Consider the following 50,679-nt stretch of genomic DNA (forward strand, 5'->3'; position numbering starts at 1 on the left):
GTCGTGCTCATGCAGGATCACCCCGGGCCCGCCATGCCACTGAGCCTGGTGTGCCCGCACCGCAAGCAGCTGTCGCCTGCGGTAAGGCACCTGCACGCCTGGTTGTCCAGCCGCTTCGCCGAACTGGAGCGCGACTGATCAGCGCGAAGCCAGCCACTGTGATCGAAAGCACGCCGGCGCCCCGCTTGCACGCAATCGAATAATTTCAAGAGCTGCTTGACCAGGGAGAACGATCGTTCTACTCTGACTACATGGATAAGCCAATGACCGATACACGCGAAAAAATCCTGGCGACTGCCGAGAAGCTTATTTACGAAAACGGGATTCACGCCACGGGCATGGACCTCTTGGTAAAGACCTCGGGCGTCGCCCGTAAAAGTATTTATCGCTATTTTGCGAATAAAGACGACGTAGCAGCGGCGGCACTCAATGCACGCGATATACGCTGGATGACGTGGTTCAGAAGTGAATGCGAAAAAGCGCAAACGCCAGAGGCACGCATCCTTGGCATTTTTGATGCCCTGAAAAGTTGGTTCGAGTCAGACGGTTTTCGCGGATGTGCTTTTATCAACACCGCCGGAGAGGTGGGTAACGCAGACGATCCTGTTCGACAGATCGCAAAACTGCATAAACAAAAGCTGCTGGACTACACGCTAGAACTGACCAGCGAATTAGGTGTTAACGATCCGACTGGCTTGGCCAAGCAACTTCTCTTGATTATAGAGGGCACGATAACCGTGGCCCACGTCATGGGTGATCACACCGCGCTCGACAGTGCACGAGAAATCGCAAAGGTCTTGCTCAAGGACGTGCAACGCGCAAGCGCTTAAAGTTAAAGAAATACCCACCCAACTGAACCATCCAAAAGATTGGAGGCACCACCATGTCCAACGAACACGCTCGTCCGCCACTTCCTCCTTTCACTCGCGAATCGGCGATTGAAAAGGTCCGACTCGCTGAGGATGGTTGGAATACCCGCGAACCCGAAAAGATTGCCCTGGCCTATACGGTGGACACCCAATGGCGTAACCGTGCCGAGTTTGCAAACAACCGTGAAGAAGCTCGGGACTTCCTCACTCGCAAGTGGAAGAAAGAACTGGACTACCGCTTGATCAAAGAGCTCTGGGCCTTCACCGACAACCGCATCGCCGTCCGTTACGCCTACGAGTGGCACGACGATTCGGGCAACTGGTTCCGCTCCTATGGCAACGAAAACTGGGAGTTTGAAGCCGATGGCTTGATGCACCGCCGTTTCGCCTGCATCAACGACATGCCCATCAAGGAAAGCGAGCGCAAGTTCCACTGGCCACTGGGTCGCCGTCCGGATGATCACCCAGGGCTGACTGAACTGGGCCTGTAAGTCAGGTTAAACCTGATCCTTTTACATAAAGGATCAGGTGTTTTGTGCAACTCACCCCGGGGGCAGACGGCGGGGGCTATACCCAGCTGTTTGACTGGGCACGTCGCTGTGCTTAGGCATACTTCCTGGCCCCATAAACACAGATGACAGCCCCCAGCGTCACGAGCAGCATCGTCCAGCTGACATGCTCGTGCAGAAGCAACGCTGCCAGCCCAAGCCCCATGAACGGCTGAAAGAGTTGCAATTGGCCCACTGCCGCAATCCCCCCCTGGACGAGCCCTCGGTACCAGAACACAAACCCGATCAGCATGCTGAACAGTGAAACGTAGCCAAAGCTGAACCACGCAGGGGCACTTACCCTGGCAAAGTCATCAGGGGCTGGAAGATTGACCACCGTCAGCAGCAGCATGAACGGCAACGCTACCAGCAACGCCCAGCTGATCACCTGCCAACCACCCAATGTCCGCGAGAGGCGCGCTCCTTCGGCATAGCCCAACCCACAGACCACAACCGCAGCCAACATCAGCAGATCGCCCACCGCCGACGCCTCGCCTCCGTTCATCAACGCATAGCCAGCGACCAACCCGGCACCTGTCAACGAGAACAGCCAGAACAATGGCCGAGGTCGTTCACCGCCCCGCAAAACCGCAAATCCTGCGGTACACAATGGCAGGAGCCCGACAAAAACGATGGAGTGAGCAGAGCTTATGTGCTGAAGGGCAAATGCTGTCAGTAGCGGGAAACCGATAACGACGCCGAGCGCTGTTACGGCCAAAGGCGACAAATCCCGCCGTTTAGGTCGAGGCTGGCGTAGCACGATCAGAAAAAGCGCGCCCAGCATGGCGGCAATTGTCGCCCGGGCACAGGTGAGGAACGTCGGTTCGAAGTCGGCCACTGCCACTCGGGTTGCCGGCAACGAACCCGCAAAAATGGCGACGCCTATGAAACCGTTGATCCACCCGGTTGCTGATTTTTCCATCGGTAAGTCCTCGATAAGCCAAGGCTCAGTACATCACCGACAGGCTCACCCAGGCCATGTACAATCCAATACACTTAAACCAAACTGTTATGCATATGACTCCAGCACAGTTGAGGGTGCGATGAAACGGGACGGAACGCGAATTCGAACTGTCATGGGTGAAATCCAGTCGCGGATAGCCTCTCGAACCTACACACCAGGCGCGAGAATTCCCTCGGTGCGTGCGATGGCTCAGACCATGCAGGTGTCGGTTTCTACGGTGCTTGAGGCCTATGAAAGGCTGATGGCAGAGGGTGTACTCAATTCTCGTCCTGGCTCCGGCTTTTACGTAGCCGGGCCAGTGGCGCCCTTGGTGCTCACCGAACTCGGCCCAAGGCTTGATCGTGAAGTGGACCCGCTGTGGATCTCGCGCCAGTCTCTTGACACCGCTAGCGATGCATTGAAACCAGGGTGCGGGTGGCTACCTGCCTCCTGGATGTTCGAAGCCGGCTTGCGCAAAGCGCTTCGCACCGTTGCCCGTTCTGACACGTCGAAACTGACGGAGTACGCCTCACCACTTGGGCATCTGCCGCTCAGGCAATTCTTGTCACGGAAGCTGACAGGCATCGGGATCGAAGCCCCTCTTGAACAGATCATGCTCACTGAGTCCGGCACCCACGCCATCGACCTGATCTGCCGTTTTCTGCTGGAGCCGGGGGACACTGTGCTGGTCGATGACCCCTGCTATTTCAATTTTCATGCACTGCTGAAAGCGCACAGGGTGAACATCGTAGGGGTTCCCTACACCGCGACGGGCCCGGACATCGATGCTTTTGGCGCTGCCCTGCTCGCGCATTCTCCCCGGTTGTACATAACCAATTCAGGCATCCACAACCCGACCGGCGCCACCCTGTCTCCGGTCACGGCACACAGGTTGCTAAAGCTGGCCGACACCTCCAGCCTGGTGATCGTAGAGGACGATATCTTCGGGGATTTCGAGAATGCACCAGCGCCACGGCTGTCTGCCTTCGATGGCCTCTCTCGTGTCATCCAGATAGGTAGCTTTTCAAAGACCATCTCTGCTTCGATTAGATGCGGCTACATCGCGGCTCGCAGTGACTGGATCGAGAGCCTGGTCGATCTCAAGATTGCGACCACATTCGGGGGTGGCCGCCTGGCCGCGGACATCATCCATCTGGCGATTACCGATAGCGGGTACCGGAAACACATGGAAAGTGTTCGCCTCAGGCTGGCCGAGGCTATGGACAGAACGGTAGCGAGGCTTCAAGCCATTGGTATCAAGCCCTGGATAACGCCCCAGTCAGGCATGTACGTCTGGTGCCAACTTCCTCAAGGCAAGGATGCAGCAACACTGGCTCGGGCTTGCTTGAATGAAGGTGTAGTGCTGGCGCCCGGAAATGCGTTCAGCCAGTCGATGGCTGCGGGTGATTTCCTCCGTTTCAATGTCGCCCAATCGGCTGATGCCAAAATTTACGAAGTATTGAAACGGGCGCTGAGCGCTTAGTGGCGAAACTTCCTGTTTAACCACGTCAGCTCATTCCGCCCAACGCCGTATTTCGAGGAGGCGACGCTGTCGCTTCCTCGAAAAAGAACAAGGCGTTTCAGATAGCGCAATGAGGGCGACATCAGCACAAATCAGGACACCCAGGATTCCACTTCTTCTGCCCCGTACTGGGCTTTCCATTCCTTGAGCAGCTTGTGGTTGCCACCCTTGGTCTCGATGACCTCTCCATTATGCGGGTTCTTGTACTGCTTCACTTGCCGAGCACGGCGTGGGGCTTTCTCTGTAGCCGCAGGAGCTGCGGACCGGCGACTGGCCTGAGGATCCAGGATGTTGATGATATCGCGCAGGCTGTAACCGTATTTGCTTAGCAGGTCACGCAGCTTGGTCTCGAACTCGATCTCTTTCTGAAGCTCACCGCTGCTTTTCATGGCTTCCAGTTCGGCCAACTGGGCCGCCAACTTCTGTTCAAGCTGTCTAAACTCTGCCAAACGCGACATGTGCATACTCCTGAATACGTGGATGCTGTTTAGAGAATCCTAACGCAGTTCAAGTTCAAACCAAAATTAAAAATCAGCGGCAAAGATCTACCGTCAGCTCGACGACATTGGGTATATCTCCTTCTAGGCGCTGTATGAAATACCTTGATACTCGGTGAGGCCGCCCTCGAAATGCTCAATTACAACCCGTAAACTCCGCTTCCTCGGCTGTTTTCGCCTTGCCTGAACTTCGTCTCAACGCTGTTCATACAGACACTAGAACTCCACCTTCCCCCGCCCCGCCTTGACAGTGCTCCGCCTGGCTTTTCCTTCGAGGCGGCGGGTCTTCGAGCCGAGGGTCGGCTTAGTGGGGCGGCGTTTCTTTTCGGTCTTGCCTGCGGTGATGATCAACTCGGCAAGACGCGCCAATGCGTCAACACGGTTCTGCTCCTGGGTGCGGTACTGCTGGCCCTTGATGATCAACACGCCGTCGCCGGTGATGCGACTGTCACGCAGCGCCAGCAGCCGCGCCTTGTAAAACTCGGGCAACGATGAGGCCTGGATGTCGAAGCGCAGGTGTACCGCGCTGGACACTTTGTTGACATTCTGCCCACCCGCGCCTTGCGCGCGGATGTATGTGAGTTCGATTTCGGCATCTGGCAGATGCACGTTATTGGAGATAGTCAGCATGATAGGGCCCTTGTCATTGCCCATTATCACAGACTGCGCCGCTCTCCCATAGCACAATGCAGGGTTCTTTGAATCAGTGCGCAAGCCGACCCAAGCGAGCCCTCCACTCGTCAGGGCCGTGCACTTCATGCCAGCCAGCGGTAGAACGCGTGCGCCATCACAGCGTTGCGCTCTGCTTTACCGGCAGTTGTACACGAAACGTTGTTCCCACTCCGACCTGGCTTGATACGGTTATCTCCCCACCGTGTTTCTTTACAATGCCATAGGAAAGGGACAGGCCTAGCCCTGTACCTTGGCCGACGGGCTTGGTGGTGAAAAAAGGATCGAAGATTTTCTTGATGTTCTCCGGTGCTATCCCCGCGCCTGTATCTGCAACTTCGATGCACACCCAGGCGCCTTGATGAGCAGTGCCCAATGTGATGGTGCCCCGCTCGGGGCCCATGGCTTGGGCGGCGTTAAGGACCAGGTTCATTATCACTTGGTTGATCTGCGACGGCAGGCATTCGACAGGGGGTAACGGCTGGTACCGTTTTACCAGGTCGGCTTTATGTTTCAGCTCGCTCGCGACGATGTTAAGCGTGGAGTCAATGCCCTGCTGCAAATCGGCTAGTTGCCACTGCTGAGCGCTGTCAACGCGCGAGAAGTCTTTGAGGTCCTTGACGATATGCGCCACTCGACCGATTCCGTCCTTGGACTCCTTGATGAGGATCGGGATGTCTTCCATGAGGAACTCCAGTTCCGTCTGCTCACGAAGCCTTTGCAAGCGCCCAGTGGTTTCGTTTGCGCCGAGCATCAGTTCGGCCTCGCGATAGGCGTCGAGCATCGCTGCCAGTTGCTGGAAGTACCCTCCCAGAGTGCCCAGGTTGGAGGACACGAAACCGATCGGATTGTTGATCTCGTGCGCCACGCCGGCGGCCATCTGCCCCAACGAGGCGAGTTTCTCCGATTGCACCAGTTGGCTTTCCAGCTGCTTGCGCTCCTCGATCTCCAGCTGCAGCGCCTCGCTGGCCTGGGTCAGTTGCTGGGTACGCCGCTCTACCCGCTGTTCGAGCTGGTGCATTTTCAGCGAGGCTCGTTGGGTCATTTCCCACTTGGTCAGCAGGGTGCTGGCCATTTGCTGGACCTCGATGTTGTCGAACGGTTTTTTCAGGATCAGCAGGCGATCGTGGGCCTGCAGCCGGTCGAGCAACTCATCCCAGGAATAGTCCGAGTAGGCAGTGCAGACGACTACCTGCAACAGCGGGTCCTCTTCCCACAGGTGCTCAATGGTCTGAGCGCCATCCCATCCACCTGGCATTCGCATGTCGACGAAGGCTAACGCGTAGGGCTTGCTGGCCTGCAGCGCACGCTTCAGCAGGCCGAGTCCTTCCTCACCGCCATAGGCTGAATCGAGTTCGAATACCGGTCGTTCATTCTTGACCTGCTCGCCGAACAACAACCCTTCCATTTCGTCCAGCTCAGAGTTCTGCGATCTGGCCGGGGCAAGGATCTTGCGAAAGTCCTCGTGGATAGTCGGCATGTCATCGATCAGCAGGATCCGGCGATTGATCATGTCACTCATGCAGGCTCCGTCACCGCGATCAGCGGGATCCTCAGGGTAAAGACAGCACCCAAACCAGGGCCGTCGCTGTGTGCGGTCAGGTGACCATTCATCTCGAGGGCGGCCAGGGCGCAACTGTGCAAGCCGAAGCCATGCCCGTCCTTGCGCGTGGTGAAGCCATGGGCAAAGATCTTCTGCAGGTTTTCAGGGGCAATGCCTTCGCCTTCGTCCAGCACGCTCATTTCCAGGAAGCCCCCCTCAACGATGCGCGTCCTGAGGATCATCGTCCGCGGGTCGCTGCCGGGGCCGGACATGGCGTACTTGGCGTTGCTGATCAGGTTGATCAGAATCAGCAACAGCCGATGCCGGTCGCCCATCACCAGAGGCAGATCTGCGAAGTCGCGCACTACCCTCACTTGATGCCGGGTCAACGCGCCTGCGTTCATGCGCAGCGCGTCCTCGACCAGGTCGTTGACCGACAGCGGCTCTGGCACATTTTTAGCGCCGGCATAGGATTGCTGGGTGGCCACCACTTCCTTGATGTGGTCGATGCTCTTGTTCATTCGTTCCAGCTCGATCGCCATCTCCTTCTGTTCATCGGCGATCGCCTCGGTCAGCTGGTTGAGGTAGCCGGGAAGCAACCGGCCTCGGGGATCCTCGTCGAGAAACCGACCGATGTCAGTGGCATGCTCGCGAAACAGTTGCATGGCCTTGCCCAAACCCTGTGTTTTGCTGCTGCGCAACGTTCGAGCGATGAGATCAGAGGATGTGTTCACGCTGTTGAGCACGTTGCCCACGTTGTGCAACACATTGGTGGCGATCTCCGCCATACCTGCCTGGCGCGCGGCGTTGAACAGCTCGCTCTGAGCGTTCCGGAGCGCCAGGGTGCGTTCCTCGACCCGCTGTTCCAGGACGTCATTGGCGCTTTGCAATGCGTTGTTGACCCGTCTCACCTCGGCGAAGCTGCGTACCAGCAGCCCAGCCAGGCAAATGACCGAGAACATCAGCAAGCCTGATAGCCATAACGTGTAGAGATGGTTTTTACGGTTGACCTTTTCAACCTGCTGTTGATCCCTGTCCAAAAGGCTGGTGATCGTATCCAGGCGTTCAGCAACCGGGATCGCCTCGATCTGCTCGAGCAGGCGGTTGACGACAGGTTGCTCGCGCAGGATCAACGCCACGTGATTGCTCAACAGATTGAGGGGCGTCTGGAATTCTTTGGGCAGGTTCTCCGTGTTAACAGCCAAGTTGCCTAACCCCACCTCTATCTCGGCAGCCCTTTCCACAGAGGTAACCTGCGCGAACTCCAGGGCACTTAGCAAGAGGTCATAAGTGTCCGTGACGAATACGTGTACCTCCTGCCGATTCGGGACCAGCATGGTGTTGATCTGGGCCTGAATACCGTCCTCGGCGGTGGGTAGAAATGCCAACGAATTTCGCAACAAGGCATTGTGCGACTTGAATTGCTCCACGAGCCGAGCCTTTTCCCCGAACGCAGAAAGAAAACCGTCATGGGCATCGCGCCACTGGTCTGATTCATCGCGCCCTTGCTCGGCTTCCCGGCGGTCGAATCGTGCCCACAGCCGCTTCATCTCCTTGAGAGGGATCACAAGTGGATCGTAGTTATGGGAAACGGCTACCCGGGCCTTGAGCACCTCGTTTTCCCATACAGCATCCTGTTGCTTGAGCTGACGAATGAGATCTCGGGATTCGTTGTAGGTCTGGGTCTGCTCAGACCCGGAATTCAGGTACAAGTACAGCAGCATCGACGCCAGTACAAAGACCAAGCCACTGAATAGAATCAGGCTTGTACGCCGAGAAATCACCCTCATGGCTGACCCGCCTTTTCAGCAGTAAGGGTTTTGAGGAACAGCATGATGAGCCTGCGGTCCTCATCGCTTGGGATTCGTCCAAGCTGATACTGGAACATCACGTCGATCGCACGCTCCAGCGTAGGCGCCGAGCCATCGTGAAAATAGGGAGCGGTCATCGCCACATTGCGCAGGCTCGGCACTTTGAACACACCCCGGTCGGCCTCCTCTGCGGTCACGTTGAAGCGGCCCTGATCCGCCTCGGTGGGGTTGCCGCGGTCAGCGATGTAGTCGCCGAACACGCCAAATTTCTGGAACATGTTGCCCCCAATATTCACCCCTTGGTGGCAGGCGATGCAGCCATAGTCCTTGAAGCGCTGGTAGCCGTATTTTTCCTCCAGGGTAAGCGCCTCGGTATCGCCCTGCAGGTAACGATCGAAGCGTGCGCCGGGGGTAAGAAGCGTCCTTTGGTAATCGGCCAACGCGCTGAGGATGTTGTCCTTTGTCACCGCGTCCGGGTAGGCATCCTTGAACGCCTGGCGGTAACGCACGTCTGCGGCGATGCGCTGCTCGATCACGCGCCAGTCTCCGCCCATCTCGTGAGCGCTGGTGATCACCGCATCCCCCTGCTCCTCGAGTGACTCGACCCGGCCATTCCAGAACTGTCGGAAATTAAGGCTGGCATTGAGTACCGTTGGCGTATTGAGCGTAAGCGGCAGGCCATCTACCCCCATGGAAAACGCCCGGTCATCGGCCCCGTACTTGTCCAGACGGTGACAACTGGCGCAGGACAGTGTGCCGTTGCGCGACAACCGTGGATCGTTGAACAACTGGCGGCCCAGCTCGACACGCCCAGGTGCCAGAGCGGGAATCGGAGGCAGTGGCTTGAGCGGCTCGTCCAGCAGCTCGGCCCCGCTGTCCACACTCAGAACGAGTAGCACCCACAGGCTCAGGCAACGTCGCAAGCGCTGCGGGTGAAGAACGGAACGAAAACGACAGGTTGTCTGCGCGAACATCCGGGAGAATCCTTTTCCCTGGGCTTACGGATATACAGAAGGGTGGTGCCATGCCGTCAGGTTAGATGCCTTCCAGACAATTTGCCTGCCACCCGCCACGTCTTGCTCCGACACCTGTCGCGGAAAAATGATCTAGCCTTTGACCTAAGCACTCGTTGAGCTCGAGTGCTCCATAGATCGACCGCGTGAGGCCTGCCATGGAAGTGCAACCGAACCCGAACCCACCCTATCGGCCGACCGTGTTGCTAGTGGACGACGAGGAGTCGATCCTTAGCAGTCTGCGTCGGCTATTGCGTGGCCAACCCTATGACGTGAAGCTGGCGACCAGCGGCGAACAGGCACTGGCGCAGATGGCCGAGGGCCCGGTAGACCTGGTGATGAGCGATGCGCGCATGCCTGGTATGGACGGCGCCACCTTGTTGGCACAGATCAATCAGCATCACCCATCGACCGTCAGGATCTTGCTGACCGGCTACGCCGACCCGAGCGCAATCATCAAGGCCGTCAATGACGGTCAGATCCACCGTTACATCAGCAAGCCCTGGAACGACGACGAATTGCTACTGACCTTGCGCCAGGCCCTGGAGCACCAGCATTCCGAACGCGAGCGCCAACGCCTGGAGCTGCTGGCACGTCGGCAGAACGCCCAGTTGAGACTGCTCAATAACGACCTGGAGAAACGCGTTGCAGCCCGTACCGCGGAGCTGCAGCAGACCGCTGACATGCTCGATCTGGCCTATGAAGAACTGAAACACAGCTATGTGACCGGGACTGAAGTGTTCTCGATGTTGGCTAATCTGCGGCTGCCTCCAGCCAAGCAGACCAATCGGCAGATCATCGAACTGGTGCGTTGCTACTGTCGGGCCCACGCCTTGGACGAGGCGATCAGCCGCGATCTGGCCATGGCTGCGGCGCTGTACAACATAGGCAAATTGAGTTGGCCGGATAGCATGATCGTTGCCCCTTCGGACCAGTTGATGCACAGCGACCGCGACCGCTATCGCGACTACCCACGCCAAAGTGAAGCGCTGCTGATGACCCTTGAGCCCATGAAAGATGCCGCGCGCCTGATCCTGCATCACCAGGAACACTGGGACGGCAGCGGTTTCCCCGACCGGCTCAAGGGTGAAGCTATCCCGTTCGGCGCTCGCTTGCTCAAGCTGGCCGTGGACTTCGTTGAGCTGCAGCGGGGTTTGATTCTTGAACGGCAGATGAACAGTGACGAGGCCTTGCTCTACCTGCGCAAGTACGCCGGCCGGTTGTATGACCCAGCACTCCTTGAGGATTTCGTCCAGGTTTGCGCCTCGTTCCACAGCGATCTCACCCTGGTGGACCCTGAAGTCCAGGTGTGTACCACCCGTGACCTGGCGCCGGGAATGGTGCTTGCGCGCAACCTGAACGCCGACAACGGCATGTTGCTGCTTAACGCCGGCAAGGTTTTGAGCGCCGCGCTGGTGGAAAAGCTGGTGGCCTTTGAATCGATGGAGGGTGGTAAGTACTGCATTTTCGTTCGGGTCCCCTCGAACGAGCCTATAACGCCTGGAAGATCAGACTTGGCGCCGTGCTGAATGGCGGTGGGGCGTTCATTCAGCCCTGCACCGCCAGGACTGCGCGTACGGCACGCCGTCGCCCCCTCCACACCGGCGATACGCCCAAGCGCTATGCTTGCTCTGGCAGGAGGGCCGCGCATGTGTGGAAGGTTGAGTCAATACCGAGGCATACACGACTTTGTCGAAACCCTGAGCCTGCCAGAGGCCTGGCGGAACAACGTCGGCGACCAGCCACTTGGCCGGTACAACGTCGCGCCGACCACGCCGATGGCACTCTTGCGAGTGGATGAAGCAGGCCCGCGGGCGGACCTGGTGAGATGGGGCTGGCGACCGCATTGGGCGACCGACCGTGCCGCGCCGATCAACGCCAGGGTCGAAAAGGTGGCACACGGTCCCTTCTTCCGGGCGATCTGGCCGCACCGAGGCATAACGCCGATCGACGGCTGGTATGAATGGGTCGATGAAGGCGGACCGAAGAAACAGCCGTACTACATCCGACGCCGGGACGGGCGCCCTTCCCTTTGCGCCAGCATCGGCCAGTTCGCTGGCAGCGAGCATGACGGGTTCGTCATCATTACGGCCGATGCCCGGGGCGGAATGGTAGATGTGCACGACCGCAGGCCAGTGGTTTTGGCCCCAGACCTTGCGCGTGAGTGGATGCAACCCGCGACGCCGGGCGAACAAGCCGAGCAGATGGCGCTCAACCTGGGCGAGCCAGCCGAGGCCTTCGAGTGGTATCGAGTGAGCACAGCCATTGGCAATGTGCGCAACCAAGACGCTGAGCTGATAGAGCCGCTTCAGTGAAGCGGTAGTAGACCACGCCGGCCCAAGTACCGGCAGCGCAACATCATCGACCACTGATGTGCAGGGTTTCGACGCGGGGACCGGGTCGACTTTGGAACCCGCGCAGCACGACGACTGGTAACACCACCGTCCACAACGGCACTTACGCAAGCGGTTACTGTTGAAATGGCTCGACTCGATGAACAGGGAATACCGTTATCAACAGCTGCACAGATTCGCAGGCGGTCGACCTGCCCGTGGTTGCGGTGGGTCCGATCAGACCTCGGCGAACTCACCTGGCAGCACAAGCTCCGCTTTTCTGACTTTCCACGTACTGTTCAGCCATAACCTTCCCTTCGAGAATGGCTTCTGTCGAAGAGGAGAATGGTCGACTCACACGCAGGGTTCGCGCCGTTGCGCCCGGCTTCCCTACCTCGACCAACATCCCCGTGGGAAATTCGACGCTCGACTCCCACAGCACGTAAATCGATGCCTGGTAACCAAGGTAGGAATGCACGTAAAGGTCATGACTGGTGGACTGAAGGCTCATCACTTTCTCCAACTGGGCGCCTCAATGCGCTTTTGATGGAGATACGACTCAAGCGATCTGACGAGCGTTCCGTTTTCCCTGCATCGTTATCCGTGAAGACGCGAGCCTCTGCGCGGGAGTGGTTCAGGCCCTGGTGCCTTGGGCGCAGGAAACGCCTTGGCGACCCAGTCGTGAGCACGCTCGAGCGCCCAGGCCATCGCCGCGGACAGTTTCTGTCCACGGCAGTCAGGGTGTACCTCTTCGAGCAAGAGCACGCCTTTTTTCCCGTAGATACCCAAGAAAAGTTGAGTGGCGTTTTCAAGTGAGAGTCGGGCTTGGATGTTGATTAAAGTGCCGCAGGGAAGGCGCTCATCGTAGTTGCGGGAATGCAACGCAGAATTGGCCCATTCCCAATAGATTTTGCCGCGATTACGCATGGAACGGACCTAGAACTCATATTCTTGACTGGAGAGACAGAATACACAGCTGTTCCAATGAATCCACTGCTTAAGGTGTGTATTACATTTTTTTATCCAGATGAGAGAACACGGTGAGTCAATACGGAGCCGCCGTGCGGGTCGACAGGCTTCACTTTCTTACACACAGATCCAGGTGGGCGCACGTCCGGGCAAAAGCTGAGGGACGACCGCACCGCAGCGCAGGTCCTTCTGATCTGAGGGCAAATCCGTACTCTTTCTGTGTAACCCCTGTCCCCTTCCCCCTCTATTCACTGCCGCGATATGGGGGCCAAGGGGTCAGCTGCGTGCTCGTTTCACGACGCAGGCAGCCATGAGCGCGGCGCCCGGTATCCAGAGCCCAGGATTTGAAGTGCCTAATCCAACGGCAAGAAGCGCAATTCCGACAGCAAACATAAGCGTTATCCCTCGCTAGAAAAATCCATTTCAACAATCGCCCATTAAAGCACAGGCCGGTCGCAAGAGCGGCCAAGGAATCGTCATGCCCGAAACAATTGAGTTGGACCTCGACGCGATCGAGGCGGCGGCGAAGGCTCCGTTGAGCTGAAGCACCATTTTGCGTGTTGAGGCCCCAAGCTTGAGATAGGGTTTCGATACCCTCAAGCCCAGGACACGACAGAGAGCACGAGAAAATCAGCAATCAGGACTATTCGCAGTTCGGATCATTGCATGTGCTCGGATTGCTCATGCGTCGCTGCAAACACTAGTTGCTGGTGGAGAGCCCTCAATCGAGAGCAAGATAACAGCACCCAAGCGATGGGCAAGATTTTCCGGCCATCTTTCGACACAGGAGTGACCATGAAAGAACACCATTACGCTGTCACGGTAAATTGGATAGGTAACACGGGTGAAGGCACTGCCAGTTACACGGCATACCAGAGAGACTTCAACGTGGAGGCTCCAGGCAAGGCACCGATCCTTGGCTCTGCCGACCCCGCCTTTCGCGGGAACCCTGAACGCTGGAACCCTGAAGACATGTTGCTGGCCTCGATCTCGGCCTGCCACAAGCTTTGGTATCTTCATCTGTGCGCAGTCAACAACGTGAACGTCTTGGAATATGTCGACTACCCGGTGGGCCGGATGCTTGAAGGGGATGGCCAGCGCAAGGGCCATTTCAAAGACGCTGAGTTAAGGCCTCAGGTCATTATCAGCAGCCAGTCAAATCTGGATCTTGCAAGACGCCTGCACGACGATGCTCACCACGAATGTTTTATTGCCAACTCAGTCAACTTCCCTATCAGATGCAGTGCTGTTATCAAGCATCAAGACTAGTTGTTTTGAATACAACTGCTTCCGTTGTTTAACAATGGCTTCTAATCGACGCTATCAATAGAAGGGGCGAGGCACTCTTTCACGAGAGGCCGATAAGGGTCGAAAGCTGATAATCACGACCGACCGCGATCAATCCAAAGCGAAAACCTGACCAGACGAAAACCAAGCATCATCGGGTGGTCCTGTTAAACGAGCGCGCATTGAACGCCATCAACCAGGCCCAGCGAATGGCTACCCTTCGTCGCATGGCGTCCAAGTCGGCCCACCCGACTAGCCCCTTCGTGTTCCAACCTAGCAAAGGTGGGCTGTGGATCAACGAGCCAAGTGTTACAATCCGCCCCTTCAAATCGGCGCTGAAGGCGCTGAACATCCGTGAACGCCGTCAGTACGACACCCGCCACACCTACGCCACCCTATGCCTGATGCCTGGGATGAACCCCGCGTTCATCGCGAGCCAGCTTGGCCACAGCGTCGAGATGTTGCTCTCTACCTACGCGAAATGGATCAGCTCCTCCTCGGACTGGAGGGAGCTGGAGAAGCTGCCGCCCCGAGTCGAATTGGCCCAAAATTGGCCCAAGACTGACGACAGGGCCTAAATACACCTCTGGAACCCCCGCAGGACAAGCACTTGATTTCTACCGCTAACATCACCATGCAGTTCGGCTCCAAGCCGCTGTTCGAAAACGTTTCCGTCAAATTCAACAACGGCAACCGCTACGGCCTGATCGGCGCCAACGGTTGCGGCAAGTCGACCTTCATGAAAATCCTCGGCGGTGACCTGGAGCCGTCCGCAGGCCAGGTCATGCTTGAGCCGAACACCCGCCTGGGCAAACTGCGCCAGGACCAGTTCGCCTACGAGGAATTCACCGTGATCGACACGGTGATCATGGGCCACGGCCAGCTGTGGAAAGTCAAAGCCGAGCGTGACCGTATCTACTCGCTGCCGGAAATGACCGAAGAAGACGGCATGGCCGTCGCCGAGCTGGAAACCGAATTCGCCGAAATGGACGGCTACACCGCCGAGTCCCGCGCCGGTGAACTGCTGCTGGGCCTGGGTATTCCGCTGGACCAGCACTTCGGCCCGATGAGCGAAGTGGCACCGGGCTGGAAGCTGCGTGTCCTCCTGGCCCAGGCGCTGTTCTCGGACCCGGACGTGCTGCTGCTCGACGAACCGACCAACCACCTGGACATCAACACCATCCGCTGGCTGGAAACGATCCTCACGGCGCGTAACAGCACCATGATCATCATTTCCCACGACCGGCACTTCCTCAACAGCGTCTGCACCCACATGGCTGACCTGGATTACGGTGAGCTGCGCCTGTTCCCGGGCAACTATGACGAGTACATGACCGCAGCCACCCAGTCGCGTGAGCAGCTGCTGTCGGACAACGCCAAGAAGAAAGCCCAGATCGCCGAGCTGCAGACCTTCGTCAGCCGCTTCTCGGCCAACGCCTCCAAAGCCAAGCAGGCCACTTCTCGTGCCAAGCAGATCGACAAGATCCAGCTGGCCGAGGTCAAGCCGTCCAGCCGCGTCAGCCCGTTCATTCGCTTCGAACAGACGAAAAAACTGCACCGCCAGGCCGTGGTCGTCGAAAAAATGGCCAAAGCCTTCGACGACAAGGTGCTGTTCAAGAACTTCGACATCACCGTCGAAGCGGGCGAGCGCGTTGCGATCATCGGCCCCAACGGTATTGGCAAGACCACCCTGCTGCGCACCCTGGTCGGCGAGATGACCCCGGATGCGGGCTCGGTGAAGTGGACCGACAGCGCCGAAGTGGGCTACTACGCCCAGGACCACGCCCACGACTTCGAAGACGACATGAGCCTGTTCGACTGGATGGGCCAGTGGACCTCTGGTGAGCAGGTTATCCGCGGCACCCTGGGGCGCATGCTGTTCTCCAACGACGAAATCCTCAAGTCGGTGAAGGTGATTTCCGGTGGTGAACAAGGTCGCATGCTGTTCGGCAAGCTGATTTTGCAGAAGCCGAACGTGCTGGTGATGGACGAGCCGACCAACCACCTGGACATGGAATCGATCGAAGCGCTGAACCTGGCGCTGGAAAACTACCCGGGCACCCTGCTGTTCGTCAGCCACGACCGCGAGTTCGTGTCGTCGCTGGCCACGCGCATCATCGAGCTGTCGGCCGATGGTGTGGTGGACTTCAGCGGTACCTACGACGACTACCTGCGTAGCCAGGGTGTGCTGGTCTGATTGATGGGACGGCCTGGCCATCTCGGATGGCCGGGCCTCTTCGCGGGCTTGCCCGCTCTCCCAAGGCCCCACAAGCGTTCAATACCTGTGGGGTCCCTGTGGGAGCGGGCAAGCCCGCGAAGAGTCCATCCCCATCCCACCGACCGGCACGGCCCGACGAATAATTCGTTAGCCTGCTGTCTTTTCCTTCGCGCAACGGCCATGATGGGACCACGCCCAACCGCCCGCCCGCGAAAGAGCCCATGACCGCGCAACAACCTGCCCCCGCCAATAACACGCTGCACATCACCCTGCAGATCCTGTCGATCGTTTTCTATACCTTCATTGCCTTCCTCTGCATCGGCCTGCCGATTGCGGTACTGCCCAGCTATGTGCACGACCAGCTCGGCTTTGGCGCAGTGATCGCCGGTGTAACCATTGGCCTGCAGTACCTGGCCACGCTGCTGAGCCGCCCGTTTGCAGGCAGGGTGGCGGACACCTTGGGAGGGAAACAGGCCATCCGCTTTGGCCTGCTGGGGATTGCCGGTTGCGGGGTGTTGACGTTGCTGTCAGCCTGGACCCTCACCTTGCCGCTGCTGAGCCTGGCACTGCTACTCGGTGGCCGTTTGCTGCTGGGTATCGCCCAGGGGCTGATCGGCGTGGCCACCTTGAGCTGGGGTATCAGCCAGGTCGGCCCCGAACACACTGCCAGGGTCATCTCGTGGAACGGCATCGCCTCCTATGGCGCGATCGCCATCGGTGCGCCAGTTGGCGTGCTGGCCGTGGACGGGCTGAACTTCAGCGTGCTGGGGCCGGCTTTGCTGGTGCTGGCAACCCTTGCCCTGCTGGTGCTTCGCAAGCGCCCCGACGTGGTCGTGGTGCGCGGCGAGCGCCTGCCCTTCTGGTCGGCGTTCGGCCGGGTTGCCCCGTGTGGCCTGGGTTTGACCCTGGCCTCGATCGGCTACGGCACCTTGACCACCTTCGTCACCCTTTATTACCTCGAGCGCGGCTGGGCCGGCGCGGCCTGGTGCCTGAGTGCATTTGGTGTGTGCTTCATCATTTCGCGCCTGCTGTTCGTCAACTCGGTCAACCGCTTTGGTGGCTACAACGTGGCGGTCGCCTGCATGGCCACCGAAGTGCTGGGCCTGAGCCTTCTGTGGCTGGCGCCCTCGCCGCCCTGGGCGCTGGTTGGCGCCGGGCTGACCGGTTTCGGGCTGTCGCTGGTTTACCCGGCATTGGGCGTGGAAGCGATCAAACAAGTCCCCAGCAGCAGCCGCGGCGCAGGGCTGGGTGCCTATGCTGTGTTCTTCGACATGGCCTTGGCCATTGCCGGCCCGGTGATGGGCGCCGTGGCGGTACACCTGGGGTATGCCTCGATCTTCTGCGTGGCTGCCCTGCTCGCCTTGGCCGGGGTCGGCCTAACGTTGTGGCTGGCGCGGCGCGCCCGTCGCAGCTGAACGCTGAGCCGGCGCTGGCGCCCCCAGCGCCTGGCTGAAGAACGCTGCCGTTTCTCGCTGCAGCGAATGATGGATGTGCCGGCGGTCGACGCCGTCGGCGTCCTTGCACAGCGCCGGCATTCGCGCGTACTGCTCGGCATCGCAGTGGGCCATGAACACGAAATGCCCGGCACCGGCCAACAGGCGGTAGTCCGGTGTGACCGGCAGTTTGCGGGCCAGGGCCTCGGCATTACGGTCTACGGCCACAAGCTGATCGCTGTCGCCACTGTAGATCAGTGCGGGTACCTGCACCCCGGCCAGCGCATGGCGCCCGAACAACAGGCTCAGGGGTGCCATCAACATGACCGCCCCCACTCGCGGGTCGGTCTCGGGCGCCAGTTCGCTGCGGTCGGCAATCAGTATGCCGTGGGTCTTGCAGGCGTCTGCGTCATGCGGGCGCTCCAGGCAGTACTGACGCAGACGCTCCAGGTCAGGGCGTGCGCCAGACAGGATCAGCGCGGTTTCTCCGCCGGCCGAGTAGCCGATCACACCCACCTTGCCGTCATTCAGATAAGGCCCGACCACTGCATCATCGCGCGCTGCGGTGATCGCCGCGCTGACTTGCAGCGGCCGCCCATAAAGATTGCTCAGGGTGCCAAGGCGACTGTGGTCGCGCACGTTGTCCCCCGGGTGCACCACCGCCACCACCACGAACCCTTGGCGCGCCAACGACGTTGCCAGGTAATGCAAGGCCAGTGGGCTGCCCGTATTGCCGTGAGACAGCACCAGCAACGGGAATCGGCCCATGGCCACGGGCGCCTCTTCGGCCACGTCGACGGGATACCCGTCTATACGGCTGATACGGGTTTTGCCAACGGCCGGGTAGAACGCCAGGGCTTGCATCGGGCGGCTATCGACCGGGTCGGTCAAGGTCATAAGGTGCAGGCCGGCAACCCACGGCGCGGCCTCGGCGCGGGCCAGCAGGCCGCCGAGCAGGACCAGCGCCAACACGCAGCGTGCAAGGGTCATCGGCCAGCGGTTCCTTGCAAAACGAAGGGATAACCCAGCATAAAACCGGCCGGAGTTGTGCCGGATGAAAACTGGATGAAACCGCCGTCATGCAAGCTGCGCCTGCACCCTGTGCATTTGCGCATTGTGTCGAACCCATGGCATAGATGCAGGTCAACGTTTTCACGTGACCGTTTTCGCGCCTTTGAAGGAGATTCATGCATGAGCAAGCCTGCCTACGTGCCACCCAAAGTCTGGCGCAACGACGCAGCCTCCGGCGGCCAGTTCGCCAGCATCAACCGCCCGGTAGCCGGCCCGACTCACGACAAGGACCTGCCGCTGGGCAAGCACCCGCTGCAGCTGTATTCCCTGGCCACGCCCAATGGCGTCAAGGTCACCATTGCCCTTGAAGAGCTGCTTGCCCTGGGCCACGCCGGTGCCGAATACGATGCCTGGCTGATTCGCATCGGCGAGGGTGATCAGTTTTCCAGCGGCTTCGTCCAGGTCAACCCCAACTCGAAGATCCCTGCCCTGCTCGACCGCAGCGTGGAGCCGCCGGTGCGGGTGTTCGAATCAGGCTCGATCCTGCTGTACCTGGCAGAGAAGTTCGGTGCTTTGCTGCCAAAATCGCCGGCTGCGCGCACCGAATGCCTGAACTGGTTGTTCTGGCAGATGGGTGCGGCGCCTTACCTGGGCGGTGGTTTTGGCCACTTCTACGTGTATGCACCGGAAAAGTTCGAGTACGCCATCAACCGCTTCACCATGGAGGCCAAGCGTCAACTGGACGTACTTGATCGCCGCTTGGCCGAAAGCCGTTATCTGGGCGGCGAGGCATACAGTATCGCTGATATTGCCGTGTGGCCGTGGTATGGCCAGCTGGTGCGCGGCAACCTGTATGACGCCGCGCAGTTCCTGGCGGTTGACGAGTACCCGAACGTACAGCGCTGGGCCGAGGACATCGCCCTGCGCCCTGCTGTGCAGCGCGGTACACGCGTGAACCGTACCTGGGGAGATGAACACAGCCAGGTGCCGGAGCGCCATAGCGCCGCAGACCTGGAAGGTTGACGCAAACCGTGTGGGAGCGGCCCTTTGGTGACTGAAAGGCCGCCCCCACAATGGGCCGGGCAATACCTGTGAATGCCCCCGACAATGCCCCCCTGCATAAAACCATTTGCCCCTGCGCAAACCTGCGTCGGCCAAGCCCTTCTTGTACACTCCTCGCATTAGCCCCCACCTGCACATTTTTTGGTGAACGCATGATCGAGGTAACCGAGGTTTCCATTGCCGAGCTGCGCGACGCGCTCGAGTCGGGCCGCACGACAGCGGTCGAGCTGGTCAAGGCCTACCTGGCGCGCATCGACGCCTACGATGGCGCCGACACAGCCACTGCCCTTAACGCCGTAGTGGTACGCAACCCGGAGGCGCTGAAAGAAGCCGAGGCCTCCGATGCCCGCCGCGCCAAGGGCCAGGTGCTTAGCCCGCTGGACGGCATCCCCTACACCGCCAAGGACAGCTACCTGGTCAAAGGCTTGACTGCCGCCTCCGGCAGCCCTGCCTTCAAGGACCTGGTCGCCCAGCGCGACGCCTTCACCATCGAGCGCCTGCGCGCCGCCGGTGCCGTGTGCCTGGGCAAGACCAACATGCCGCCCATGGCTAACGGTGGCATGCAGCGCGGCGTCTATGGCCGCGCCGAAAGCCCGTACAACGCCGACTACCTGACCGCGCCCTTCGCCTCGGGCTCGTCCAACGGTGCCGGTACCGCCACCGCCGCCAGCTTCAGCGCCTTTGGCCTGGCCGAAGAAACCTGGTCCAGCGGCCGTGGCCCGGCGTCCAACAACGGCCTGTGCGCCTACACCCCGTCGCGCGGGGTGATTTCGGTACGTGGCAACTGGCCGCTGACGCCGACCATGGACGTGGTGGTGCCCTATGCCCGCACCATGGCCGACCTGCTGGAAATCCTCGACGTGGTGGTAGCCGATGACGCCGACAAGCGCGGCGACCTGTGGCGCCTGCAGCCATGGGTGCCGATCCCCGCTGCCTCGACGGTACGTCCGGCTTCGTACCTTGAACTGGCGGTAGATGACAGCGCGCTCAAGGGCAAGCGCTTTGGCGTACCCCGCATGTATATAAATGCCGATCCCGAAGCGGGCACCGCCGAGAAGCCAGGCATCGGCGGGCCGACCGGCCAACGCATCAACACCCGCGCCACGGTGATCGACCTGTGGCAACAAGCACGCCAGGCCCTGGAAGCGGCAGGTGCCGAAGTACTGGAAGTGGACTTCCCGCTGGTGTCCAACTGCGAAGGCGACCGTCCAGGTGCGCCGACCGTGTACAACCGCGGCATCGTCAGCAAGGCATTCCTGCATGACGAACTGTGGGAACTGTCGGGCTGGGCCTTTGACGACTTCCTGCGCGCCAACGATGACCCCAAGCTTAACCGCCTGGCCGATGTCGACGGGCTGAAGATCTTCCCCCACGACCCGGGCACCTTGCCCAACCGTGAAGATGACCTGGCTGCCGGCATGGACGAGTACGTCAACATGGCCAAACGTGGCCTGAAGACCTGGGACCAGATCGAGACCCTGCCCGACGGCCTGCGCGGCCTGGAGCAGACCCGCAAGCTGGACCTGGAAGACTGGATGGACAAGCTGGGCCTGGACGCGGTGCTGTTCCCCACCGTAGCCGACGTTGGCCCGGCCGATGCCGATATCAACCCGGCATCGGCGGACATCGCCTGGAGCAACGGTATCTGGGTAGCCAACGGCAACCTGGCAATCCGTCACCTGGGCGTGCCGACCGTCACCGTGCCGATGGGCGTGATGGCCGATATCGGTATGCCGGTGGGGCTGACCTTTGCCGGGAAGGCCTATAGCGACAACGCGCTGCTGAGTTTTGCTGCCGCCTTTGAGTCGACTGGCTCGCGCCGGATGATTCCGCCGCGCACGCCGGCGCTCGGCTGAGTCTTACAGGGCCCCTAAAAGCAGATCGCGAATTTCAACCATATGTGTAAAAATACACAAACAGTTGATTTTGCGATCTGCCATGCCTATCACCCCCAGCGAAGAACGCCAACTCACCCTCACCGTGCTCAAGGCCGCCATCCAGGCCCTGGGCAGCGTTGCCGCGCGCAACATGGAAATACTCCTGCACGACCTTGACCACCCCGAACACTCGGTGGTGGCGATCGTCAACGGTCATCTGTCCGGCCGCAGCGTAGGCAGCCCGATCCTCGCCGCACCGGAGCAGGACCAGGGCTTCAAGGCACTGATGCAGGCCTCGGCCGACCAGCACGGCCGTGAGCCGGTGGTGCTGCCCGATTACCCCACTACGCTCAAAGGCCGCACGCTACGAAGTGCCACGGCTATCTTCCGTGACAGCAGCGGCCACCCGTTCGCCAGCCTGTGCGTCAACACCGACGTCACCGGCCTGGATGCAGCCATGAGCTTTCTCCAGCAGTTGCAGCCGCTGGGGGCCATACCGGCGGTCAACGAACCTGCCGACATGGAGCTGCTGATGAGCGAGATCATCCAGGCCGCCCTGCAGCGCAGCGGCCAGGGGCGGATGAACAAACAGGCCAAGGTCGAGGCCGTGCGCGTCATGCAGGAGCGCGGCCTGTTCATCGTCAAGGGCGGCGTCGAGAAGGCTGCCAGCGCCCTCGGCGTGACGCGCTACACCATTTACAACTACCTCGAGCAACTACGCGGAGCCAGCCAATGACCTTGCACATTCATACCCCCCTGATCGAATCGCGCCCGCTGTCGTTGGCGGCCGGTCGTAATATCTGGCTCAAGCTCGACGCCCTGCAACCCTGCGGTTCGTTCAAACTGCGCGGTGTAGGCTACGCCTGCGAGGTACACCACGCGCGTGGCGCCCGGCACTTTGTGTCCTCGTCAGGTGGCAATGCCGGTTTGGCAGTCGCCTATGCCGGACGCAAGCTGGGGGTGCCGGTGACCGTGGTGGTACCCGAAACCACCACCGAACGGGCCAAGCAACTACTGCACCTGGAAGACGCCAAGGTGGTGGTGCACGGCAGTTCCTGGCAAGAGGCCAACGCCCTGGCACAGACACTGGTAGGCCCGAACGATGCCTTCATCCACCCGTTCGACGACCCACTGCTGTGGGCCGGGCATGCCAGCCTGGTGGATGAAGTGGCCGAGGCCGGCCTGAAGCCGGACGCGGTGGTATTGTCAGTCGGCGGGGGCGGCTTGCTCAGTGGCGTGGTGGAGGGGCTCAAGCGCAATGGCTGGGGCGATGTGCCGGTGCTGGCAGTAGAAACCGAGGGCGCGGCGTCGCTGCATGCGGCCATGCAGGCCGGGCATTCAGTGGAGCTGGAGCGCATCGCCTCGGTGGCGACGTCGCTGGGGGCCAAGCGTGTGGCTGATCAGGCGCTGATGTGCGTGCAGCAGCATCCGGTGCACAGCCATCTGGTCAGCGATCGCGCAGCGCTGGAGGCCTGTGAGCGGTTCTTGCTGGACCACCGTGTGCTGGTCGAGCCCGCGTGCGGGGCGGCGTTGGCAGTGGCCTATGATGCCAAGGCACTGGGCGCCTTGCGCAATGTCCTGGTGGTGGTCTGTGGCGGCGCTACCGCAACACTGGAGCAGATCAAGGCCTGGCTGCAGCAGGCAGACTGAAGCTGCCATCTGTCGGGGGTGATTACGACAGTCACATCCACCTGATCTACTAGGCTCGCCGCAACCGAAAAGCCCACGCAATGGCGTCAACCCTGACGAAATGCGTATCCCGCCCTTTCGGTCTGCGGCAAGTGAAGGCACAATGCGTGTCCTTTTTTTGGCCGGCCTGGCCGGGGGCCTTTAAATGATCAAGACGCCGTATTACCTCATCGATAAAACCAAGCTGCTCAGCAACATGGAGAAGATCGCCTACGTGCGCGAACACTCCGGTGCCAAGGCGCTGCTCGCCCTCAAGTGCTTCGCCACCTGGTCGGTGTTCGACCTGATGCAGCAGTACATGGACGGAACCACCTCGTCCTCCCTGTTCGAGCTCAAGCTCGGCCGCCAGAAGTTCGCCGGCGAAACACATGCCTATAGCGTGGCCTGGGCCGACGACGAGGTCGAGGAGATGCTTGAGAACTGCGACAAGATCATCTTCAACTCGATCGGCCAGCTGCAACGCTTTGCCGAACAGTCCGAAGGCAAGGTGCGTGGTCTGCGCGTCAACCCGCAGGTCAGCAGCTCCGACTACCTGCTGGCCGACCCGGCCCGCCCGTTCAGCCGCCTGGGCGAATGGGACCCGGCGAAGATCGAACAGGTGATCGAACAGATCTCCGGTTTCATGTTCCACAACAACTGCGAAAACGGTGACTTCGGCCTGTTCGACAAGATGCTCACGCACATCGAAGAGCGTTTCGGCCACCTGCTGCACAAGGTCGAGTGGGTCAGCCTTGGTGGCGGCATTCACTTCACCGGTGAAGACTATGCAGTAGACGCCTTCTGCGCGCGCCTGAAGGCGTTCTCGGAAAAATACGGCGTGCAGGTATACCTGGAGCCCGGCGAAGCCGCCATCACCAACAGCGCCTCGCTGGAAGTGACCGTGCTCGATACCCTGTACAACGGCAAGCACCTGGCCGTGGTCGACAGCTCGATCGAAGCGCACCTGCTCGACCTGCTGATCTACCGCCTCAACGCCAAGATGGCCCCCAATGACGGCGAGCATACCTACATGGTCTGCGGCAAGTCATGCCTGGCCGGTGACATCTTCGGCGAGTACCAATTCGACCGTCCGCTGGCCATTGGCGATCGCCTGTCGTTCATCGACACGGCGGGCTACACCATGGTCAAGAAAAACTGGTTCAACGGGCTGAAGATGCCTTCCATCGTGGTCAAGCAGCTCGACGGCAGCGTCGAAGTCGTCCGCGAGTTCGGTTTCGAAGACTACGTTTCCAGCCTGTCGTAAGACCGGCTTTCAAGTAAGGAGCAAAGGGTAAATTGAAGAAGAACGTTCTTATCATTGGTGCAGGAGGTGTCGCCAAGGTGGTGGCCCACAAGTGCGCGCAGCATAACGACGAACTGGGTCGTATCGCCATCGCGTCACGGAACATCTCCAAATGCCAGGCCATCATCGACAGCGTCAAGGCCAAGGGTAGCCTCAAGGTACCCGCCGACATCCAGGCCTTCTCGCTCAATGCCCTCGATGTCGAGGCAACCAAGGCGCTGATCCGCGAAACCGAATCGCAGATCGTGATCAATGTGGGTTCCGCATTCCTCAACATGTCGGTGCTGCGTGCTTGCATCGATACGGGTGTCGCCTATCTGGACACCGCCATCCACGAAGAGCCGGGCAAGATCTGCGAGACCCCACCGTGGTACGGCAACTACGAGTGGAAACACCTCGAAGAGTGCCAGGCAAAGAACATTACCGCCATTCTCGGCGTCGGTTTCGACCCGGGTGTGGTGAACAGCTACGCCAAGCTGGCGCAGCAGCAGTATTTCGACAGCATTGATTCGATCGATATTCTCGACGTCAATGCCGGTTCGCATGGCAAGTACTTTGCCACCAACTTCGACCCGGAAATCAACTTCCGCGAGTTCACCGGACAAGTGTGGAGCTGGCAGAACAGCCAGTGGACCAGCAACACCATGTTCGAGGTCAAGCGTACCGACGACCTGCCAGTGGTAGGCTCGCAAAACCTGTACCTGACCGGCCACGATGAAGTTCACTCGATTTCGAAGAACCTCAACGTCCCGAACGTGCGCTTCTGGATGAGCTTCGGCGAGCACTACATCAACGTGTTCACTGTTCTGAAAAACCTGGGCCTGCTCAGCGAGCAACCGGTGAAAACCGCCGAAGGCCTGGAAGTGGTACCGCTGAAAGTGGTCAAGGCCGTACTGCCAGACCCGGCCTCGCTGGCCCCTGGCTACACCGGCAAGACCTGCATCGGCGACCTGGTCAAAGGCACCAAGGATGGCCAGCCGCGCGAAGTGTTCATCTACAACGTGGCCGACCACGAAGAAGCCTACGCCGAGACCGACAGCCAGGGCATTTCCTACACCGCCGGCGTACCGCCAGTGGCTGCCGCCCTGCTGGTAGCCCGTGGCGAGTGGGATGCCAAGCGCATGGTCAACGTCGAGGAGCTGCCAGCCGAGCCGTTCCTCAAGGCGCTGGACGTGATGGGCCTGCCGACCCGCGTCAAAGATGAAAAAGGCGATCGTCCTTGGGACGCTGAAGCCTAAGCAACAAACAGAAGGGGCGCCACATGGCGCCCCTTCTGCTTTCCAGGCCCAGCCACTTCGCGGGCAGCCCAGGCGCTCACAGGCCTGAAACAAGCACGTAACCTGTGTGGGCGAGCCCGCGAAGAGGCCGGTGCAGGATCACGCTCTACTTGCGGGCCTCCAGAATCAGGTTGAACGGCGTCTGCGTCGCCCGCCGGAACCTGCTGAACCCTGCCTCCTCGAAGACCGCCCGCAATCGCGCCTCCCCGGCCTGCGCACCCAACCCCAGCCCCACTTCCTGCGACAACGAATTGGGCGTGCAAATAAACGTCGACGCCGCATAGAACAAGCGCCCGACCGGTGTCAGGTTACCCTCCAGCGAGTCCTCGGCATACGGCTCAACCAGCATGACCGTGCCATCAGCCTTCAAAGCACGGTAGGCATGCCGGGCTGCCCCGACCGGGTCACCCATGTCGTGCAGGCAATCGAAGAAGCACACCAGGTCATGGTCATGCCCCGGGTACTCCTTGGCGCTGGCCTGCTGGAAGCTCACCCGCCCCTCCAACCCCGCTTCCCGTGCACGCGCGTTGGCGGTGACGATCGAAGGCTGATGATAGTCGTACCCCACGAAGGTCGACGCCGGAAACGCCTGCGCCATCACCAGCGTCGAGGCACCATGACCGCAGCCCACGTCCGCCACCTTGGCGCCCGCCTGCAGCTTGGCCACCACACCCTCCAGTGCCGGCAGCCAATCCGCAACCAGGAAGGTGCGATACCCCGGCCGGAAAAACCGCTCGGTACCGCTGAACATGCACGGGTGGTGATCACCCCAGGCCAACCCGCCATCGCCGCGCATGGCGGCTACCAGCTTGTCCTTGTCATGGAACAGCGCCGCCACCACCGCCGCGCCGCCGGCCATGTAGGCCGGGGAGTCCTCCAGCGCCAGGGCCATGGCCTGTTCTTCAGGCAGCACAAAACTACCCTTGTCATGGACCATGTAGCCCGATGCCGCCTGGGCATTCAACCATTCGCGCACCAGCCGCGGGTGGCAGCCGGTCTTTTCCGCCAGTTGCTCAGGGGTGACCGCCTGGCTGTCGGCCATGGCCCGGTACAGCCCCAGTTCATCGCCGAGAATGACATTGGCCAGCGTCGCCGCTGCGCCCATGTCGCCCACCAGCTTGCCCATGAAATCGTGAAGCCTTGCCTCGTCCATGACCTGCCCTCCTCTGCAAGAAGGCCATCGCCAACGAGGGACGTCCGCTCCGGGAAGGCGGTGGTCGGTTCAAGGGTTTTCGTTCGCGGTACAACACGCAACTGCGAGCTGTCAGTAAGTTTAGATGCTCTGCCTGGGCGACGTGGAATAACGGCCATATGGCCCACGAGCATTTCCCTCAGGTCACAATTCCTAAACAACGATGTGACATTTTTTTTCAGCTTTCCTATCAAGGAGCTGTCAAATGAAGGTCACGGTTTTCGGAACCGGCTATGTCGGCCTGACCCAGGCGGTGTGCCTGGCCCAGGTAGGCCATTCGGTGTTGTGCATGGATGTCGATGCCGATCGGGTGGCCAGCCTGAGTGAAGGCCATTGCCCGATCTTCGAGCCCGGCCTTGCGCCGCTGCTGGAGAAGAACCTCGCCTGCGGTCGGCTACGCTTCACCACGGATGCCGCAGCCGCTGCCAACTATGCCCGGTTGCAGTTCATTGCCGTCGGTACCCCACCGCAAGCCGACGGCAGCGCCGACCTGAAGCACGTTTTCGCCGTGGTCGACAGCATCCTCGAACACGCTGACGGGCCCAAAGTAATCGTCAACAAGTCCACCGTGCCGGTGGGTACGGTACACCGCATCAAGGCACGCATCGCCCAGGCCGTGGCCGATACCAGCCGCTTCCAGGTGATCAGCAACCCGGAGTTTCTCAAGGAAGGGTCTGCGGTGGACGACTGCATGCGCCCCCAGCGCATCATCATCGGGGGCGCAGAAGCGGCCGAAGTGGAGTTGCTACGCGAGCTTTACCTGCCGTTCAACCGCAACCGCGAAAAGTTCATGGTCATGGACGCGCGCAGTGCCGAGCTGACCAAGTACGCAGCCAATTGCATGCTGGCCACCAAGATTTCCTTCATCAACGAAATCGCTAACCTGGCCGAGCACCTGGGGGCCGATATCGAAATGGTGCGCCGTGGCATCGGCTCGGACCCGCGCATCGGTTATGACTTCATCTACGCCGGCTGCGGTTTTGGCGGCTCGTGCTTCCCCAAAGACCTGCAAGCCCTGCGCCACAGTGCCGAGGCAGAAGGCTTCGAGACGCAGTTGCTGCGCGCAGTAGAGTCGGTCAACGAGCAGCAGAAGGGCCGGCTGTTCAGCAAGATCCAGCGCCATTACCCCGGCGGCCTGCGGGGCAAGGTGTTTGCCCTGTGGGGGTTGTCGTTCAAGCCCAATACCAATGATATTCGCGAAGCTTCCAGCCGGGTCCTGCTGGAAGCACTGTGGGCCGCGGGCGCGCGGGTGCAGGCTCACGACCCTCAGGCCATGGAAGAAATCCGGCGCCACTACGGCCCGCGTGCCGACCTGCAACTGGTGCCCTGCAAGGACGATGCGTTGCGGGGCGCCGATGCCCTGGTGATCGTCACCGAATGGCAGGACTACCGTGTGCTCAACCTGGACGAGGTGCCGCAGCAGCTGGCCGACCGGGTGGTGTTCGATGGCCGCAACCTGTACGAACCCGAGCACATGGCCTCGGCAGGGCTGACTTACTACGGCATCGGACGTGGCAAGATTGCGCCAGCTTGACTGCAATGATTACCGGCTGGCCACTCCCTGGCTGTCAGCCGGCCTTATCGACTCAGGGCGCTGCGGACTGACAGGCGGCTCAAGCTGCAGCACCTCGTTGGTATATGCCCACTCCTTCTCTAGCTGATCCGGGTGGTCGTTCAGGCGGATGCCATAGGACGGGATGATCTGTTTGATCTTGGCCTGCCACTCGGGCGACGCCACCTTGTTCTTGAACACCTTGTTCAACACATCGAGCATGATAGGCGCAGCGGTCGACGCACCGGGAGAAGCCCCCAGCAAGCCGGCGATACTGCCGTCCCTGGACGTCACCACCTCGGTACCGAGCTTGAGCACGCCGCCCAACGCTTCGTCTTTCTTGATGATTTGCACCCGCTGGCCCGCCTGCCACAGCCGCCAGTCTTCTTTCTTCGCCTCGGGGAAATAGGTGCGCAGCGCTTCGAAGCGGTCATCGTCCGATTGCAGCACCTGCCCGATCAGGTACTGCACCAGGTCGAACTCGCGTACTCCTACCCGCACCATCGGCCAGGCATTGTGCACGCTGGTACTGGCGAGCAGGTCAAGCAATGAGCCCTGCTTGAGGAACTTGGTCGAGAAGGTGGCGAACGGCCCAAACAGGATCAGGCGCTTGCCATCAAGTACCCGGGTGTCCAGGTGCGGCACCGACATGGGCGGCGCACCGGTTGCGGCAATGCCATAGGCCTTGGCCATGTGGCGCTGGGCGATAGCCGGGTTGTCAGTGACCAGGAACGAGCCACCGACCGGGAAGCCGCCATAGTCCTTGGCCTCGTCGATACCCGACTTCTGCAGCAGCGGCAGTGCCGCCCCGCCAGCGCCGATGAACAGGAACCGGGCATCGGTGGCTGCCTTGCTGCCATTCTTCAGATTCTTGTACTCGACGTGCCAGGAACCGTCGTCGTTACGGGTGATGTCCTGCACTTCGCTCGACAGCTTGAGATCGAAGTTCGGCCGCGTCTGCAGGTAACCCACATACTGCCGGGTGATCTCGCCAAAGTTGACGTCGGTGCCGATCGGCGTCCAGGTCACGGCCAGCTTCTGGTTGGGATCGCGGCCTTCCATCATCAGCGGGACCCATTTGCGGATCTGCTCGTGGTCTTCGGAGTACTGCATGGGCTTGAACAACGGGCTGGCTTGCAGGGCCTCGTAGCGTTTTTTAAGGAAACGAATGTTGTCATCGCCCCAGACAAAGCTCATGTGCGGGGTGGTGTTGATGAACGAATGCGGGTTTTTCAGCACGCCCTGCTTGACCTGCCAGGCGAGAAACTGGCGCGTTACCTGGAACGACTCGTTGATTTCAACCGCCTTGCTGATGTCGATCTTGCCGTCTTTTTCCGGGGTGTAGTTCAACTCCGCCAGGGCGGAGTGGCCGGTGCCGGCGTTGTTCCAGCCGTTGGAGCTCTCCTCGGCTACCTTGTCCAGACGCTCGACCATTTCCATCGACCAGCCGGGCTCCAACTCGTTGAGCCACACGGCCAAGGTAGAACTCATGATGCCGCCGCCCACCAGCAGCACATCGACCTTCCTGGTTTCCGCCGCTTGGGCATTGAGCATGCCGATGGCCAAGGCCAGCCCGGCCATCGCCAGTTTTGGCTTGATGGTGATCTTCATAACCTCTCCCGCGCCTCGTTGCTGTCCGTGGTTCAGCCACAAGCTTAGCCGACGCGTTTAGTCGGGTATGACGACGCACAAACACTTGCAATCGGCCACATCTCAAAATACTGTATGAATACTCAGTATCGCAGGTCAGCCACCATGCAACTCATCGCCAAACTCGGCATCCTTGCCGACGCAGCCAAGTACGACGCCTCCTGCGCCAGCAGTGGTGCGCCCAAGCGCAATTCGCGCGGCGCTGACGGCCTGGGCGCTACCAATGGCATGGGTATCTGTCACAGCTACACCCCCGACGGCCGCTGCGTATCACTGCTCAAGGTACTGCTGACCAACTTCTGCCTGTATGACTGCCAGTACTGCGTCAACCGCCGCTCCAGCAACGTGCCGCGCGCACGTTTCAGCCCCGAGGAAGTGGTGCGCCTGACCCTGGACTTCTACCGGCGCAATTGCATCAGCGGCCTGTTCCTCAGCTCTGGCATCATCCGCTCGGCGGACTACACCATGGAGCAGCTGATCCGTGTGGCCCGGCTGTTGCGCGAAGAACACAGCTTCCGCGGCTACATCCACCTCAAGGCCATCCCCGATGCCGACCCGCTGCTGATCGAAGAGGCCGGGCGCCTGGCCGACCGCCTCAGTGTCAACATCGAACTGCCCACCGACGCCAGCCTCAAGCGCCTGGCGCCAGAAAAGCAAGGGCACACCATTCGCCAGGCCATGGGCGTGATTCATCAGGGCCAGCAGGCCGTGGCCAACGAGCCCAGGGCGCCGCGCTTTACCCCGGCCGGGCAGAGCACCCAAGTCATCGTCGGCGCCGACAGCACCGACGACAGTACCTTGCTGCGCAATGCCGAGTCGCTGTACCAGGGCTACGGCCTCAAGCGCGTGTACTACTCTGCCTTCAGCCCGATCCCCGACAGCCCCGGCAGCGTGCCCCTCGCCGCACCACCGCTGCTGCGCGAACACCGCCTGTATCAAGCCGATTTCCTGCTGCGTGGCTATGGCTACAAGGCTGGCGAGCTGCTGGGCCACAGCGGTAACCTGGCACTGGACATCGACCCCAAGCTGGCCTGGGCGCTGGCCAACCGCGAAGTCTTCCCGCTGGACGTGAATCGCGCGGAACCTGCGCTACTGGCGCGTATCCCCGGCATCGGCCTGCGCAGCGTACAGCGCCTGGTCGCCCTGCGGCGGGAGCGGCGCATCCGTTATGACGACCTGATCCAGCTGCGCTGCGTGCTGGACAAGGCACGGCCGTTCATCGTCACCAGCGACTACCGCCCCGCCCAGGCCGAGCTGCGCAGCGGCTTGCTGCGAGCACGCTTGAGTGAGCCGCCAGCACCCGTGCAGATGGGGTTATGGGGGTGATCGCACTCGACTGCGACGACCTGTTCGCCACCTGGCGCGACCAGGCCCGCGTATTGTTGAGCCATGGCATCGACCCGTCGGAAGTCACCTGGTCGCAAGGCCCGATGGCGGACCTGCTGGCCGTGCCGGCTGCGCCGCCTGAAGGGCCTGGCCCTTTCCGGGCCAAAGTCCCGGCCGCACTGCTGAGCCAGTTGGAGCAGGCCTCTCGCTACCGTGGCGAGCAGCGCTGGAACCTGCTGTATGAAGTGCTGTGGCGCGTCGCCCATGGCGACCGCACGGCAATGCTGGCCGGTGACCGGCTGGGCAGTGAGCTGCAACGGCGCATCAAGCAGGTAACCCGCGAGGCGCATCACTTGCACGCCTTTGTACGCTTCGTGCCGTTGCCTGAGGAACTGGCTGAGCACTTGCAGCTGGATCTGGTGGCCTATCACGAGCCGGCACACGACATTCTGCACAGTGCCAGCGCGCATTTTGCCGACCGCCTGGGGCGTTTGCGCTGGTTGATTGCCACGCCACAGGATGGCATTCGCTTCGACGGCCAGTCGTTCGACTACCAGCGACAGTGCCCCGAGCCCTGGCGCCAGTGGGCCCGCAACGCCGAAGACCCCGGCGCCGAACTCTGGCGCACCTACTACCGCCATACCTTCAACCCGGCCCGCCTCAACCCGGATGCCTTGCGCCTGCACATGCCAGGGCGGTTCTGGCGGCATTTGCCGGAAGGCATGCTGATACCGCAGCTTGAAGGCCTGGCGCGCCAAGGCAAACAGCGGGACGGCCAAGCCCTTGAGGTGGCCTCGCAAACCGGCAAGACCATCAGCAAGCCTGCGCGCTCGGTGTAGCCGCGGAGCCTGTTGCGGCCCCGTCGAGACACAAGGCCGCAGCTACAGCGAAAACATCATGCTCAACTGAAGAGCCTGGCCAGGCAGGCCAGCTTCTTCTTGTACGAACGCCGCGCCTCCAGTGCCTGCTCCAGGCTCACCGGCAGGAACCGCGCCTGCTGGTTGGGCTGCATCTGCCCGATCAGGTCGAGGTCGGCGCTGATCACCGTGCCGATCATGGCGTAGCCGCCCCCCGACACTGCATCGCGATGCAGGATGATCGGTTCCAACCCTGCCGGCACCTGGATCGATCCGATCGGGTAGCAGCTGTCGACGATATTGGACGGGTCCGACCCCGCACCGAACGGCTGCTCGCGCGGTTGGAAACTCAAGGCGCTGCCGCCTTTGTAGCGATAACCGATACGGTCCGCTTCGGAGCCAACGGTCCAGGCGTCGGTGAAGAAACGTTGCGCTGCAGCTTCGGTCAGGCGGTGGAAGTACAGCCCAGGCACCACCCGCAACACCACCTCGCCCCCCAGGGCCTGACGCAGGGCCATGGGCAAGCTTGCACCGGCACGGGTCTTGCCGCTGGGCACGCCGACCGGCAGCAGGTCGCCCGCCATCAGTTTGCGCCCATGAAAGCCACCCAACGCGCCCAGCGCGTAGGTGGACCGGCTACCCAGTACCTCGGGCACATCGATGCCTCCGGCCACTGCCAGGTAGGCCCGGGCGCCCGCTGTTGGAAAGCCGAAACGCAACACTTGCCCGGCCCGCACGGCAAACGCAGTGTCCGGGCGCTGCTCGCGGCCATCGAGCAACGCTGGCATCTGCGCACCGCACACAGCGACCAGTGCGTCCTGCTGGAACTCCAGCTCCGGCCCCACCAGCGCACACTCCAGGCCCGCAGCGCCGGCCGGGTTGCCCACCAGGTGATTGGCTGCGCTCAAGGCGTACTGGTCGAGTGCGCCGGACGGTGGGATACCCAGGTGGTAGTAACCTTCGCGGCCCAGGTCCTGTACAGAAGTGGCCAGCCCCGGTTTGAGTACCTTGATCATGCCAGCACCTCCTGCAACGATTTGGGGTAGCCGACCGGGTCGGCGAGGAAGGCGTCCAGGGAAAACGCCACCGGGCGAATGCGCAGGTCGAAGCAGCCATCCTCCACTTCCGCCACCGCCTGGTCGTAGGTGCGGCGGTCGATAGGCTTGAACTGCACGATGTCACCCGGGCGGAAGAACACCATGTGCTCTTTCAGGTAATTCAAGGTCTGCTGCGGGTCGTAGATCGGTGCCGGGGTGACGCCGAACATCTGGTAGCCCCCCGCCCCGCGCACCGAGTAGATGCAACCAAAGCAGCCGCCATGGCCCAGGGTGAGCTTGGGCGTGTCGGTACGGGGGCGCAGGTACTTGGGCACCTGCAGCTGCCGCTCGCGCTCGACCATCTGGAACATGAACGGCAGGCCGGCGACAAAGCCCACCATCGACACGAACCATGGCGCGCCACTGTGGGCGGCGATGAAGGCCTCGACATCGGCCAGGCCGTTGATGCGCGCGGCGTACTCCAGGTCAGTGCTGGTCGGGTCCTGGTGGCGATCCCGAAAGCGCATCAGGGTTTCATGGGTCCAGGGGTCGTTGTACAGCACCGGGATCTCGATGATCCGCGTCTGCAACGAACGCTCGGCCACCGCCTGCGCCTCGGCGCCGCGCACGGCTTCGAGCAGTGCCTCGGGGGCGATACGGTCCGGGTCGAAGCGGACCTGGAACGACGCATTGGCCAGGCACACATCAAGTACGCCATCCAGGGCCATGCGCTCCACCGCACGGGTGACGGCCATACCCTTGAAAAAGGCCTCCAGCGACATGCTTTCGCTGACTTCGGCAAACAGGTGCTCGTCGGCGCCGAAGCTGTAACGGATCGGGGTTGTAGCAAGCGGTTCGGCCATGACAGTTCCTTTTCTTGGAATCTTTATAGAAAGGCAGGCGAAAACAAAATGCACGGGCTCCGGCTTGTCGGTTTGCCGGATGCCTGACGGGTTCAGCGCAGTGCCCGCACCACGATGCCGGCCGCATCCAGTGCCCTGCGCGTGGCCTCGACCAGGTCCAGCGCGCCCGGGGTGTCACTGTGCAGGCAAATGGAATCGAATTCGATCGCCAGGTCCTGGCCTTCGACCGTGCGCACCACGCCTTGGCGGCAAGCACGCAGCACCCGCTCGGCGACGGCCTGGGGCTCGTAGCCACGCACATTGCGGGTAAACACGATCGACCCGCTCAGGTCGTACTCGCGGTCGGCATAGAACTCGCGAATCACCGGCTGCCCCATTTCCTGGGCAATGCGGCAGATCACCGAACCTGGCATGCAGAACAGCAGCAGTTCCGGCTCGATCACCCGCAGGTTTTCCACCAGCAAGCGCGCGGCTTCTTCGTCACGCGCCAGGTGCATGTACAACGCCCCGTGCGGTTTGATGTGCTGCAGACGCACGCCCTGGGCACGGGCGATTTCACGCAGCGCGCCCAATTGATAGAGCATGTCGTCCACCAGTTCCTGCGCCGAGGCATTGATATGCCGGCGGCCAAAGCCGACCAGGTCACGGAACCCCGGGTGTGCCCCCACAGCAACGCCCAGTGCCTTGGCGCGCTCGACGGTGCGGCGCATAGTGCCGGGGTCACCGGCATGGAAACCGGTGGCGATGTTGGCGCTGCTGATGTAGCCCATCAGTTCGTGATCGACGCCGTCGCCAATAGTCCACGGGCCAAAGCCCTCACCCATGTCCGAGTTGAAATCCACTGCTTGCATGACCGCGTCTCCTGGCACTTGTGACTGCATGCAAGCCACGTTAGATTCTCCGCACCCCCTTGGGAAGATCTATAAACAGATGGGGTACCTTCTGAAAAACAGATACCCCGGGAGCCTACCGTGTCACTCACCCTGCGCCAGGTCCGCTACTTCGTTGCCACCGCTGAAATCGGCCAGATCTCCCAAGCGGCGATCCACCTGAACATCTCCCAGTCGGCAGTCACCACGGCCATCAAGGAGCTGGAAGCGATGCTCGGCGTGCTGTTGTTCCAGCGCTCGGCCCAAGGCATGAGCCTGACCGAAGCCGGCCGCCACTTCTTGAACCGTGCCTACGTCATCCTGCGCAGTGTCGACGATGCGTTGAACAGCCCGCTACCGGACGTGCGTGCCAGTGGCCTGTTGCGCCTGGCGGCGAGTTACACGGTGATCGGCTACTTCCTGCCACACCACTTGCAGCGCCTGGAGCACTGGCATCCGGGCGTGACCCTGGAGCTTTACGAGCAGGAGCGCAGCGCCATCGAGCAAGGCCTGCTGGAGGGGCGTTTCGACATGGCGGTGGTGCTCACCGCCAACCTCACTCACCCCGACATCGTCTCGGAAACCCTGTTCAACTCCGAGCGCCGGCTGTGGCTGCCCGGGCATCACCCACTGTGCGAGCGATCGGCCGTGAGCCTGGCCGAGGTGGCCTGTGAGCCGTTCATCCTTTTGACCGTGGATGAGGCCGAGCAAAGTGCCATGCGCTACTGGGAGCAGGCCGGGCAAAGGCCAAGCGTAAGGGTGCGGACCAGCTCGGTGGAGGCCGTGCGCAGCATGGTCGCCAATGGCAGCGGTGTGGCGATCCTGTCGGACCTGGTGCACCGGCCGTGGTCGCTGGAGGGCAAGCGCATCGAGACGGTGACCATCAGCGACCCGGTCACGCCGATGAGCGTGGGGTTGGCCTGGCACCGGGAACGGGCATTCAGCCCGGCGATGCAGGCGGTGCGCAATTACTTCCATGATGCGTTTCTGGCACCGCAGCAGTTGTCGGCCCGGCGCTGATCCTGCCTTTGCAGGCCCGGCCTCTTCGCGGGCGCGCCCGCTCCCACAGGTGCAGCGCAAATCTTCAGCGGTATGGCAGCCTGTGGGAGCGGGCAAGCCCGCGAAGAAACCAACACCCATCTCGAGCCGAACGTTCACGCCGCAATGCCGTCATAATCTGAGCCGGTGCCGACACGCAAAGAGGACGCGAAATGACCCAGCCCGACCCGTCATACGTCAAATGGCTCGAAGACCGCGCCATGCTCAAGGCCTCCCAGGCGCGTGCCAGCCTGTACTCAGGCCAGTCGCGACTGTGGCAACACCCCTATGCCGAGGCCCAGCCCCGCCGCGCCACCGAAATCGCCTCGGTGTGGCTGACCGTCTACCCCGACGCCATCATCGCGCCCGAGGGTTGCTCGGTGCTCGGTGCCCTGGCCCACGAAGCGTTGTGGAAGCGCCTGTCGGAGATCGGCGTACAGGGCCTGCACACCGGCCCGATCAAACTGTCCGGTGGCATCCGCGGCCGCGAACTCACCCCCAGCGTGGACGGCAACTTCGACCGCATCAGCTTCGACATCGACCCACTGTACGGCAGCGAGCAGGAACTGATCCAGATGAGCCGCATGGCCGCTGCGCACAATGCCGTGACCATCGACGACCTGATCCCCTCGCACACCGGCAAGGGCGCCGACTTCCGCCTGGCCGAGCTCGCCCATGGCCCCTACCCGGGGCTGTACCACATGGTCGAGATCCGCGAAGAAGACTGGGCGCTGCTGCCCGAGGTGCCCGCCGGGCGCGATGCGGTCAATCTGCTGCCAGCGCAGTGTGACGAGCTGAAGGCGCGCCATTACATCGTTGGCCAGCTGCAACGGGTAATCTTCTTCGAGCCGGGCGTGAAGGAAACCGACTGGAGCGCCACGCCGCCGATCACAGGCGTCGACGGCAAGACCCGCCGCTGGGTGTACCTGCATTACTTCAAGGAAGGCCAGCCCTCGCTGAACTGGCTGGACCCTACCTTCGCCGCCCAACAAATGATCATTGGTGACGCGCTGCACGCGCTGGACTGCCTGGGTGCACACGGCCTGCGCCTGGACGCCAACGGCTTTCTCGGCGTGGAAACCCGCGCCAGCGGCACCGCCTGGTCAGAAAGCCACCCGCTGTCGCTCGTCGGCAACCAGCTGATCGGTGGCATGATCCGCAAGGCCGGTGGTTTCAGCTTCCAGGAGCTGAACCTGACCCTCGATGACATTGCGCAGATGTCCAAAGGTGGTGCCGACCTGTCCTACGATTTCATTACCCGGCCGGCCTACCAGCATGCGCTGCTGACGGGCGACACCGAGTTCCTGCGCCTGATGCTCAAGGAGATGCACGCCTTCGGCATTGACCCGGCCTCGCTGATCCATGCCCTGCAAAACCATGACGAGCTGACCGTGGAGCTGGTGCACTTCTGGACACTGCACGCGCACGACATGTACCTGTACAAGGGCCAGACCCTACCTGGCAGCATCCTGCGCGAACATATTCGCGAAGAGATCTACGAACGGCTGTCGGGGGAACATGCGCCGTACAACCTGCGCTTCGTGACCAACGGCATTGCCTGCACCACCGCCAGCCTGATCGCTGCTGCACTGGGTATTCGCGACCTCGAACAGATTGGCGTAGCGGATATCGAACTGATCAAGAAGGTGCACCTGCTGCTGGTCATGTACAACGCCATGCAGCCGGGGGTGGTCGCCTTGTCCGGCTGGGACCTGGTCGGTGCCCTGCCCTTGCCCGCCGAAGCGGTTGCCGAACGCATGCTCGATGGCGATACCCGCTGGATTCACCGGGGCGGCTATGACCTGGCCGGGCTTGACCCACAGGCAGAGGCTTCTGTGCGGGGCATGCCGCGTGCCCGGGCGCTGTACGGCAGCCTGGACAGGCAGCTGGACGAGAGTGATTCATTTGCCTGCAAGGTGAAGAAACTGCTGGCTGTGCGCCAGGCCTACGGCATCGCCACCAGCCGTCAGGTGCTGGTACCTGAGGTGAGCAGCCCGGGGCTGCTGGTGATGGTGCATGAGTTGCCAGCCGGGCGCGGTATCCAGATCACTGCGCTGAACTTCGGCCAGGACGCGATTGCCGAGGAACTGCTGTTGACCGGGTTCACACCTGGGCCGGTGGTCGACATGATCAACGAGACGGTCGAAGGCGATTTGACCGAGGACGGGCGCCTGATGGTGAACCTGGATCCGTACGAGGCGCTGTGCCTGCGGATCGTCAACAGCAGCGGGCATGTTTGAATCTGCAGTGGCCCTGCCGTCGGCAAACCGGTTTCGCCCACAAGCACGCCGCCTGCCCCGCGCAGGCGCCAGACTCGCAAGCCGGCTTGCCAGCCAGCAAGCCTGGTCTTGCATTTACTGCGCTACGGGCATAGCGTTCGGAAGTTTTCTTTTCCGTGCCCAGGAGCAACTCCATGTACACCGGCATCGTCCAGGCCGTCCGCCCTCTGCTTGATGTGACCACCTACCCGGGCCACAACCAGTTCACCATCGACCTCACCCCGGAACTGCTCGATGAGCTGAAAATCGGTGCCAGCGTCAGTGTCGAAGGTACCTGCCTGTCCGTGACCGAAATCGACGGCAGCCAGGTCAGGTTCGACGCCATGACCGCTACCCTCGAACGCACCAATCTGAGCAGCTTCACGCCTGGCCGGAGCGTGAACATCGAACGTTCGGCGAAGATGAACGCCGAAGTCGGCGGCCACCTGATGGCCGGCCACATCGCCACCACCGCCGAGATCGTCGAGCTGTCGATCAAGGAAACCGGCGCCTTCATCAAGTTCCGCATGCCGCCGCAATGGGGCAAGTACGTGTTCCCGCGTGGTTTCATCGGGGTCAATGGCTGCAGCCTGACGGTCGCTGACGTGGAGGACAACGTGATCACCATCAACCTGATCCCGGAAACCCTGCGGCAGACCACCTTCGCCAGCTACCACCCAGGTGAGCTGCTCAACATCGAGGTCGACCATCAGACCATGGTGCTGGTCGATGTGGTAGAGCGCACCATCAAAGGTACCCTGGCCCGCGAAAACCTGCTGCCCTGAGGCCTGCACATGCTCCCTAACGCCCTCCCCGCGCGCACAGCCAGGCGTTTGCGCCTGCAGGTAATGCGTGGTCGCGTCGGCCTCGGCCTGGTCGCCGCCCTGTCGGTGCTGGCCGGCATGACCGATGCCATCGGCTTGCTGGCACTGGGCGATTTCGTGTCGTTCATGAGTGGTAACACCACACGCCTGGCGGTGGCCATCAGTGAAGCAGACCTGGCCCTTGTGCTACGCCTCAGTGGCGCGGTACTGGGCTTTGTCGCGGGCAATGCGCTGGGTGTGCTCCTGGCTCACGGATTGCGCCGTCGAGCCTGGCCGGTGTTGTTGGTGGTTGCCGCACTGCTGGCTTTCGCGGCAGCGTGGCCGCTGCCGGCCACCTTCCCTGCGCTGTTGGCGGCAACGCTGGCCATGGGCATGATCAATGCGGTAGTCGAGCAGGTGAATGGCCTGCCCATTGGCCTGACTTACGTAACGGGCGCCCTGTCGCGTTTCGGCCGCGGCCTGGGGCGTTGGCTGCTGGGCGAGCGGCGCAACGGCTGGCGGGTGCAGTTGGTGCCTTGGGCCGGCATGTTGCTGGGCGCCGCGCTCGGCGCCTGGTTGCAACAACACCTGGGCCTGCAGGCGCTGGCCGGCAGCTGTGCGCTGGCCTGCGTGCTGGCGCTGATATCGCGGTTCATTCCGCGGTCCTGGCAGCGTGGCTACATGCCGCGCTGATCATTCGATACGCGGGTGCTGCAGTGCCAGTTTCTCGCGCTTGGCTTCCAGCTCGGCGATCTGCGCATCGATGTCCTCGATCTTCTGCTCGATGTTGTCGTGGTGCTCCTGCAGCAGTTCACGCGCCTCTTCGATGTCCGATGCCGCGGGTGCCGCGCCGCGCAGGGGCTTGTTGGCGGTTTCCTTCATGGTCAGGCCGGTGACCAGGCCGACAGCAGCGATCACCATCAGGTAATAGGCCGGCATGTACAGGTCGTTTGTGGTCTCCACCAGCCACGCAGCGAGGGTTGGGGTAAGGCCGGCGATCAGCACCGAGATGTTGAAGGCGCTGGCCAGGGCGCTGTAACGGATGTGCGTAGGGAACATGGCCGGCAGCGTCGAGGCCATCACGCCGATGAAGAAGTTCAGCAGCACGGCAATGATCAGCAGGCCGGCGAAAATAAGCCCAAGCACCCCACTGTTGATCAGCATGAATGCCGGAATGGCCAAGGCCAGCAGGCCGACACTGCCGACAATGATGAACGGCCGTCGGCCAAACTTGTCGCTGAGCAGGCCGATGATCGGCTGCACGAACAGCATGCCGACCATGATCGCGATGATGATCAGCACGCCATGGTCTTCGCTGTAGTGCAGGTTGTGCGACAGGTAGCTGGGCATGTAGGTAAGCAGCATGTAGTAGGTGACGTTGGTGGCAATTACCACGCCGATGCAGGTCACCAGGCTGCGCCAGTGCTGGGTGGCCACCTCCTTGAACGACACCTTGGGCCCGGACGCCAGGCCTTCACGATCGCCCTGCTCCAGCTTGTCGACGTGCTGCTGGAACGCAGGTGTTTCTTCCAGCGCATGGCGCAGGTAAAGGCCGATGATGCCCAGCGGCAGGGCCAGGAAGAACGGCAGGCGCCAGCCCCAGTCGAGGAATTTTTCTTCACCCAGCACCGTGGAAATGAGCACCACCACCCCTGCGCCCAGGACAAAGCCGGCAATCGAACCGAAATCCAGCCAGCTGCCGAGAAAGCCGCGCTTGCGGTCAGGCGCGTACTCGGCAACGAAGATCGAGGCACCGGTGTATTCGCCACCCACCGAAAAGCCCTGGGCCATCTTGGCCAGCAGCAACAGGATCGGCGCCCAGATACCAATGCTTGCATAGGACGGTATCAGGCCGATGGCGAAGGTGCTCAGGGACATGATCACGATGGTTGCGGCAAGGATCTTCTGCCGCCCGAACCTGTCGCCCAAGGCGCCGAAGAACAACCCGCCAAGAGGCCGGATCAGGAACGGTACCGAGAAGGTGGCCAAGGCCGCGATCATTTGCACGCTGGGGTCGGCGTTGGGGAAAAACACCTTGCCCAAGGCATAAGCGACGAAGCCATATACCCCAAAGTCGAACCACTCCATGGCGTTGCCCAGCGCGGCGGCTGTGATCGCCTTCTTCATCTTGGCGTCGTCGACGATGGTGATGTCCTTCAGGCCGATTGGCTGGACGCTTTTCTTGCGAGGTTTCATACCCGTATCCCTGTCGATGAATGCTCTAAGGGATCAGATACAACAGGACACTAAATAATTCAGCGCTTACTGTTTTTTTGTGCGTTTGCGGCACCACCCAACGGCGCACAAAGAAAAGCCGCTGCAATGGCAGCGGCTTTCATGACCAAGGCCTGGCTTCAGATACCTTCGCGCGCCAGGTCCATGGCGAAGTAGGTCAGGATCAGGTCGGCACCGGCACGCTTGATTGCGCCAATGCTTTCGCGCACCACCCGGCCTTCGTCGATGGCACCGGCCAGCCCGCCGAACTTGATCATCGCATACTCGCCACTCACCTGGTACGCCGCCAGTGGCAGGCGCGAAGCGGCGCGGATGTCGGCGATCACATCAAGATAGGCACCGGCCGGCTTGACCATCAGCACGTCCGCCCCTTCCTGCTCGTCGAGCAGCGACTCACGCACCGCTTCGCGGCGGTTCATCGGGTTCATCTGGTAGCTTTTGCGGTCGCCCTTCAGTGCGGTGCCGCCGGCCTCACGGAACGGGCCATACAACGACGAGGCGAACTTGGTCGAGTAGGCCATGATCGCGGTGTCGTGGAAGCCAGCACCGTCCAAGGCACTGCGGATAGCCTGCACCTGGCCGTCCATCGCCGCCGAGGGGGCAATGAAGTCGGCACCGGCAGCAGCGGCGATGACTGCCTGCCTGCCCAGGTTGGCCAGGGTGGCATCGTTGTCCACGCCATGGTCATGCAGCACGCCGCAGTGGCCGTGGCTGGTGTATTCGCAAAAGCAGGTGTCGGACATCACCACCATTTCCGGCACGGTGTCCTTGCAGATACGCGACATGCGCGCAACCAGGCCGTTTTCGTTCCAGGTGTCGCTGCCATCGGCATCCAGGTGGTGCGATACGCCAAAGGTCATCACCGACTTGATGCCGGCGCGGGCATAGCGCTCGATTTCCTGGGCCAACAGCTTCTCGGGGATACGGTTGACACCGGGCATGCTGGTGATCGGCACGAAATCATCGATGCCCTCTTCGACGAAGATCGGCAGGATCAGGTCTTCAAGGCGGAACTCGGTTTCCTGGAAGATCGTGCGCAGGGACTCGTTCTGCCGCAGGCGGCGGGGACGAACGGACGGGAATTGGTTGGACATGACAGCTCCAGGGAATTTGAACGGCGTATACCTTATGCCTGTCGCGCGCCAGTGAAAAGGCTAAATGACGAGATTGTGTCTTGCGTCAATGGCAACGGCCGGGGTTTGCCTGTGTTGGCCTCTTAGCGGGTAAACCCGCGAAGAGGCGGTACAGGAATAAACTACTGCAGCCAGGGCGGCGTTACCTCCTCTGCCTTGGCCGGCCCATGCTCGGCCTCGGCGCGTGCTGCACGGCGGCGAGCGTCGTCCATCCGGGCGGCGTCGATCTCGCGCATCACCCCGGTTACGTCAGCTTCATGTTCGTCATCCTCGAACACCCCGGTCAACGGGCTGTCGGGCAGCAACTCGCCGGCCTCGTACAACGCCCACATCTCCTGCGCATAGCGGGTGCTTTTCAGCTCCGGGGCAAAGCGCCCGAAATAATGGGCCATGTTGTCCACATCGCGCTGCAGCATGCTGAAGGCGTGGTTGTTGGCGGCTGCATCCACTGCCTGCGGCAGGTCGATGATCACCGGCCCGTCCGGGCCGAGCAGCACGTTGAACTCGGACAGGTCGCCATGCACCATTCCGGCGCACAGCATCAGCACGACCTGGCGAATGACGAAGGCGTGGAACGCGCGGGCATCCTCCGCTTCGAGGTGTACGTCGTTCAGCCGTGGGGCCGCATCGCCATCGGCATCGGTGACCAGCTCCATCAGGAGCACGCCGTCCTGGAAGTCATAAGGCTTGGGCACCCTCACACCTGCGGCGGCCAAACGGAACAGCGCTGCCACTTCGGCGTTCTGCCAGGCATCTTCGGCTTCTTTGCGGCCGTACTTGCTGCCCTTGGCCATGGCCCGGGCCTGACGGCTGTTGCGTACCTTGCGGCCCTCCTGGTATTCGGCGGCCTGGCGGAAACTGCGCTTGTTGGCTTCTTTATAGACCTTGGCGCAGCGTACCTCGCTGCCACAGCGCACCACGTACACAGCGGCTTCCTTGCCACTCATCAACGGCCGTAGTACTTCGTCGACAAGGCCGTCTTCGATCAACGGTTCGATTCTTTTAGGTGTCTTCATCAGGCTGCGTTCAGGGTCCTGGCTTTGTTGGCGGACATCCTCTCACAGCCTGATGCGACTTGCTCGTCTGTCTTCAGGCCGGACGAATCAGGCGCCCTGCCCTACGCCAGCCACGGCCCCGCCGCGCGCCCGGCGCCGGGTCACCAGCACCCCCGAGCACACCACCAACACCGCCAGCACCATCGTCGAGACCACTTCCAGGCGATGATCCGGGCGGAACAGCATCAATACCAGTACGCCGCTGATGAACAGGATCACGCCCCAGGTCAGCCACGGGAACAGCCACATGCGGTAACCCAGTGTCTTGCCCTGTGCCGTCAGGCGCTGGCGCAGGCGCAGCTGGGAAATGGCGATGACCAGATACACCAGTAAGGCAATGGCGCCGGAGCTTGCCATGAGGAAGCCAAACACCTTGGCCGGCACCAGGTAGTTGGCGATCACCGCCAGGAATGCAGCCCCCGTCGACAACAAGACTGCCACCACGGGTGTACCACTGCGGCTGGTTATCTGGGCACAGGCCGGGGCATCACCCCGGCGGCTAAGCGAATAGACCATGCGCGAGGCGGTGTACAGCGACGAGTTGAGGCAGCTGGTCACCGACGTCAGCACCACGAAGTCGATGATGGCCTTGGCATTTGGCACGCCGAGGGTGTCCAGCACCGTGACATAAGAGCCTTCGGTCGCCAGGCGTGGGTCGGTCCACGGTACCAGTGCGATGACGATGAAGATCGACAGGATGTAGAACAGCGTTATCCGCCAGATCACCGAATTGGTAGCCTTGGAAATATGCTTGCCCGCCTCGTCGGATTCAGCCGCAGCAATGGTCACCACCTCGGCCCCGAGGAACGAGAACATGGTGATCAGCATCGCGCTCAGCACCGCACCAAAGCCGTTGGGCATGAAGCCCCCCGTATCCCACAAGCGCGAGACGCCGCTGACGCCGGTCCCCGGCAACAGGCCGAAAATGGCGCAAACACCCAGGGCGATGAAGCTGACGATGGCCACCACCTTGACCAGTGCCAGCCAAAACTCGAACTCACCGTAATTCTTCACGCTGAACAGGTTGGTGGCCGTCAGCAGCAACGTGATCACCAACGACAACACCCAGATCTCCAGCTGCGGGACCCAGGAGTTGATGATGGTAGCGGCGATATTGGCCTCGATCGGAATGATCAGCACCCAGAACCACCAGTACAGCCAACCGATGGTGTAACCGGCCCATTTGCCGATGGCGAGGTCAGCGTAGGTTGAGAACGAGCCGGTGTCCGGGGAGGCAACCGCCATTTCGGCCAGCATGCGCATCACCAGCACCACCAGGCCGCCCGCCAGGATATAGGCCAGGATGGTGGCAGGCCCCGCTTCGGCGATGGCGCGGCCAGAGCCGACAAACAGCCCGGCGCCGATCACGCCGGCAATGGACAGCATGGTGACATGCCGTGATTTCAATCCATGACTCAAATTGTTCTTGTGGGTTTGCATGGCGCTACCTTGTTGTTTTTGTCATGCCCACGCAGGGGCCGCCGGCTGCACGTCACCGACGCAGGCGCGAAAAAGCCCGCCCTGCCCTGAATGGTGAGCAGGGCAGTACGGGTTGAGTAAAACGAAACCGCAGAAGGTGTTACCGGGGGGGTCAGCTGGCGGCCCTCTGGTTGGCCGACCGGTCGGCCTTGGGGAAGCTGCCGCCCTGCAGGCCAACCTGCTCGCACACTTTCTCGACGATGTAGGCGCCGATCGGTATGGCCGAGGTCGCGGCTGGCGACGGTGCGTTGCACACGTTGACACTGCGCGCGGTGTTGACGAACAGGAAATCGTCGATCAGCTTGCCGTCGCGCGACACCGCCTGGGCACGCACGCCGGCCGGGTAAGGCGTGAGGTCGGCTTTGGTTATGCTCGGGCAGTACTTCTGCACCTGCTTGAGGTACCCACCCTTGAACAGCGAGTTCTTCATCTCGATCAGGCCCGGGCGGAAGTTCTTCGCCAGCACCTTGAGGATGCCGGGCGTGGTCAGGGTCTGGAACAGGTCGCTGGGGCTGACATCGGTCTTGCGGTAGCCCTCGCGCTTCATCGCCAGCACAGCGTTGGGGCCTACGGTGACGGTGCCATCGATCATGCGGGTCAGGTGCACCCCCAGGAAGGGCATCGACGGGTCGGGAATCGGGTAGATCAGGTGGTTGACGATCTGATTGTGCTGCTTGGGCAGCAGGTAGTATTCGCCACGGAACGGGCAGATCACGAACTCGGTACGCAGCCCGAGCATGCTCACCACGCGGTCGGCCATCAGCCCCGAGCAGGTCACCAGGAAACGGCTGCGCAGTTCATCACGCTGAGTGCGCACGATCACCTCATTTGCCTGTTCCTGCAGGCCGACCACTTCTGCGCCATAGCGGATTTCGCCACCGGCACGCTGGAACTCAGCGGCCATCGCAGCCGTCACCTGGGCGTAATTGACGATACCGCTGGACGGCACGAAGATGCCCCCCATACCGACGATGTTGGGCTCACGCTCGCGCAACTCGTCAGCCGACAGCCAGTAGCGTTCCAGGCCATTAGCCGCCGTCCGCTCCCACAGCGCCTTCATGCGCTGCATTTCCAGATCGTTGGTGGCTACCAGCAGCTTGCCGCACTCATCGAAGCGAATGCCGTGCTGGGTGCAGAAGGCTTTGGTCGCCTTGTTGCCTTCCAGGCAGAAGCGCGCCTTGAGGCTGCCGGGGGTGTAATACACACCGGCGTGGATCACGCCGCTGTTATGGCCGGTCTGATGGCGGGCCGGGCCAGATTCTTTCTCCAGCAGGAGCATCTTCGCGTCCGGATAGACCTTGATCAGGTGCATGGCCGTGGACATGCCCACAATCCCGCCGCCAATAATGATGAAATCGTACACAGCCTTACCTCACACGCAGGCATTGCCTGGCAGGCTCACCAAAGCCCGCACGGGACCTGGTGGCATAGTTTTGTGCAAAAACGCGTGGGCGGGCGCCCGCCCCGCGCCCTGTCATTATTGCCCGCGCTGGTACAGCGGCTTGGGGAAGGCGACGTAACCACGCTGGCGCATCAGTTCGCGGCGCAAGCCCTCGTGCGGGGTGAAGCGATCGCGGCCATGCAGCCAGAACAGGTTGTTGATCAGCAGGAAACTGCCTACGCCTACCGGTACCGAGACCTTCTTGCCGCTGCCTTCCAGCGACTCGGACAAGGCGTTCAGCCAGATACCTTCCTCGTAGTTTTCCGGCTGCACGAACTGGTCAATGTAGCGCATGGTCGGCCGGCCTTCGGCATCGGTGTCAAATACCGAATGGAACACATCTTCGGCAACCTTTTTGCTCGGCGGCGCGGTCCAGCGCATTTCGCGGCGGGCCAGAGGGTGACGGAAGAACGCCTCGCACTGCTCCCAGTCGTCCAGGTGCAGCAGCAGCGAGTTGCCGCCTTCCATGTTCTTTTCGTCGATCTTCAGCATCAGCACGTAGTCGGTGATCTGGTTCACGAACGTGCCGTCGTTGTGCAGCTCCATGACCCGGTGCGGCTGGCGCAGGTAGCTGTCGGAGTTGTCGCTGTTGACCACCACGAAGCGCGCATAGAACTGGCCACTCATGGCGTCATAGTTGGAACGGCCGATCAGGTGAGCGCAGGCGGTGGTGAACTTGACCATGTCCTCGGCCTGGCTCACGTCATCCAGGCCGATCGGGGTGATCAGCATGCCGCCTGTGGCACGGTCGAGGATGGTGTTGAGCAGCACCGGGCGCAGCGTGCCCTGGCACAGCTCGTCAAGGATTTCGCCTACACGAAAACGCAGGAACGACTTGTACTCCAATGCCTGCACCGGCCATTGGGCAACGGCCTGCACGAACGCTTCGACGGTTTCCCGGGCAAAGGTCAGTTCCAGCAGGCGCGGCGACTGTTTCGAGGGGGCGATGGTGTAGCCCTGCGGTTCGAGTGGCAGCGGCATGACAAGTTCGTCGATCTGCGTAAAGGCGTTCATGGCAATGTCCTGGCTAAAAAAGTAGGTGGCGCCGTCCGGTCATGACCTGGATCAGTGCGGGCGAGGTAAAAATATCGCCACTAGATCGAAATGTCTACATTTTTATGTTTCAGCGACACTACTTGAGTTTGTCCATTGTTTTTCGTCGACAGTGGGTTTCGGTATGATCGGCAAAACGTTTTGAGGAACAGGATCTTGGAAGCGCTCGCCCCCCGACAAAACTCAGCATTCAGCGGGTATGAGAGGCTCAAGAAGGACATCATCCGCGGGGTGTTCAAGCCCGGTGAAAAGCTGTTGATGAGCACCCTCAAGGAACGCTACGACCTGGGTGTGGGCCCGCTGCGCGAAGCACTGTCGCAACTGGTGGCCGAGCACCTGGTCAACGCGATAAGCCAGAAAGGCTACCGGGTAGCGCCCATGTCGCTGGATGAGATGAACGACATCTACGACGCCCGCGCCAACCTGGAAGCGATGATCATTGCCTTGGCCATCGAGCGCGGCGATGACGCCTGGGAGGCGTCGGTGCTGGCCCACTCGCATACCTTGGCCAAGGTGGTGGAAGTAAAAACCCGCGAGCAGCGGCTGGATGTGTGGGACGAGCGGCACAAGGCGTTCCATACTGCCATTGCCTCGGGCTGCGGCTCCAAGCACCTGCTGCAGGCGCGCACCTACCTGTTCGACCAGGCCGAGCGCTACCGCCACCTGTGGCTGACGCAGACGGTGTTTTCCGAAGAGGCGCTGGCGCTCAAGCGCCAGGAGCATGCGGCACTGGTCGAGGTGATCCTTGCCCGGGATGCCAAAACCGCCAGCGCCATGATGCGCTCGCACCTGATGACACCGGTACCGATCATTGCGCAGATCATGCACGCCGAAGGCATCGGTGCCCGCTAGATGAATTTTTCTTAAATCGCCGGTTGTCTATTCTTTGGCACAATCAGATCTCCATTAGATGCCCAGGAACCAGCATGCCTCGCGTACTGACCATCGAAGACGACGCCGTCACCGGCCAGGAAATCGTCGCCGAACTGACCAGCCACGGTCTGGAAGTGGATTGGGCCGACAATGGCCGTGAAGGCCTGGCCAAAGCCATTGCGGGCGGCTACGACCTGATCACCCTGGACCGCATGCTGCCCGAGGTCGACGGCCTGACCATCGTCACCACCCTGCGCAACCTCAAGATCGCTACACCGATCCTGATGATCAGCGCCCTCTCCGACGTCGATGAGCGGGTGCGCGGCCTGCGTGCCGGCGGAGACGACTACCTGACCAAGCCGTTCGCCTCCGACGAAATGGCCGCGCGAGTCGAGGTATTGCTGCGCCGTAACAGCGTACCCACGACCCAGACCCGCTTGCAGGTTGCCGATCTGCAGCTGGACCTGATCAGCCACGAAGCGCGCCGCGGTGACAACACCCTCAACCTGTTGCCCACCGAGTACAAGCTGCTGGAGTACCTGATGCGCCACAGCGGCCAGGTGATCACGCGGATGATGATTTTCGAGGAGGTCTGGGGCTATCACTTCGACCCGGGCACCAACCTGATCGACGTGCACATCGGCCGCCTGCGCAAGAAGATCGACTCACCCGGCCAGTCGCCGCTGATCCGTACGGTACGGGGCTCCGGCTATGCCATTGCTGAACCCGTCTAAAGGCTGGAGTTCTTCTACCAGCCGCCTGCTGGCGCTGTACAGCTTTCTGTTCGTGGCCTGGAGCAGCATCCTCATGGGGGTGCTGTACTTCGAGGTCTCCAGCTACCTGAACAAACTTACCCGTCACTCCATGCTGCAGCGCCAGCACCTGTTCGCCCACATGAGCGGCAAGCAACTGGACGACGCCCTGATCGCCAGCCAGGCCTTCGAGGAGCGCAGCTTTGACGCCTACGGCCTGTTCGATAACCAGCTCAACCCGATTGGCGGCACCGTGCGAGCCCTGCCCCCAGAGCTCAAACTGGATGGCAAGATCCATGAGCTGGAACGCTGCCTGGATGCCGACGACCCACGCATGCCCCGTGACAGCTGCGACGCGGTGGCAATCAAGGTACAGGATGGCCGGTGGCTGGTGCTGGTGCGTGACAATGGCTCGCTGTTCGTGGTTACCCGTATCATCCTGCACGCCCTGCTCTGGGGCATCTCGCTGACCCTGATCCCGGGTTTTGCCGGTTGGTACCTGCTACGGCGCAGGCCGCTCAAGCGTATACGGGCGATCCAGGCCCAGGCCGAACTGATTGTCGCCGGCGACCTGACCCACCGCCTGCCACTGTCGGCCCGCCGCGACGAGCTGGACATGCTTGCGGCGATCGTCAATGCCATGCTCGACCGTATCGAACGGCTGATGCATGAGGTCAAGGGTGTGTGCGACAACATTGCCCATGACCTGCGCACACCGCTGACCCGCCTGCGCGCCCAGCTGTACCGTATTCGCCAGCAAAGCGACGTGGATTCTGCGCAAGCCGAAGCGCTGGACCAGGCCATTGGAGAAACCGACACCTTGATGGCGCGCTTTCGCGGGTTGTTGCGCATCAGCGAGCTGGAAGACCGCCAGCGCCGCGCCGGCTTCATCCAGCTTGACCCGCATGAGCTGCTGGTAGAACTGCATGATTTTTACCTGCCATTGGCCGAGGATGGCGGCATTCAACTGCAATTGCACCAACCTGCGCAGCTACCGGCGTTGCACGGCGACCGCGAACTGCTGTTCGAGGCCTTGGCGAATCTGGTGGGCAACGCGATCAAGTTCACGCCCGAGGGTGGTCGGGTGCGCATCACCGCCACGCAGGATGACAGCGGCGTGCACATGGCGATCGAGGATAGCGGGCCTGGTATTCCCGAAGCCGAGCGCACGGCTGTACTGAAACGGTTCTATCGCAGCGATGAGGGCCACCGCCATGCCGGCTTCGGGCTGGGGTTGTCGATCGTGGCAGCGATCGTCGACCTGCATGGCTTCGGGCTGGAGATCGGCGAAAGCGAATTGGGTGGGGCCAGGCTGGTATTGCACTGCCCGCTTGCGGGTCTAGGCAAATAAAAGCTGGGG

General features: G+C 61.5%; 46 protein-coding genes (1 of these 46 only partly in view). 26 read left to right on the forward strand and 20 right to left on the reverse strand.

The genetic code is table 11. The features are described 5' to 3' along the window. The 3 genes from N5D53_RS08860 to N5D53_RS08870 form a co-directional block, all read left to right on the forward strand. On the forward strand, positions 1 to 138 hold the 3' end of the coding sequence (locus N5D53_RS08860) for a LysR family transcriptional regulator (protein ID WP_104961818.1). It extends 753 nt beyond the left edge of the window; the window shows 138 of its 891 coding nt (coding positions 754-891); the start codon falls outside the window, past its left edge; it ends in the stop codon at positions 136 to 138. A gap of 125 nt (positions 139 to 263) precedes the next feature. Continuing rightward, complete coding sequence (locus tag N5D53_RS08865; protein WP_010953851.1) at positions 264 to 830, forward strand: TetR family transcriptional regulator; 567 nt, start codon at positions 264 to 266, stop codon at positions 828 to 830. Positions 831 to 883: 53 nt separating this feature from the next. Continuing rightward, positions 884 to 1,360: a nuclear transport factor 2 family protein gene (locus N5D53_RS08870; protein ID WP_020190199.1), complete on the forward strand. Its 477-nt coding sequence runs from the start codon at positions 884 to 886 to the stop codon at positions 1,358 to 1,360. A gap of 112 nt (positions 1,361 to 1,472) precedes the next feature. Here N5D53_RS08870 and N5D53_RS08875 read toward each other — a convergent pair whose 3' ends face one another. Continuing rightward, positions 1,473 to 2,339: a DMT family transporter gene (locus N5D53_RS08875; RefSeq protein ID WP_010953849.1), complete on the reverse strand. Its 867-nt coding sequence runs from the start codon at positions 2,337 to 2,339 to the stop codon at positions 1,473 to 1,475. Between the two features lie 121 nt (positions 2,340 to 2,460). On the opposite strand from N5D53_RS08875, the gene N5D53_RS08880 reads away from it, so the two are divergent. Beyond that, positions 2,461 to 3,843, forward strand: coding sequence for a PLP-dependent aminotransferase family protein (locus N5D53_RS08880; protein ID WP_190869310.1), 1,383 nt, complete (start codon positions 2,461 to 2,463; stop codon positions 3,841 to 3,843). A 131-nt stretch (positions 3,844 to 3,974) separates the two neighbouring features. Here the strand turns inward: N5D53_RS08880 and N5D53_RS08885 are convergent, their stop codons facing one another. From N5D53_RS08885 to N5D53_RS08905, 5 genes are all read right to left on the reverse strand, one after another. Further along, the gene (locus tag N5D53_RS08885) at positions 3,975 to 4,340 is read right to left on the reverse strand and encodes a histone-like nucleoid-structuring protein, MvaT/MvaU family (protein ID WP_014591145.1); all 366 of its coding nucleotides are present in this window, start codon (positions 4,338 to 4,340) and stop codon (positions 3,975 to 3,977) included. Between the two features lie 255 nt (positions 4,341 to 4,595). Next, a complete protein-coding gene (arfB, locus tag N5D53_RS08890) occupies positions 4,596 to 5,009 on the reverse strand; it encodes an alternative ribosome rescue aminoacyl-tRNA hydrolase ArfB (protein WP_104962882.1) in 414 nt (137 codons plus the stop codon). A gap of 157 nt (positions 5,010 to 5,166) precedes the next feature. Then, positions 5,167 to 6,570: an ATP-binding protein gene (locus N5D53_RS08895; RefSeq protein ID WP_064490628.1), complete on the reverse strand. Its 1,404-nt coding sequence runs from the start codon at positions 6,568 to 6,570 to the stop codon at positions 5,167 to 5,169. After that, positions 6,567 to 8,381, reverse strand: a complete 1,815-nt coding sequence (locus N5D53_RS08900) for a DAHL domain-containing protein (protein ID WP_190869311.1) — start codon at positions 8,379 to 8,381, stop codon at positions 6,567 to 6,569. Before N5D53_RS08900 ends, N5D53_RS08895 begins: the two co-directional genes overlap by 4 nt. Continuing rightward, positions 8,378 to 9,376 carry a cytochrome c peroxidase gene (locus N5D53_RS08905; RefSeq protein ID WP_104961821.1) on the reverse strand — a complete coding sequence of 333 codons (999 nt, stop codon included), beginning with the start codon at positions 9,374 to 9,376 and terminating at the stop codon, positions 8,378 to 8,380. Before N5D53_RS08905 ends, N5D53_RS08900 begins: the two co-directional genes overlap by 4 nt. 197 nt (positions 9,377 to 9,573) lie before the next feature. Here N5D53_RS08905 and N5D53_RS08910 point away from each other — a divergent pair, with 197 nt between their 5' ends. Both N5D53_RS08910 and N5D53_RS08915 read left to right on the forward strand, forming a co-directional pair. After that, positions 9,574 to 10,944 (forward strand): HD domain-containing phosphohydrolase, encoded by a 1,371-nt coding sequence (locus tag N5D53_RS08910; protein ID WP_020189881.1) that lies wholly within the window; start codon positions 9,574 to 9,576, stop codon positions 10,942 to 10,944. 120 nt (positions 10,945 to 11,064) lie between these two features. Then, complete coding sequence (locus N5D53_RS08915; protein ID WP_190869313.1) at positions 11,065 to 11,730, forward strand: SOS response-associated peptidase family protein; 666 nt, start codon at positions 11,065 to 11,067, stop codon at positions 11,728 to 11,730. Positions 11,731 to 12,001: 271 nt separating this feature from the next. Here the strand turns inward: N5D53_RS08915 and N5D53_RS08920 are convergent, their stop codons facing one another. Next, positions 12,002 to 12,259 (reverse strand): hypothetical protein, encoded by a 258-nt coding sequence (locus N5D53_RS08920; RefSeq protein WP_020189883.1) that lies wholly within the window; start codon positions 12,257 to 12,259, stop codon positions 12,002 to 12,004. Positions 12,260 to 12,345: 86 nt separating this feature from the next. Continuing rightward, on the reverse strand, positions 12,346 to 12,675 hold the full coding sequence (locus N5D53_RS27660) for a hypothetical protein (protein ID WP_019438536.1): 330 nt from the start codon (positions 12,673 to 12,675) through the stop codon (positions 12,346 to 12,348). 837 nt (positions 12,676 to 13,512) lie between these two features. Here N5D53_RS27660 and N5D53_RS08925 point away from each other — a divergent pair. The 4 genes from N5D53_RS08925 to N5D53_RS08940 all read left to right on the forward strand — a co-directional run bounded on the left by N5D53_RS08925 (position 13,513) and on the right by N5D53_RS08940 (position 17,637). Beyond that, entirely contained in the window at positions 13,513 to 13,986 is a 474-nt protein-coding gene (locus N5D53_RS08925) for an OsmC family protein (protein WP_017147656.1), read from the forward strand. 176 nt (positions 13,987 to 14,162) lie between these two features. Continuing rightward, the gene (locus N5D53_RS08930; RefSeq protein ID WP_158682565.1) at positions 14,163 to 14,582 is read left to right on the forward strand and encodes an integrase; all 420 of its coding nucleotides are present in this window, start codon (positions 14,163 to 14,165) and stop codon (positions 14,580 to 14,582) included. A gap of 32 nt (positions 14,583 to 14,614) precedes the next feature. Continuing rightward, complete coding sequence (locus tag N5D53_RS08935) at positions 14,615 to 16,201, forward strand: ABC-F family ATPase (protein ID WP_003248141.1); 1,587 nt, start codon at positions 14,615 to 14,617, stop codon at positions 16,199 to 16,201. Positions 16,202 to 16,443: 242 nt separating this feature from the next. Continuing rightward, positions 16,444 to 17,637 carry an MFS transporter gene (locus N5D53_RS08940; RefSeq protein ID WP_266022364.1) on the forward strand — a complete coding sequence of 398 codons (1,194 nt, stop codon included), beginning with the start codon at positions 16,444 to 16,446 and terminating at the stop codon, positions 17,635 to 17,637. Here N5D53_RS08940 and N5D53_RS08945 read toward each other — a convergent pair. Continuing rightward, positions 17,599 to 18,645, reverse strand: coding sequence for a dienelactone hydrolase (locus tag N5D53_RS08945; RefSeq protein WP_104887531.1), 1,047 nt, complete (start codon positions 18,643 to 18,645; stop codon positions 17,599 to 17,601). The genes N5D53_RS08940 and N5D53_RS08945 overlap by 39 nt on opposite strands. 201 nt (positions 18,646 to 18,846) lie before the next feature. Here N5D53_RS08945 and yghU point away from each other — a divergent pair, with 201 nt between their 5' ends. The 6 genes from yghU to N5D53_RS08975 all read left to right on the forward strand — a co-directional run bounded on the left by yghU (position 18,847) and on the right by N5D53_RS08975 (position 25,814). Next, positions 18,847 to 19,689: a glutathione-dependent disulfide-bond oxidoreductase gene (gene yghU, locus N5D53_RS08950; protein ID WP_104887530.1), complete on the forward strand. Its 843-nt coding sequence runs from the start codon at positions 18,847 to 18,849 to the stop codon at positions 19,687 to 19,689. A gap of 191 nt (positions 19,690 to 19,880) precedes the next feature. Further along, positions 19,881 to 21,584, forward strand: coding sequence for an amidase (locus tag N5D53_RS08955; protein WP_190869314.1), 1,704 nt, complete (start codon positions 19,881 to 19,883; stop codon positions 21,582 to 21,584). 82 nt (positions 21,585 to 21,666) lie between these two features. Then, a complete protein-coding gene (locus N5D53_RS08960; protein WP_104961827.1) occupies positions 21,667 to 22,341 on the forward strand; it encodes a PAS domain-containing protein in 675 nt (224 codons plus the stop codon). Beyond that, positions 22,338 to 23,255 carry a pyridoxal-phosphate dependent enzyme gene (locus N5D53_RS08965; RefSeq protein ID WP_190869316.1) on the forward strand — a complete coding sequence of 306 codons (918 nt, stop codon included), beginning with the start codon at positions 22,338 to 22,340 and terminating at the stop codon, positions 23,253 to 23,255. The genes N5D53_RS08960 and N5D53_RS08965 overlap by 4 nt, the downstream gene beginning before the upstream one ends. Positions 23,256 to 23,439: 184 nt before the next feature. Further along, complete coding sequence (gene nspC / locus N5D53_RS08970; RefSeq protein WP_003248125.1) at positions 23,440 to 24,537, forward strand: carboxynorspermidine decarboxylase; 1,098 nt, start codon at positions 23,440 to 23,442, stop codon at positions 24,535 to 24,537. 32 nt (positions 24,538 to 24,569) lie between these two features. Continuing rightward, positions 24,570 to 25,814, forward strand: a complete 1,245-nt coding sequence (locus N5D53_RS08975; RefSeq protein WP_003248123.1) for a saccharopine dehydrogenase family protein — start codon at positions 24,570 to 24,572, stop codon at positions 25,812 to 25,814. A 145-nt stretch (positions 25,815 to 25,959) separates the two neighbouring features. Here the strand turns inward: N5D53_RS08975 and N5D53_RS08980 are convergent, their stop codons facing one another. Continuing rightward, positions 25,960 to 27,006: a class I SAM-dependent methyltransferase gene (locus N5D53_RS08980; RefSeq protein WP_020191327.1), complete on the reverse strand. Its 1,047-nt coding sequence runs from the start codon at positions 27,004 to 27,006 to the stop codon at positions 25,960 to 25,962. Between the two features lie 244 nt (positions 27,007 to 27,250). On the opposite strand from N5D53_RS08980, the gene N5D53_RS08985 reads away from it, so the two are divergent. Continuing rightward, positions 27,251 to 28,579 (forward strand): UDP-glucose/GDP-mannose dehydrogenase family protein, encoded by a 1,329-nt coding sequence (locus tag N5D53_RS08985; protein WP_020191326.1) that lies wholly within the window; start codon positions 27,251 to 27,253, stop codon positions 28,577 to 28,579. 9 nt (positions 28,580 to 28,588) lie between these two features. Here the strand turns inward: N5D53_RS08985 and mqo are convergent, their stop codons facing one another. Further along, the gene (gene mqo / locus N5D53_RS08990; RefSeq protein WP_019438544.1) at positions 28,589 to 30,208 is read right to left on the reverse strand and encodes a malate dehydrogenase (quinone); all 1,620 of its coding nucleotides are present in this window, start codon (positions 30,206 to 30,208) and stop codon (positions 28,589 to 28,591) included. 144 nt (positions 30,209 to 30,352) lie between these two features. Between mqo and N5D53_RS08995 the strand changes: the two genes are divergently transcribed. Both N5D53_RS08995 and N5D53_RS09000 read left to right on the forward strand, forming a co-directional pair. After that, entirely contained in the window at positions 30,353 to 31,573 is a 1,221-nt protein-coding gene (locus N5D53_RS08995; protein WP_104887527.1) for a putative DNA modification/repair radical SAM protein, read from the forward strand. Next, on the forward strand, positions 31,564 to 32,412 hold the full coding sequence (locus N5D53_RS09000) for a TIGR03915 family putative DNA repair protein (RefSeq protein WP_014591220.1): 849 nt from the start codon (positions 31,564 to 31,566) through the stop codon (positions 32,410 to 32,412). The genes N5D53_RS08995 and N5D53_RS09000 overlap by 10 nt, the downstream gene beginning before the upstream one ends. A gap of 62 nt (positions 32,413 to 32,474) precedes the next feature. Here the strand turns inward: N5D53_RS09000 and N5D53_RS09005 are convergent, their stop codons facing one another. The 3 genes from N5D53_RS09005 to N5D53_RS09015 all read right to left on the reverse strand — a co-directional run bounded on the left by N5D53_RS09005 (position 32,475) and on the right by N5D53_RS09015 (position 35,181). Continuing rightward, positions 32,475 to 33,446 carry a biotin-dependent carboxyltransferase family protein gene (locus N5D53_RS09005; RefSeq protein WP_014861077.1) on the reverse strand — a complete coding sequence of 324 codons (972 nt, stop codon included), beginning with the start codon at positions 33,444 to 33,446 and terminating at the stop codon, positions 32,475 to 32,477. Next, on the reverse strand, positions 33,443 to 34,330 hold the full coding sequence (locus tag N5D53_RS09010) for an allophanate hydrolase subunit 1 (protein WP_049586156.1): 888 nt from the start codon (positions 34,328 to 34,330) through the stop codon (positions 33,443 to 33,445). Before N5D53_RS09010 ends, N5D53_RS09005 begins: the two co-directional genes overlap by 4 nt. A 92-nt stretch (positions 34,331 to 34,422) precedes the next feature. Beyond that, on the reverse strand, positions 34,423 to 35,181 hold the full coding sequence (locus N5D53_RS09015) for a 5-oxoprolinase subunit PxpA (RefSeq protein ID WP_121161690.1): 759 nt from the start codon (positions 35,179 to 35,181) through the stop codon (positions 34,423 to 34,425). Between the two features lie 120 nt (positions 35,182 to 35,301). On the opposite strand from N5D53_RS09015, the gene N5D53_RS09020 reads away from it, so the two are divergent. The 4 genes from N5D53_RS09020 to N5D53_RS09035 all read left to right on the forward strand — a co-directional run bounded on the left by N5D53_RS09020 (position 35,302) and on the right by N5D53_RS09035 (position 39,991). Next, on the forward strand, positions 35,302 to 36,219 hold the full coding sequence (locus N5D53_RS09020) for a LysR family transcriptional regulator (RefSeq protein ID WP_010953821.1): 918 nt from the start codon (positions 35,302 to 35,304) through the stop codon (positions 36,217 to 36,219). A gap of 191 nt (positions 36,220 to 36,410) precedes the next feature. Then, on the forward strand, positions 36,411 to 38,477 hold the full coding sequence (gene treS / locus N5D53_RS09025; RefSeq protein WP_190869317.1) for a maltose alpha-D-glucosyltransferase: 2,067 nt from the start codon (positions 36,411 to 36,413) through the stop codon (positions 38,475 to 38,477). A gap of 173 nt (positions 38,478 to 38,650) precedes the next feature. Continuing rightward, positions 38,651 to 39,280 carry a riboflavin synthase subunit alpha gene (locus tag N5D53_RS09030; RefSeq protein WP_104961833.1) on the forward strand — a complete coding sequence of 210 codons (630 nt, stop codon included), beginning with the start codon at positions 38,651 to 38,653 and terminating at the stop codon, positions 39,278 to 39,280. Positions 39,281 to 39,289: 9 nt separating this feature from the next. Beyond that, positions 39,290 to 39,991: a YoaK family protein gene (locus tag N5D53_RS09035; RefSeq protein WP_104961834.1), complete on the forward strand. Its 702-nt coding sequence runs from the start codon at positions 39,290 to 39,292 to the stop codon at positions 39,989 to 39,991. Here the strand turns inward: N5D53_RS09035 and proP are convergent, their stop codons facing one another. The 6 genes from proP to glaH form a co-directional block, all read right to left on the reverse strand. Continuing rightward, the gene (gene proP / locus N5D53_RS09040; protein WP_010953816.1) at positions 39,992 to 41,494 is read right to left on the reverse strand and encodes a glycine betaine/L-proline transporter ProP; all 1,503 of its coding nucleotides are present in this window, start codon (positions 41,492 to 41,494) and stop codon (positions 39,992 to 39,994) included. Positions 41,495 to 41,652: 158 nt separating this feature from the next. Continuing rightward, positions 41,653 to 42,627: a porphobilinogen synthase gene (gene hemB / locus N5D53_RS09045; protein WP_020192985.1), complete on the reverse strand. Its 975-nt coding sequence runs from the start codon at positions 42,625 to 42,627 to the stop codon at positions 41,653 to 41,655. A gap of 161 nt (positions 42,628 to 42,788) precedes the next feature. Beyond that, the gene (locus N5D53_RS09050; protein ID WP_019437052.1) at positions 42,789 to 43,682 is read right to left on the reverse strand and encodes a PA4780 family RIO1-like protein kinase; all 894 of its coding nucleotides are present in this window, start codon (positions 43,680 to 43,682) and stop codon (positions 42,789 to 42,791) included. An 87-nt stretch (positions 43,683 to 43,769) separates the two neighbouring features. Continuing rightward, positions 43,770 to 45,161: a GABA permease gene (gene gabP, locus N5D53_RS09055; RefSeq protein ID WP_104961836.1), complete on the reverse strand. Its 1,392-nt coding sequence runs from the start codon at positions 45,159 to 45,161 to the stop codon at positions 43,770 to 43,772. Between the two features lie 151 nt (positions 45,162 to 45,312). Beyond that, positions 45,313 to 46,563, reverse strand: coding sequence for an L-2-hydroxyglutarate oxidase (lhgO, locus tag N5D53_RS09060; RefSeq protein WP_104961837.1), 1,251 nt, complete (start codon positions 46,561 to 46,563; stop codon positions 45,313 to 45,315). 114 nt (positions 46,564 to 46,677) lie between these two features. Further along, the gene (glaH, locus tag N5D53_RS09065; protein ID WP_010953811.1) at positions 46,678 to 47,655 is read right to left on the reverse strand and encodes a glutarate dioxygenase GlaH; all 978 of its coding nucleotides are present in this window, start codon (positions 47,653 to 47,655) and stop codon (positions 46,678 to 46,680) included. A 195-nt stretch (positions 47,656 to 47,850) separates the two neighbouring features. Here glaH and csiR point away from each other — a divergent pair, with 195 nt between their 5' ends. The 3 genes from csiR to N5D53_RS09080 all read left to right on the forward strand — a co-directional run bounded on the left by csiR (position 47,851) and on the right by N5D53_RS09080 (position 50,670). Beyond that, entirely contained in the window at positions 47,851 to 48,546 is a 696-nt protein-coding gene (csiR, locus tag N5D53_RS09070) for a DNA-binding transcriptional regulator CsiR (RefSeq protein ID WP_010953810.1), read from the forward strand. Positions 48,547 to 48,620: 74 nt separating this feature from the next. Continuing rightward, entirely contained in the window at positions 48,621 to 49,301 is a 681-nt protein-coding gene (locus tag N5D53_RS09075; RefSeq protein ID WP_010953809.1) for a response regulator transcription factor, read from the forward strand. After that, complete coding sequence (locus N5D53_RS09080) at positions 49,279 to 50,670, forward strand: HAMP domain-containing sensor histidine kinase (protein WP_129932500.1); 1,392 nt, start codon at positions 49,279 to 49,281, stop codon at positions 50,668 to 50,670. The genes N5D53_RS09075 and N5D53_RS09080 overlap by 23 nt, the downstream gene beginning before the upstream one ends. Positions 50,671 to 50,679: the final 9 nt, after the last annotated feature.

The organism is Pseudomonas sp. GD03862 (assembly GCF_029840855.1).
Classification (GTDB): Bacteria; Pseudomonadota; Gammaproteobacteria; order Pseudomonadales; family Pseudomonadaceae; genus Aquipseudomonas; species Aquipseudomonas alloputida.

Coding starts and splice junctions, on each gene's coding strand:
- N5D53_RS08865 (WP_010953851.1), top strand. CDS start 264: ATGACCGATACACGCGAAAAAATCCTGGCGACTGCCGAGAAGCTTATT.
- N5D53_RS08870 (WP_020190199.1), top strand. CDS start 884: ATGTCCAACGAACACGCTCGTCCGCCACTTCCTCCTTTCACTCGCGAA.
- N5D53_RS08875 (WP_010953849.1), bottom strand. CDS start 2,339: ATGGAAAAATCAGCAACCGGGTGGATCAACGGTTTCATAGGCGTCGCC.
- N5D53_RS08880 (WP_190869310.1), top strand. CDS start 2,461: ATGAAACGGGACGGAACGCGAATTCGAACTGTCATGGGTGAAATCCAG.
- N5D53_RS08885 (WP_014591145.1), bottom strand. CDS start 4,340: ATGTCGCGTTTGGCAGAGTTTAGACAGCTTGAACAGAAGTTGGCGGCC.
- arfB (WP_104962882.1), bottom strand. CDS start 5,009: ATGCTGACTATCTCCAATAACGTGCATCTGCCAGATGCCGAAATCGAA.
- N5D53_RS08895 (WP_064490628.1), bottom strand. CDS start 6,570: ATGAGTGACATGATCAATCGCCGGATCCTGCTGATCGATGACATGCCG.
- N5D53_RS08900 (WP_190869311.1), bottom strand. CDS start 8,381: ATGAGGGTGATTTCTCGGCGTACAAGCCTGATTCTATTCAGTGGCTTG.
- N5D53_RS08905 (WP_104961821.1), bottom strand. CDS start 9,376: ATGTTCGCGCAGACAACCTGTCGTTTTCGTTCCGTTCTTCACCCGCAG.
- N5D53_RS08910 (WP_020189881.1), top strand. CDS start 9,574: ATGGAAGTGCAACCGAACCCGAACCCACCCTATCGGCCGACCGTGTTG.
- N5D53_RS08915 (WP_190869313.1), top strand. CDS start 11,065: ATGTGTGGAAGGTTGAGTCAATACCGAGGCATACACGACTTTGTCGAA.
- N5D53_RS08920 (WP_020189883.1), bottom strand. CDS start 12,259: ATGAGCCTTCAGTCCACCAGTCATGACCTTTACGTGCATTCCTACCTT.
- N5D53_RS27660 (WP_019438536.1), bottom strand. CDS start 12,675: ATGCGTAATCGCGGCAAAATCTATTGGGAATGGGCCAATTCTGCGTTG.
- N5D53_RS08925 (WP_017147656.1), top strand. CDS start 13,513: ATGAAAGAACACCATTACGCTGTCACGGTAAATTGGATAGGTAACACG.
- N5D53_RS08940 (WP_266022364.1), top strand. CDS start 16,444: ATGACCGCGCAACAACCTGCCCCCGCCAATAACACGCTGCACATCACC.
- N5D53_RS08945 (WP_104887531.1), bottom strand. CDS start 18,645: ATGACCCTTGCACGCTGCGTGTTGGCGCTGGTCCTGCTCGGCGGCCTG.
- yghU (WP_104887530.1), top strand. CDS start 18,847: ATGAGCAAGCCTGCCTACGTGCCACCCAAAGTCTGGCGCAACGACGCA.
- N5D53_RS08955 (WP_190869314.1), top strand. CDS start 19,881: ATGATCGAGGTAACCGAGGTTTCCATTGCCGAGCTGCGCGACGCGCTC.
- N5D53_RS08960 (WP_104961827.1), top strand. CDS start 21,667: ATGCCTATCACCCCCAGCGAAGAACGCCAACTCACCCTCACCGTGCTC.
- N5D53_RS08965 (WP_190869316.1), top strand. CDS start 22,338: ATGACCTTGCACATTCATACCCCCCTGATCGAATCGCGCCCGCTGTCG.
- nspC (WP_003248125.1), top strand. CDS start 23,440: ATGATCAAGACGCCGTATTACCTCATCGATAAAACCAAGCTGCTCAGC.
- N5D53_RS08980 (WP_020191327.1), bottom strand. CDS start 27,006: ATGGACGAGGCAAGGCTTCACGATTTCATGGGCAAGCTGGTGGGCGAC.
- N5D53_RS08985 (WP_020191326.1), top strand. CDS start 27,251: ATGAAGGTCACGGTTTTCGGAACCGGCTATGTCGGCCTGACCCAGGCG.
- mqo (WP_019438544.1), bottom strand. CDS start 30,208: ATGAAGATCACCATCAAGCCAAAACTGGCGATGGCCGGGCTGGCCTTG.
- N5D53_RS08995 (WP_104887527.1), top strand. CDS start 30,353: ATGCAACTCATCGCCAAACTCGGCATCCTTGCCGACGCAGCCAAGTAC.
- N5D53_RS09000 (WP_014591220.1), top strand. CDS start 31,564: ATGGGGGTGATCGCACTCGACTGCGACGACCTGTTCGCCACCTGGCGC.
- N5D53_RS09005 (WP_014861077.1), bottom strand. CDS start 33,446: ATGATCAAGGTACTCAAACCGGGGCTGGCCACTTCTGTACAGGACCTG.
- N5D53_RS09010 (WP_049586156.1), bottom strand. CDS start 34,330: ATGGCCGAACCGCTTGCTACAACCCCGATCCGTTACAGCTTCGGCGCC.
- N5D53_RS09015 (WP_121161690.1), bottom strand. CDS start 35,181: ATGCAAGCAGTGGATTTCAACTCGGACATGGGTGAGGGCTTTGGCCCG.
- treS (WP_190869317.1), top strand. CDS start 36,411: ATGACCCAGCCCGACCCGTCATACGTCAAATGGCTCGAAGACCGCGCC.
- N5D53_RS09030 (WP_104961833.1), top strand. CDS start 38,651: ATGTACACCGGCATCGTCCAGGCCGTCCGCCCTCTGCTTGATGTGACC.
- N5D53_RS09035 (WP_104961834.1), top strand. CDS start 39,290: ATGCTCCCTAACGCCCTCCCCGCGCGCACAGCCAGGCGTTTGCGCCTG.
- proP (WP_010953816.1), bottom strand. CDS start 41,494: ATGAAACCTCGCAAGAAAAGCGTCCAGCCAATCGGCCTGAAGGACATC.
- hemB (WP_020192985.1), bottom strand. CDS start 42,627: ATGTCCAACCAATTCCCGTCCGTTCGTCCCCGCCGCCTGCGGCAGAAC.
- N5D53_RS09050 (WP_019437052.1), bottom strand. CDS start 43,682: ATGAAGACACCTAAAAGAATCGAACCGTTGATCGAAGACGGCCTTGTC.
- gabP (WP_104961836.1), bottom strand. CDS start 45,161: ATGCAAACCCACAAGAACAATTTGAGTCATGGATTGAAATCACGGCAT.
- glaH (WP_010953811.1), bottom strand. CDS start 47,655: ATGAACGCCTTTACGCAGATCGACGAACTTGTCATGCCGCTGCCACTC.
- N5D53_RS09075 (WP_010953809.1), top strand. CDS start 48,621: ATGCCTCGCGTACTGACCATCGAAGACGACGCCGTCACCGGCCAGGAA.
- N5D53_RS09080 (WP_129932500.1), top strand. CDS start 49,279: ATGCCATTGCTGAACCCGTCTAAAGGCTGGAGTTCTTCTACCAGCCGC.